General features: G+C 68.5%; 53 protein-coding genes (1 of these 53 only partly in view). 30 read left to right on the top strand and 23 right to left on the bottom strand.

All coding sequences use genetic code 11. From position 1 onward, the window contains the following. Positions 1–39 precede the first annotated feature (39 nt). A complete protein-coding gene (gene rlmB, locus EV651_RS22815) occupies positions 40–1,002 on the bottom strand; it encodes a 23S rRNA (guanosine(2251)-2'-O)-methyltransferase RlmB (protein WP_133787257.1) in 963 nt (320 codons plus the stop codon). Between the two features lie 184 nt (positions 1,003–1,186). Then, positions 1,187–2,602: a cysteine--tRNA ligase gene (gene cysS / locus EV651_RS22810; protein ID WP_133787256.1), complete on the bottom strand. Its 1,416-nt coding sequence runs from the start codon at positions 2,600–2,602 to the stop codon at positions 1,187–1,189. A 132-nt stretch (positions 2,603–2,734) separates the two neighbouring features. Here cysS and EV651_RS22805 point away from each other — a divergent pair, with 132 nt between their 5' ends. From EV651_RS22805 to EV651_RS22795, 3 genes are all read left to right on the top strand, one after another. Next, positions 2,735–3,553: a lysozyme gene (locus tag EV651_RS22805; RefSeq protein ID WP_238157131.1), complete on the top strand. Its 819-nt coding sequence runs from the start codon at positions 2,735–2,737 to the stop codon at positions 3,551–3,553. A 30-nt stretch (positions 3,554–3,583) separates the two neighbouring features. After that, a complete protein-coding gene (locus EV651_RS22800) occupies positions 3,584–4,141 on the top strand; it encodes a GNAT family N-acetyltransferase (protein WP_133787255.1) in 558 nt (185 codons plus the stop codon). A 61-nt stretch (positions 4,142–4,202) separates the two neighbouring features. Next, positions 4,203–5,495 carry a peptidase C39 family protein gene (locus tag EV651_RS22795; protein WP_133787254.1) on the top strand — a complete coding sequence of 431 codons (1,293 nt, stop codon included), beginning with the start codon at positions 4,203–4,205 and terminating at the stop codon, positions 5,493–5,495. Positions 5,496–5,552: 57 nt separating this feature from the next. Here EV651_RS22795 and EV651_RS22790 read toward each other — a convergent pair whose 3' ends face one another. Then, a complete protein-coding gene (locus EV651_RS22790) occupies positions 5,553–7,256 on the bottom strand; it encodes a DUF2207 domain-containing protein (protein WP_133787253.1) in 1,704 nt (567 codons plus the stop codon). 215 nt (positions 7,257–7,471) lie between these two features. Here EV651_RS22790 and EV651_RS22785 point away from each other — a divergent pair, with 215 nt between their 5' ends. The 3 genes from EV651_RS22785 to EV651_RS22775 all read left to right on the top strand — a co-directional run bounded on the left by EV651_RS22785 (position 7,472) and on the right by EV651_RS22775 (position 11,554). Then, on the top strand, positions 7,472–8,050 hold the full coding sequence (locus EV651_RS22785) for a neutral zinc metallopeptidase (protein WP_166658712.1): 579 nt from the start codon (positions 7,472–7,474) through the stop codon (positions 8,048–8,050). Between the two features lie 26 nt (positions 8,051–8,076). Beyond that, positions 8,077–9,336, top strand: a complete 1,260-nt coding sequence (locus EV651_RS22780) for a neutral zinc metallopeptidase (RefSeq protein ID WP_238157130.1) — start codon at positions 8,077–8,079, stop codon at positions 9,334–9,336. A gap of 1,207 nt (positions 9,337–10,543) precedes the next feature. Next, positions 10,544–11,554: a neutral zinc metallopeptidase gene (locus EV651_RS22775; RefSeq protein WP_133787251.1), complete on the top strand. Its 1,011-nt coding sequence runs from the start codon at positions 10,544–10,546 to the stop codon at positions 11,552–11,554. A 26-nt stretch (positions 11,555–11,580) separates the two neighbouring features. Here EV651_RS22775 and EV651_RS22770 read toward each other — a convergent pair whose 3' ends face one another. After that, a complete protein-coding gene (locus EV651_RS22770; protein WP_133787250.1) occupies positions 11,581–13,284 on the bottom strand; it encodes a DUF2207 domain-containing protein in 1,704 nt (567 codons plus the stop codon). 17 nt (positions 13,285–13,301) lie between these two features. Here EV651_RS22770 and EV651_RS22765 point away from each other — a divergent pair, with 17 nt between their 5' ends. Genes EV651_RS22765 through EV651_RS22755 form a run of 3 tightly spaced genes read left to right on the top strand, consistent with a single transcriptional unit; the run spans position 13,302 to position 17,042 of the window. Next, on the top strand, positions 13,302–14,537 hold the full coding sequence (locus EV651_RS22765) for a neutral zinc metallopeptidase (RefSeq protein WP_238157129.1): 1,236 nt from the start codon (positions 13,302–13,304) through the stop codon (positions 14,535–14,537). After that, positions 14,534–16,279: a serine/threonine-protein kinase gene (locus tag EV651_RS22760; protein ID WP_133787249.1), complete on the top strand. Its 1,746-nt coding sequence runs from the start codon at positions 14,534–14,536 to the stop codon at positions 16,277–16,279. The genes EV651_RS22765 and EV651_RS22760 overlap by 4 nt, the downstream gene beginning before the upstream one ends. Position 16,280: 1 nt before the next feature. Next, complete coding sequence (locus EV651_RS22755; RefSeq protein ID WP_133787248.1) at positions 16,281–17,042, top strand: FHA domain-containing protein; 762 nt, start codon at positions 16,281–16,283, stop codon at positions 17,040–17,042. Between the two features lie 82 nt (positions 17,043–17,124). On the opposite strand, the gene EV651_RS22750 is transcribed toward EV651_RS22755, so the two are convergent. Further along, a complete protein-coding gene (locus EV651_RS22750; protein ID WP_133787247.1) occupies positions 17,125–18,066 on the bottom strand; it encodes an AraC family transcriptional regulator in 942 nt (313 codons plus the stop codon). Positions 18,067–18,149: 83 nt separating this feature from the next. On the opposite strand from EV651_RS22750, the gene EV651_RS22745 reads away from it, so the two are divergent. From EV651_RS22745 to EV651_RS22730, 4 genes are all read left to right on the top strand, one after another. Beyond that, positions 18,150–18,953 (top strand): NAD(P)H-binding protein, encoded by an 804-nt coding sequence (locus EV651_RS22745; protein WP_133787246.1) that lies wholly within the window; start codon positions 18,150–18,152, stop codon positions 18,951–18,953. A gap of 76 nt (positions 18,954–19,029) precedes the next feature. Further along, on the top strand, positions 19,030–22,962 hold the full coding sequence (locus EV651_RS22740; RefSeq protein WP_133787245.1) for a Pls/PosA family non-ribosomal peptide synthetase: 3,933 nt from the start codon (positions 19,030–19,032) through the stop codon (positions 22,960–22,962). Then, positions 22,962–24,266, top strand: coding sequence for a M1 family metallopeptidase (locus tag EV651_RS22735; protein ID WP_133787244.1), 1,305 nt, complete (start codon positions 22,962–22,964; stop codon positions 24,264–24,266). Before EV651_RS22740 ends, EV651_RS22735 begins: the two co-directional genes overlap by 1 nt. Next, the gene (locus tag EV651_RS22730; protein ID WP_133787243.1) at positions 24,266–24,934 is read left to right on the top strand and encodes a hypothetical protein; all 669 of its coding nucleotides are present in this window, start codon (positions 24,266–24,268) and stop codon (positions 24,932–24,934) included. Before EV651_RS22735 ends, EV651_RS22730 begins: the two co-directional genes overlap by 1 nt. Here EV651_RS22730 and EV651_RS22725 read toward each other — a convergent pair. Next, on the bottom strand, positions 24,931–25,797 hold the full coding sequence (locus tag EV651_RS22725) for a LysR family transcriptional regulator (protein WP_133787242.1): 867 nt from the start codon (positions 25,795–25,797) through the stop codon (positions 24,931–24,933). The two genes, EV651_RS22730 and EV651_RS22725, sit on opposite strands and share 4 nt — an antisense overlap. 70 nt (positions 25,798–25,867) lie before the next feature. Here EV651_RS22725 and EV651_RS22720 point away from each other — a divergent pair, with 70 nt between their 5' ends. Then, on the top strand, positions 25,868–26,848 hold the full coding sequence (locus tag EV651_RS22720) for a nitrilase family protein (protein WP_133787241.1): 981 nt from the start codon (positions 25,868–25,870) through the stop codon (positions 26,846–26,848). Positions 26,849–26,942: 94 nt separating this feature from the next. Here the strand turns inward: EV651_RS22720 and ispF are convergent, their stop codons facing one another. Genes ispF through EV651_RS22705 form a run of 3 tightly spaced genes read right to left on the bottom strand, consistent with a single transcriptional unit; the run spans position 26,943 to position 28,603 of the window. After that, on the bottom strand, positions 26,943–27,413 hold the full coding sequence (gene ispF, locus EV651_RS22715; protein ID WP_133787240.1) for a 2-C-methyl-D-erythritol 2,4-cyclodiphosphate synthase: 471 nt from the start codon (positions 27,411–27,413) through the stop codon (positions 26,943–26,945). After that, a complete protein-coding gene (gene ispD, locus EV651_RS22710) occupies positions 27,410–28,108 on the bottom strand; it encodes a 2-C-methyl-D-erythritol 4-phosphate cytidylyltransferase (RefSeq protein WP_133787239.1) in 699 nt (232 codons plus the stop codon). The genes ispF and ispD overlap by 4 nt, the downstream gene beginning before the upstream one ends. Before the next feature lie 9 nt (positions 28,109–28,117). Further along, positions 28,118–28,603, bottom strand: a complete 486-nt coding sequence (locus EV651_RS22705) for a CarD family transcriptional regulator (RefSeq protein ID WP_130383315.1) — start codon at positions 28,601–28,603, stop codon at positions 28,118–28,120. Between the two features lie 320 nt (positions 28,604–28,923). On the opposite strand from EV651_RS22705, the gene EV651_RS22700 reads away from it, so the two are divergent. Then, complete coding sequence (locus EV651_RS22700) at positions 28,924–29,544, top strand: hypothetical protein (protein ID WP_133787238.1); 621 nt, start codon at positions 28,924–28,926, stop codon at positions 29,542–29,544. 129 nt (positions 29,545–29,673) lie between these two features. On the opposite strand, the gene EV651_RS22695 is transcribed toward EV651_RS22700, so the two are convergent. The 3 genes from EV651_RS22695 to EV651_RS22685 all read right to left on the bottom strand — a co-directional run bounded on the left by EV651_RS22695 (position 29,674) and on the right by EV651_RS22685 (position 32,684). Beyond that, positions 29,674–30,714 (bottom strand): iron-siderophore ABC transporter substrate-binding protein, encoded by a 1,041-nt coding sequence (locus EV651_RS22695; protein WP_133787237.1) that lies wholly within the window; start codon positions 30,712–30,714, stop codon positions 29,674–29,676. A gap of 78 nt (positions 30,715–30,792) precedes the next feature. Beyond that, a complete protein-coding gene (locus EV651_RS22690; protein WP_133787236.1) occupies positions 30,793–31,470 on the bottom strand; it encodes a response regulator transcription factor in 678 nt (225 codons plus the stop codon). Then, a complete protein-coding gene (locus tag EV651_RS22685) occupies positions 31,467–32,684 on the bottom strand; it encodes a cell wall metabolism sensor histidine kinase WalK (RefSeq protein ID WP_133787235.1) in 1,218 nt (405 codons plus the stop codon). Before EV651_RS22685 ends, EV651_RS22690 begins: the two co-directional genes overlap by 4 nt. Before the next feature lie 195 nt (positions 32,685–32,879). Here EV651_RS22685 and phoU point away from each other — a divergent pair, with 195 nt between their 5' ends. The 3 genes from phoU to EV651_RS22670 all read left to right on the top strand — a co-directional run bounded on the left by phoU (position 32,880) and on the right by EV651_RS22670 (position 35,031). Next, complete coding sequence (gene phoU, locus EV651_RS22680) at positions 32,880–33,587, top strand: phosphate signaling complex protein PhoU (protein ID WP_133787234.1); 708 nt, start codon at positions 32,880–32,882, stop codon at positions 33,585–33,587. Positions 33,588–33,788: 201 nt separating this feature from the next. Then, entirely contained in the window at positions 33,789–34,733 is a 945-nt protein-coding gene (locus EV651_RS22675; RefSeq protein WP_133787233.1) for a hypothetical protein, read from the top strand. Between the two features lie 61 nt (positions 34,734–34,794). After that, entirely contained in the window at positions 34,795–35,031 is a 237-nt protein-coding gene (locus tag EV651_RS22670; protein ID WP_133787232.1) for a hypothetical protein, read from the top strand. A gap of 133 nt (positions 35,032–35,164) precedes the next feature. Here EV651_RS22670 and EV651_RS22665 read toward each other — a convergent pair whose 3' ends face one another. The 5 genes from EV651_RS22665 to EV651_RS41930 form a co-directional block, all read right to left on the bottom strand. After that, on the bottom strand, positions 35,165–35,911 hold the full coding sequence (locus EV651_RS22665) for a phosphoglyceromutase (RefSeq protein ID WP_133787231.1): 747 nt from the start codon (positions 35,909–35,911) through the stop codon (positions 35,165–35,167). A 9-nt stretch (positions 35,912–35,920) separates the two neighbouring features. Further along, entirely contained in the window at positions 35,921–36,409 is a 489-nt protein-coding gene (locus EV651_RS22660; RefSeq protein ID WP_133787230.1) for a YbjN domain-containing protein, read from the bottom strand. Continuing rightward, positions 36,406–37,656 (bottom strand): D-inositol-3-phosphate glycosyltransferase, encoded by a 1,251-nt coding sequence (gene mshA / locus EV651_RS22655; RefSeq protein ID WP_133787412.1) that lies wholly within the window; start codon positions 37,654–37,656, stop codon positions 36,406–36,408. Before mshA ends, EV651_RS22660 begins: the two co-directional genes overlap by 4 nt. Before the next feature lie 108 nt (positions 37,657–37,764). Then, positions 37,765–38,685, bottom strand: coding sequence for a transposase (locus EV651_RS41935; RefSeq protein WP_238157143.1), 921 nt, complete (start codon positions 38,683–38,685; stop codon positions 37,765–37,767). Further along, on the bottom strand, positions 38,604–39,113 hold the full coding sequence (locus EV651_RS41930) for a helix-turn-helix domain-containing protein (RefSeq protein ID WP_202870461.1): 510 nt from the start codon (positions 39,111–39,113) through the stop codon (positions 38,604–38,606). Before EV651_RS41930 ends, EV651_RS41935 begins: the two co-directional genes overlap by 82 nt. Before the next feature lie 310 nt (positions 39,114–39,423). On the opposite strand from EV651_RS41930, the gene EV651_RS22645 reads away from it, so the two are divergent. The 5 genes from EV651_RS22645 (at position 39,424) to EV651_RS22625 (ending at position 42,754) form a co-directional block, all read left to right on the top strand. Further along, positions 39,424–40,419, top strand: a complete 996-nt coding sequence (locus EV651_RS22645) for a hypothetical protein (RefSeq protein WP_133787229.1) — start codon at positions 39,424–39,426, stop codon at positions 40,417–40,419. Then, positions 40,416–41,165 (top strand): SDR family NAD(P)-dependent oxidoreductase, encoded by a 750-nt coding sequence (locus EV651_RS22640; RefSeq protein ID WP_133787228.1) that lies wholly within the window; start codon positions 40,416–40,418, stop codon positions 41,163–41,165. The genes EV651_RS22645 and EV651_RS22640 overlap by 4 nt, the downstream gene beginning before the upstream one ends. A gap of 138 nt (positions 41,166–41,303) precedes the next feature. Continuing rightward, positions 41,304–41,732 (top strand): helix-turn-helix domain-containing protein, encoded by a 429-nt coding sequence (locus tag EV651_RS22635; protein ID WP_133787227.1) that lies wholly within the window; start codon positions 41,304–41,306, stop codon positions 41,730–41,732. 31 nt (positions 41,733–41,763) lie between these two features. Beyond that, the gene (locus EV651_RS22630; RefSeq protein WP_133787226.1) at positions 41,764–42,297 is read left to right on the top strand and encodes a hypothetical protein; all 534 of its coding nucleotides are present in this window, start codon (positions 41,764–41,766) and stop codon (positions 42,295–42,297) included. A gap of 112 nt (positions 42,298–42,409) precedes the next feature. After that, entirely contained in the window at positions 42,410–42,754 is a 345-nt protein-coding gene (locus EV651_RS22625) for a DUF2516 family protein (RefSeq protein ID WP_131460606.1), read from the top strand. A 3-nt stretch (positions 42,755–42,757) separates the two neighbouring features. Here the strand turns inward: EV651_RS22625 and EV651_RS22620 are convergent, their stop codons facing one another. After that, positions 42,758–43,549 (bottom strand): L,D-transpeptidase family protein, encoded by a 792-nt coding sequence (locus tag EV651_RS22620; protein ID WP_133787225.1) that lies wholly within the window; start codon positions 43,547–43,549, stop codon positions 42,758–42,760. A 93-nt stretch (positions 43,550–43,642) separates the two neighbouring features. Here EV651_RS22620 and EV651_RS22615 point away from each other — a divergent pair, with 93 nt between their 5' ends. Then, positions 43,643–44,146, top strand: coding sequence for a macro domain-containing protein (locus EV651_RS22615; protein ID WP_133787224.1), 504 nt, complete (start codon positions 43,643–43,645; stop codon positions 44,144–44,146). 27 nt (positions 44,147–44,173) lie between these two features. On the opposite strand, the gene EV651_RS22610 is transcribed toward EV651_RS22615, so the two are convergent. From EV651_RS22610 to typA, 3 genes are all read right to left on the bottom strand, one after another. Continuing rightward, positions 44,174–44,764 carry a L,D-transpeptidase gene (locus EV651_RS22610; protein WP_133787223.1) on the bottom strand — a complete coding sequence of 197 codons (591 nt, stop codon included), beginning with the start codon at positions 44,762–44,764 and terminating at the stop codon, positions 44,174–44,176. 184 nt (positions 44,765–44,948) lie between these two features. Next, positions 44,949–46,604: a glutamate--tRNA ligase gene (locus tag EV651_RS22605; protein ID WP_238157127.1), complete on the bottom strand. Its 1,656-nt coding sequence runs from the start codon at positions 46,602–46,604 to the stop codon at positions 44,949–44,951. Next, the gene (gene typA / locus EV651_RS22600; RefSeq protein ID WP_133787222.1) at positions 46,604–48,466 is read right to left on the bottom strand and encodes a translational GTPase TypA; all 1,863 of its coding nucleotides are present in this window, start codon (positions 48,464–48,466) and stop codon (positions 46,604–46,606) included. Before typA ends, EV651_RS22605 begins: the two co-directional genes overlap by 1 nt. A gap of 266 nt (positions 48,467–48,732) precedes the next feature. Here typA and EV651_RS22595 point away from each other — a divergent pair, with 266 nt between their 5' ends. Further along, the gene (locus EV651_RS22595; protein ID WP_133787221.1) at positions 48,733–49,368 is read left to right on the top strand and encodes a TetR/AcrR family transcriptional regulator; all 636 of its coding nucleotides are present in this window, start codon (positions 48,733–48,735) and stop codon (positions 49,366–49,368) included. Here the strand turns inward: EV651_RS22595 and EV651_RS22590 are convergent. Both EV651_RS22590 and EV651_RS22585 read right to left on the bottom strand, forming a co-directional pair. After that, on the bottom strand, positions 49,336–50,496 hold the full coding sequence (locus EV651_RS22590) for an FAD-dependent monooxygenase (RefSeq protein WP_166658711.1): 1,161 nt from the start codon (positions 50,494–50,496) through the stop codon (positions 49,336–49,338). The genes EV651_RS22595 and EV651_RS22590 overlap by 33 nt on opposite strands. A gap of 82 nt (positions 50,497–50,578) precedes the next feature. Beyond that, a complete protein-coding gene (locus EV651_RS22585) occupies positions 50,579–51,535 on the bottom strand; it encodes an asparaginase (protein WP_133787219.1) in 957 nt (318 codons plus the stop codon). Positions 51,536–51,743: 208 nt separating this feature from the next. Between EV651_RS22585 and EV651_RS22580 the strand changes: the two genes are divergently transcribed. The 5 genes in view from EV651_RS22580 to EV651_RS22560 are tightly spaced (at most 3 nt apart) and all read left to right on the top strand, a layout consistent with a single transcriptional unit that may run on beyond the window. Next, positions 51,744–53,048, top strand: coding sequence for a sugar ABC transporter substrate-binding protein (locus EV651_RS22580; protein ID WP_133787218.1), 1,305 nt, complete (start codon positions 51,744–51,746; stop codon positions 53,046–53,048). Beyond that, the gene (locus EV651_RS22575; RefSeq protein ID WP_133787217.1) at positions 53,048–53,935 is read left to right on the top strand and encodes a carbohydrate ABC transporter permease; all 888 of its coding nucleotides are present in this window, start codon (positions 53,048–53,050) and stop codon (positions 53,933–53,935) included. Before EV651_RS22580 ends, EV651_RS22575 begins: the two co-directional genes overlap by 1 nt. After that, positions 53,935–54,864, top strand: a complete 930-nt coding sequence (locus EV651_RS22570) for a carbohydrate ABC transporter permease (RefSeq protein ID WP_133787216.1) — start codon at positions 53,935–53,937, stop codon at positions 54,862–54,864. Before EV651_RS22575 ends, EV651_RS22570 begins: the two co-directional genes overlap by 1 nt. Beyond that, a complete protein-coding gene (locus tag EV651_RS22565; RefSeq protein WP_238157126.1) occupies positions 54,861–57,305 on the top strand; it encodes a beta-galactosidase in 2,445 nt (814 codons plus the stop codon). Before EV651_RS22570 ends, EV651_RS22565 begins: the two co-directional genes overlap by 4 nt. Positions 57,306–57,308: 3 nt before the next feature. Next, a protein-coding gene (locus EV651_RS22560; RefSeq protein ID WP_133787215.1) for an ROK family transcriptional regulator crosses the window boundary here: on the top strand, positions 57,309–57,671 show its 5' end (the start). 891 nt of this gene lie beyond the right edge of the window; only the first 363 of its 1,254 coding nucleotides appear in the window; it begins with the start codon at positions 57,309–57,311; its stop codon lies beyond the right edge, outside the window.

Genomic DNA, 57,671 nt, shown 5'->3' with positions numbered 1-57,671 from the left:
TCAGGTAGTTACATCAAGAAGTTCCCTGAAGTAGTTACATCAAGCGCGGCGGCGGGAGATTTCGTAGAGGGTTACGCCGGCGGCGATGCCGGCGTTGAGGGATTCGGTGGCGCTGGTCATCGGGATCGAGACGATCAGGTCGCAGTTCTCGCGGACCAGGCGGGCCAGGCCCTTCCCCTCGGAGCCGATCACCAGGACGATCGGCTCGGTGGCGGCTTCGAAGGACGGGAGGTCCACGGCGCCGTTCATGTCGAGGCCGATGACCAGGAGGCCCGCGTCCTTGTAGGACTTGAGGGCCCGGTTGAGGTTGCCCGCGCGGGCGACCGGGATCCGGGCCGCGGCGCCGGCCGAGGTCTTCCAGGCCGAGGCCGACATCGACGCCGTACGGCGTTCCGGTACGACGACGCCGTGCGCCCCGAAGGCCGCGGCGGACCGTGTGATCGCGCCGAGGTTGCGGGGATCGGTCACGCCGTCGAGCGCGACGATCAGCGGCACCTCGCCGGCGGCGTGTGCCCGGTCGAGCAGGTCGTCCGGGTGCGCGTACTCGTACGGCGGGATCTGCAGCGCGACGCCCTGGTGCGAGCCGCCGGCGGTGACCCGGTCGAGCTCCGCGCGCGGCACCTCGAGCACGGACACCCCGGTCTCGACCGCAACCAGCAATGCCTCACGCAGCCGGGCGTCCCGTTCGGTGCCCTCGGCAACATGCAGCGCCGCGGCAGGTACGCCGGCCCGCAGCGCCTCGACCACCGGGTTCCGCCCGTACACCCACTCGACCGCTGAGTCGTTGTCCTTGCGCGCCGCCGGGCGGCGGGTGCGCTCGCGTTCCTTGGCCCGCTCGGCCGCCTTCGCCCGCTTGTGCGCCGGATGCTTGACCCGGTCCACCGCCTTCGGCGTCGGCCCCTTGCCCTCGAGTCCGCGGCGGACCCGGCCGCCGGACCCGGCCGTCGGGTTCCCCCTCGGCTTCTTCCGGATGGCGCCCTTGCGCTGGCTGTTGCCTGGCACGTCAGTTTCCCTCGTCAGTCGTAGTTGTCGCGTGGGGGTGGCTGACGGTTGTCAGCCGTAGCGAGCAGGTGCTCGGTGCGGTGCATCGGCGTGCGGGGGCGAAGGTCTCGATGCGGAGCATCGTGGCCTTTGCACCCGTGCGGCGAGGTGCCGTGCCGAGTGCCGCGCAGTAGGCTGACAACCGTCAGTCACCCCCTAAAGACCAGCGTGGTCCCTGCGGAGTGTCCTCGACGACGACGCCGAGCGCCTTCAACCGGTCGCGGACAGCGTCCGCGGCGGCGTAATCCTTGCGTGCACGCGCGGCCTGCCGCTGCTCGAGCAGCGCCCTCACCAGGCCGTCGACCACCTCGGTGAGCTCGTCGTTGCCGCCGGCCCGCGACACCCACGGCTCGGCCAGCGGGTCCAGCCCGAGCACGCCGAGCATCCCGCGCACCGACGCCAGCACCTCGCGCAGCGCCTCCGAGTCGCCGTCGGCCACCAGCTTGTTGCCGTCGCGCACGGTGTTGTGCAGCACGGCGATGGCGGCCGGCGTACCCAGGTCGTCGTCCATCGCGGCCACGAAGTCACCCGGCAACTCGGGGTCCGGCTCGACGCCACCGGTGACCTCGACGGCCCGGGTCACGAAGCCCTCGATCCGCTGGAAGCTCTTCGCGGTCTCGTCGAGCGCCTCGAACGAGAACTCGACGACCGAGCGGTAGTGCGACTGCACCAGGTAGTACCGCAGCTCGATCGGGCGGACCCGCTCGACCACGTTCCGTACGACGGCGCTGTTGCCCATTGACTTCGACATCTTCTCGCCGGCCGTGGTGACGAGCGCGTTGTGCATCCAGAACCGGGCGAACTTCTGCCCGACCGCGGTCGACTGGGCCAGCTCGTTCTCGTGGTGCGGGAACCGCAGGTCCAGGCCGCCGCCATGGATGTCGAACTCGTCGCCGAGGTACTTGCCCGCCATCGCCGAGCACTCGATGTGCCAGCCCGGGCGGCCGCGACCCCACGGAGCCGGCCAGGACGCCGTCCGCGGCGTCGCCTCGGTGTAGCCCTTCCAGAGCGCGAAGTCGCGCGGGTCCCGCTTGCCGCGGGGGTCCGCGTCCTCGGCGGCCTCCATGTCGTCGATCCGCTGGTGGGACAGAGCGCCGTACTCCGGCCAGGAGCGGACGTCGAAGTAGACGTCGCCCGAACCGTCCGGTGCGACGTACGCGTGCCCGCGGTCGATCAGCTGCTCGATCATCTCGAGCATCTCCGGGATGTGCCCGGTGGCGCGCGGCTCGTACGTCGGCGGGCGGCAGCCGAGCACGTCGTACGCCCAGTGCAGCTCACGCTCGAACTCGTAGGCGTGCGCCCACCACGGGACACCGCGCTCGGCCGACTTCGCGAGGATCTTGTCCTCGATGTCGGTCACGTTCGCGATCACGGTGACCTCGTAGCCGGACCGCTCCAGCCAGCGCCGCAGGACGTCGAAGACCACTTCCTTGTAGATGTGCCCGACATGCGGGGCACCCTGCACCGTCAGCCCACAGTGGTAGATCCCGACCTTGCCCGGGTGGACCGGCTCGAAATCTCGCACTGCTGCTGTTGCGGTGTCGTACAAGCGAAGTGTCACCGGTCAAGGGTAACGGGAGGTGACGCCGGTAAATAATCACCGAACAAACGGCTGTGAGGGTTGGTTCTTGCCGGATGCGGGTAAGACCATCGCCGAGCGCTCTGTCCGCCCCTCATCGCTCTGGAGGAAACCGTGAAGTCCGCCCTTTTCACGGGTGCCGCCGTCGCTCTTGGCCTGATCCTGGCCTCGACCGGCTCCGCCCAAGCAAGCAGTACTCCCCAGCCCACCGCACAAGCCCGCCAGCACGGCATCACCAAGGCCGGCGACGCGTACATGGGATGGACCAACAACACCACCACGACCAGCGCCGCGCCCACCGACATGGGAATCACGGCGACGGTCGAAGGCATCGACGTGTCCAGTCACCAGGGCAACGTCGACTGGGCCTACTGGTGGGGTCAAGGCAAGCGGTTCGCGTACGTCAAGGCGACCGAAGGCACGTCGTACAAGAACCCGTACTTCGCCCAGCAGTACAACGGGTCCTACAACGTCGGCATGATCCGCGGCGCGTACCACTTCGCGCTGCCGAACAACTCCAGCGGCGCGACGCAGGCGAACTACTTCGCCAGCAGCGGCGGCGGCTGGTCCCGGGACGGCAAAACGCTGCCGGGCGCACTCGACATCGAGTACAACCCGTACGGCGCGACCTGCTACGGACTGAGCCAGTCCGCGATGGTCAGCTGGATCCGGGACTTCCTCAACACCTACAAGTCCCGCACCGGACGCGACGCGGTCATCTACACCAACTACAACTGGTGGAGCACCTGCACCGGCAACTCGACCGCGTTCAACTCGACCAACCCGCTCTGGGTCGCGCGCTACTCCTCCACCGTGGGGACGCTGCCCGGCGGCTGGCCGTTCTACACGTTCTGGCAGTTCACCTCGTCGCCGATCGACCAGAGTCACTTCAACGGCGACATGTCCCGGTTGACAGCGCTGGCGAACGGATAACTGGTTGCCGCGGTCGCATAGTCTCGATCGGTGACCTACTCACTGCCGATCGAGACTGACCGCCTGACCCTTCGACGCTACGTCGAGAACGACTACGACGACCTGCTGAAACTGCAGTCGAACCCTGACGTCACACGTTTTCTGCTGTACGACGTGCGGACGCCGGAGCAGGTCAAGGAGGCTCTCACCGGCCGGCTGGCCGATGTCCCGATGGACACCGACGGTCAAGCGCTCACCGTCGCGGTGATCCTGCGGGACACCGGTCAGCACCTGGGCGAGGTGACGCTGTTCATGAACAGCGTGGAGCACCGCACCGGCGAGATCGGGTACGTCTTCCACCCGGAGTCGCACGGCCACGGGTACGCCGCCGAGGCGTCGGTCGAACTGCTGCGCCTCGGCTTCGAGGAGCTCGGCCTGCACCGGATCATCGCGCGGCTGGACCACCGCAACACCGGCTCGGTGAAACTGCTGGAGCGGCTCGGCCTGCGCCAGGAGGCGCACTTCGTGCAGAACGAGTACCTCAAGGGCGAATGGACCGACGAACTGGTCTTCGCGATGCTCTACAGCGAATGGGACAAGCGTTCGTAAGTTTTTGTCGGCGGCACGCCGTCTTGATGACAGCAACTGCCACCCGGTCTACCGTCGGAATATGACTTCCGCCCGTTCTGTCACCGCGCTGATTCTCGGTGTGGTTGTGCTCAGCGCCGGCAGCTTGCCGAGCGAAGCCGTGAAGGTCTCCCCTGCACGGCAGGTCGCCTACCGAACCTGGACATCCAGTGCCGACTTCCTGGCCGGCCAGCAGTCCGGCACCACGGTCTCCGACGGCGCCCTCAGGTTCGGCACGGCGACCGGCTCCACGTCGTACGTCGACCCGTTCGGCGACGGCACCGCCAAGTCCTACGACCAGACCAGCTGGGTCTCACCGCAGGTCAGCACCGGCTTCGGGCTGACCGAGCTGGTCGCCTCCTGGAACGCGACCACCCCGCCGGGCACCTGGGTCGAGGTGTCGATGGCGGGTACGACGAACCTCGGCGCGACCACCAAGTGGTACGTGCTCGGCCGCTGGTCCGGTGGCGATGACACCGCGGCCGGCGACATCCACCGGACGTCGGTGCCCAGCCAGGGCGACGCGAACGGATCCGTTGCCGTCGACACCTTCCAGTCCGCCACAGGTCAGTGGCTCGACCGCTGGCAGCTCAAGGTCACCCTGTACCGGCTGAGCGGTACGACGCAGTCGCCGGTGGTCCGGTCCGTCGGAGCGATGGCCTCCCGGCTGCCGTCCGACAAGAGGGTTGCCGTCAGCCCCCTCGGCGGCGCGGAGGGCATGGTCCTCGACGTACCGACGTACTCGCAGGAGACGCATGTCGGGCAGTACCCGCAGTGGGACGGCGGCGGCGAGGCGTGGTGCTCGGCGACGTCGACCGCGATGGTGCTCGACTACTGGGGCGCCGGACCGACCGCTGCCGAAACCGCGTGGGTGGATCCGTCCTACTCCGATCCGCAGGTGGACCACTCGGCACGGTCCGTCTTCGACTACGCGTACGACGGCGCGGGCAACTGGCCGTTCAACACGGCGTACGCCGGAACCCGCGGGCTGGACGCCTTCGTCACGCGGCTGCGGTCGCTGACCGAAGCCGAGCAGTTCATCAAGGCCGGCATCCCACTGGTCGCTTCGCTGTCGTTCAAGAAGAGCGAACTCCCCGGTGCGGGCTACGGGACGAACGGGCACCTGATGGTGATCGTCGGGTTCGACCAGAGCGGCAACGTGATCGTCAACGACCCTGCGTCCCACCTGATCGCGAGTAACGACCAGGTGCGGACGACGTACGACCGGGAAGCCTTCGAGAACGCGTGGGTGCCGCACTCGGGCGGGCTCGTCTACGTGATCCACCCCGAAGGCACACCGTTGCCCGCGCCAACGGATCCCCAGCACAACTGGTGACAGACGACAGGGCCCGCCACGCCGGGGCGGCGTGGCGGGCCCTGTTCACTGCAGTGATCAGCGGGCGAAGAGTGCGCCCGTCAGGTTGGTGGTGAGGTTGCGGAGCGAGTCCGGCAGGTACTGCAGGTGCCAACCGGCCGGGCCGCGGTACCAGGTGAAGCCCTCGTCCGCTTCGTCCGGCGTGGTGTCGGTCGCGACCAGTGCGTCGATCCAGCGGTCCGAGCCGCCGAGTACAACGGCGTACGGCAGAGCGCGCGAGCAGAGCTCGGCGTGCTGGTCGGTCGGCAGCTCGCTGACGTCCATCTCCAGCAGCTCACCGCGGATCGCCGCGACCTGGCCGAGCACACGGCCCGCGGCCGGGGCCTTCGCCGGCATGTAGCGGCCGACCACGAGCAGGCCGACACCGACCAGCGTGATCGCGAGGCCGAGCAGGCCCCAGGTCGACAGCAGCGCCAGCAGGACGGTCGCGATGACGCCGACCACAGTGGTCACGATGCCGATCGTTGCCCATAGCGACCGAGTGCGGTCCGGGCGCTCGGTGAACCAGCCGCGCTTGACGACACCGTCGTACAGGGCGTCCTGGACCTGGGCCAGGTTCGCCCGGACCTGCTTGCCGAGCTCGGAGACCAGCACCGAGTCGGCGTCGCCGAAGATCGCGCGGATCAGGACGTTCTCGTACCGCTGCAGCTCCTCCGCCGGAGCGTTGGAGACCCGGCGCAGTTCCCAGTCCGGCCGCGCGAACTCGGTGCTGTGCTCGAGCTCGACGATCTGGATGTGACCGCGGACGGCCAGGTCGATGATCGTCGCGGTCACGTCGACCGGGTCGATCCGCTCGTCGATCAGCGTGCCGACCTCACCGGGCCGCAGGTCCGACGGCGGCGTGAAGTCGATCCGCGTGTCGGCGCCGAGGCTGAACAGCGACGCCGGTACGACGCGCCGCGGGTCGACCTGGTCCCGGCCACGCAGCCGGTACAGCACGAACAGCGCGATCGCGCCGAGGAGCAGCACCGCCAGCGCCGTGATCAGCTGGGCCGCGTCGGTGGAGAAGGCCCGCTTGAAGGTGTGCCGGTACTCGATGATCGAGTTGTCCGCGATCTGGCCCTTCGGGAAGCCGACGGCCATCTTGACCGTGTTGCCCGGCGGCAGCGCGGTCTGCTGGAAGGTCGGACCGGAGGTTTCGCCGATCTGCGCGAGCGTGCACGGGATGTTGCTGTCGATCGGGCCGGCGAAGCAGGAGACGTGCGAGACCTCGGGAACGCTGAAGACGATGTTCGCGGTCTGGATCGGGAGGTTGATCCCGGTCAGCGGCGCGAACCGCACCTCGGTGCCGTCCAGGGTCTTCGCGACCGCGCCCTTCACGGTGTAGGTGACGTCGAGTTGCGTCGTCGCGCCGCTGATGTCCGGTACGGCGATCGACGTGACGTCGCCATCGGTCTTCAGCTCGGCCTTCTTGTCCTGGCCGCCGGCCTTGACCTGCAGGTCGCCGATCTCCTGGACATGGTCGATGTCGTCCGGCAGGTGGTCCCGCGTGACGATGAACCGGGTGAAGGTCCCGGTCACGTCGCTGAGCTTCCAGGTCTCGGCGACCCGGAGCAGGCCGTCACGTTCGACGCGGACCTGACTGTCGTAGTTGGTCACCACCGGGTCGGCGGCGGCGCCGGTTGCGTCCGCGGCTGAGGTGCTGCTCGCACCGGCTGGGACAGTGGACAGGCCGAGCAGGCCGAGGGCACACAGGGATAGCCCGAGGAGACGTAGACGCATCGCCCAATCACACCGTAGAAAGAGGGTCAGGTTGACACGGGGCACGATAGCGTCTGGGGAGTGTCAGGCAACCAATGGGGACCGGGACCCGGACAATTCGGCCCGCCGCCACAGCAGGGTTACCAAGGTGGTCCTCCGCCTCCTCAGTACTCCGTGCCCCCGCAGTACTGCGCTCCCCCGCCGCCGCCCGGCCCGCAGTACGGATGGGGTCCGTGATGCGGACCGTGAACTGTAAGCAGGCAAAGACCGGTCTCGGCAACGGCTCGCAGTCTCTGGCGTACTTCAAGGCGATCAAGACCTGCCTGGACCGGGCCTGGCCGCAGCAGGTCGCCGCGTCGTTCTACTGCCCGACGACGCACACCATCTATATGGAGTCGCCGTCGATCGTCTCGTTCTACAGGCAGAACCCGACGTTCGGGCGGATGGTCGGCACGTTCACCGTGGCCCACGAGTACGCGCACGCGGTGCAGTGGATGACCGGGCTCGGCGTGGCCTACACGAGGCTCCGGTACGACGCTTCTGCCGCCGGAGCGTTGCAGCTGAGTCGTCGGCTCGAACTGCAGGCCTCCTGTCTCGGCAACGTGTTCCTGGGTGCCAACCGCAACAGCTACGGCCTCACCGGATACGCGTACCAGATGTGGCTGTACGACGTGAACAACAGCGGCGATCGTCCGCCGTACCCGCGGGACCACGGCAGTCCCACCAACCACGGAGCCTGGAGCCGAGCGGCCTTCCAGAGCCGCAATCCGGCCAGCTGCAACACGTGGTCGGCGTCACCTGCCCGGGTAAGTTGAGCCCTGGCTCCGGTAGCGTCCGGGGTGTGTCAGGCAACCAATGGGGACCTCCTCCCGGGCAGCAGTACCCGCCGCAGCAGCCGCCTCCGTCCTGGCAGCAAGGGCCGGGGTACGGCGGCCAGCCACCTCCGTTTCCGGGGCCGGGGCAGCCTTTCCACGGGCGCTCGTTCCAGGGCCGGCCGATGCCCGGTCCCGGGCAGCCGCAGTTCGGGTGGGGCGCTCCGCCTGGTGGACCGCAGCCGCCGAAGAAGCGGCGCGGCGGGGTGATCGCTGTGTGCGTGCTGCTCGGCGTGCTGCTGGCCGGTGTGATCACGCTCAAGACGGTCTCCTACGTGCTGAAGCACAACGGCGACCCGTCGTACGCGCAGCCGACGACCACCACGTCGTACAGCCCGACGAACGAGCCCACCGAGCAGCCGTCCGGCGGGCCGACCAGCGCCGTACCGACAGCCGTACCGACGGCCGAGCCGACCACCACCCGGCCGACCACGCAGGCGCCGCGGCCGACAGCGACCCGGTCGACCGCGACGGCGACCACTAGGCCGAAGACCAACCCAGGGCCGACCGACAGCGACCTGGTGCTGCGGAACAGGCTGTACAGGGTCGGCGCGATGAGATCGGTGAGCTGCAGGGAGTCCAAGGCGCGCCAGAGCACAGTGGCCGGCGCACGGGCCAACTACAAGAACCTGTGGGGCTGCCTGAACAGGGCATGGGCGCCGCTGGTGACGAAGGCCGGTGGGCGGTTCCGAGCACCGACGGTGCAGATGTTCAGCGGCACGATCACCACGCCGTGCGGAACCCACAGCGACTCCGGTCCGCCGTTCTTCTGCGGCACCACCGACACCATCTACATGAACCTCAGCGAGGACCTGGGCAACTACAACCGCTACCCGCAGTCCTACCAGAAGGTGTGGGCGCGGATGTGGATGCTGCACCAGTTCGCCCACGAGTACGGACACCACATCCAGAACAACATGGGGATCCTGCAGGCGTACGAGCGGATCCGGTACGAGCGGCCGACGTACGCGATGGAGCTGCAGGACAGCCGGCGGCTGGAGCTGCAGGCTTCCTGCTTCTCGGACATCTTCATCGGCGCGAACCGGCGTACCTACCCGATCACCGGGCAGTCGCAGTTCCAGTGGCGCTGGCTGATCGGGCACGTGACCGACTACGGGAACGACCACGGCGACGCGAACAACCACCAGTACTGGGCCCTCCGCGGGTACAACGCCCGGAACCCGAGCGCCTGCATCACCTTCGCCGCATCGGCCGCCAAGGTGCAGTGAGGGCCGTCACTGGTCTACTTCGAAACGACTGGCCGGAGTAGCTAGCCTGGTGGGTCCGTATCGCGCAAAGTATGTCGCGGAAGATATGTAGGGGGAGGCGGCTTCGGCGCCCCACCAACGAGCTGCAGAGCTGTAGCCAGCAAGGTCGTGAGGAGCATCGATGTCGGACAACAGGAACCAGCCCCCGGGGAGCGACCCGGCTGACGATCAGCCGGAGCGCCCGCAGGAGCCCGTTCCCGGGCAGCCGCGCGCAGGCCAAGGGCCCGGTAGTGGAGGTTGGTTCGGAACCCGGGACCACGAGACCGGCCCCCGTGGCGGCGGCCCCGGGGAGCAGCGTCCTGGGGAGCCGCGGTCTGGGGAGCCGCGGTCTGGGGAGCCGCGTCCTGGGGGAGGTCAGCCGGCCACGTGGTGGACCGGTGACTCCGACGCCAAGCGGGAGTTCAGCAACCCGGCCCCGTCCGAGCAGCCCGCCAGCAGCTGGTTCGACGGCGGCTGGGACCCCAACCGCCGAGAACACCCCGACCAGCCCGCCCCCGGCCAGCCGCAACCCAGCCGCCCTCAGCCGGGCCCGAACCAACCCGGCCCTGGCCGACCGGGCCCCCACCAGGCCGGTCCAGCACAGCCCGGTCCAGCCCAACCACGCCCGAACCAACCACGCCCGAACCAGCCAGGCCCAAACCAACCCGGCCCGAACCCGACCGGCGCCAACCAGTCCGCTCCGAACCAGCCCGGTCCGAACCAGCCCGGTCCGAGTCGGCCTGCTTCCTGGCAGTCTGGTCCGCCGGCACCCCAGCCCAGCGCCACGGCTCCCAGCCCGTGGCAGTCAGGTCCACCGCAGGGTTCCCAGGGTGGTCAGAACCCGCAGTCGGGCGCGAGCCCGTCCAGGCCTTCGGAGCCCAACCAGCCGAACGCTGCTCAGTCGGGGACGTCCTGGGGGACTCAGTCGTGGCCTCTGCAGGCCGGGAACGCTCAGAGCGGTGGATCGCAGTCCGAGTCGAGCGCTTGGCAGTCGTCGCCTTCGCAGCAGCAGCCCCGCCAGGAGCAGACGGGTCCGCACTCCGAGGGCTCGTACCTGTGGGGCTCACAGGGTCAACAGCAGGGACAGCAGCAGTCCTCCCCCTGGAGCAACGCGCTCCCGCCGCAGCAACAGCAGACCGGCGCCCGCCATGCCGCGCCCCAGGGCGGTCACGGCGCTCAGATCGGCCCGATGGGTCAGCCTGTCCAGCAAGCACCCACCTGGCAGTACCCGCCGATCCCGATCCCGCAGCCGCCCGGCGGCCGTCGCCGGCGGAAGAAGAAGATCTCCCGCACGCTCCTGATCGGCCTGGTCGTGCTCGCGGTCCTCGTGGTCGGTTCCGGCATCACGCTGCTGATCCGCGGCCTCGGCGGCGACGAGCCCGAGGCGAAGACGACTCCGACGACCACAGCCTCGGAGTCCCCGTCCCCGTCCCCGTCCGAGAGCCCGTCCACATCACCGTCCCCGTCGACGCCGCGTGGCCCGACGGCCGACGAGGTCGTGAAGGGCAGCCGGCTCTACACGGTCGGCCCGCTCGCCGCGTCGAAGTGCGCCGAACCGCCGTTCGCGCCGATCACCGTCCCGGCCGCACAGCAGTACTACAACCGCCTGCTGCCTTGCCTGAACCGCACCTGGTGGCTGGCGATGAAGAAGGCGAACCTGCCGTTCCGGAACCCGAAGGCCGTCGTGTACGTCGGCAAGGCGCCCTCGCCCTGCGGCGTGCAGCGCAGCGCGCGGGCGGCGTACTGCGGCGCGAACGAGACGATCTACCTGCCGTTCACCGTCGACAACGGGTATTACAAGTCCAACCCGGTCTACACCCGTGCGCTCATGCTGAACACTTTCGTGCACGAGTACGGCCACCACATCCAGAAGCTGAGCGGGATCCTCGCCTCGTCGATGGCCCGGCAGAAGAGCATGACGCCCAACCAGAAGCTGACCGAGAGCCGCCGCCGCGAGCTGCAGGCGACCTGTCTCGGCGCGGCCTACCTCGGCGCCAACGCGCAGTACATCCCGATGAACGGCGTACTGCTGAACAACTGGAAGTTCCTGATCTCACACTCGGGTGACGACTACTCCCGGCCGCGGATCCACGACCACGGCAACCGGGTCAGCAACTACCAGTGGTCGATCACCGGCTACAACACCAAGAAGCCGGACTCCTGCAACACCTTCACCGCAGCCGACGTCCGAGTGAACTAGCCCGCGGTGGCGGCGACCACCGCCCGTCAGCCGAAGAGGCGGCGGGCGGTGGTCAGGGTGCCGCCGAACGAGGTGACGAAGTTGCTGAGTGATTCGCCGATGTCGGACAGGTGCCAGTTGTCCGGGCCGGAGTACCAGCCGATGCCCTCGTCCGGGTCGTCGTCGTCATCGGTGGCGGCGATCTCCAGCGCCCACTTCTCGGTCAGCCCGAGTACGGCGGCGTACGGCAGGCAGCGGGACGCGAACTCGAGCCGGTGGCTCTGCGGCAGGTCGGACGAGGTCTCGTTGGCCAAGTAGTGCTGCAGTCCGGCCACGCGGCCCAGTACGGCGGCGCCGCGCGCGGTGCGAGCCGGTGCGGCCTGGCCGACGAGGGCGAGCACCAGACCGGCCGCCATGACAGCGAAACCGACCAGGGCGAACTTGCTGACGATCGCGAGCACGATGGTCAGTACGACGCCAGCACCGAGTAGCACCACGCCGGCGGTGGTCCACCGGTTCCGAACCGCGTCCGGGCGGTTGTTGAACCAGCCCTGCGTGACGACGTCGGCGTACAGCTGCTCGCGGACCAGGTTGAGGCGCGGCCGCAGCGACGGGCCGAGCGCGGAGACGAGCACCGAGTCGCCGTCCGCGAACACCGCGTCCAGCAGGGCCTTCTCGTACGCCAGCAGCTCCGGACCGCCCGCGTGCAGCCGGTGCAGCTCCCAGTCGAGTTTGCCGAAGTGCGACTCGCGCGGCTGCTCGACGATCGTCAGATAGTTGCGCACGGCAAGGTCCAGCAAGGTTGCTGTGATGTCGACGACGTCGGCCGTCTCGTCCACCACGGTGCCGACCTGGCCGGGCCGGATGCCGTCCGGAGCGGCGAACTGCGGGCCGTCGGCGCCGTCGAGCACCGGGCGCTCCGGCGCGCCGTCACCGACCTTGCCGGCGTCCCGGCCGCGGAAGAACCACAGGCCGACCGCACCGAGCAGTCCGAGCCCGAACACGATGACTGCCAGCCCGACGGTGGTCTTGTCGACCGTGAACGCCCTCCCGAGCGTCCATCGGGTGGAGTACTGCGCGTTCGCCTGCACGGTCGCCTGGTCACTCAGCCCGGTCAGGAACGTCACCCGGCCACCAGCGGGTACGCCGTTCTGCTCGATCTGCAGCGCGGCCGACTCGGCGAGCTGGGACGACGTACACGGAAGACTTGATCCGGTGCGGCCGGCGAAGCAGGTCACCCAGGTCGCGAACGGGACGCCGACGGTCAAGCTGGCCTTCGGGATCGACGTGGCGAAGCCCTGCACGATGGGCCAGCTCACCTGGCGGCCCTCGGTCGAGTCGGCGACCACGTTGTCCACGGTGTAGCTGTAGACGATCTTGGACTGCCCGGACACGTTCAGCGTCAGCTTGCGGCCGTCGTCGGTGCTGTCGTTCCGGAAGCCCTGGGCGGGCTGTCCGTTCACCGTCGCGGACACGTCCTTCAGCTCGTACGTGCGGTCCCGCTCCGAGTCCGACCGGACCCGAGTGGCCAGCGTGCGGCTGAACGTCGTACCGCCGGCGGTCAGGTCGACCGTCTCCTTGACCTGCAGCTCACCGTCCTTGGTGAGCGTCGCGTCCGCTGAATACGCGGTGATCTGGTCCCCTGCCATCGGAGCCACCGCGTCGGCGGCCACAGTGCTCAAGGCAACGAACAGGGGGGCGGTCAGGGACATCAGCAGGGCAGCCGGGAGGAGGCGGCGCTTCGGTGACATGGGTCGAGGGTAGTCTCGTGCCGGTTCGTGCAGCGAACTCGACCGACCGCGTGACCCGACCACTGGAGGCCAGACCTGTGAGCAGCCCGTACGGGTACGGCGGCCCACCGCAGGGTGCACCGCAGGGCAGGCCACTCGGCCCGCCGCCTGGTGTGCTGCCACCACCGCAGGCCGCGCCGTGGCCGCCGCAGCAGGGTCCGTACCCGCAGGGGCCGGCGCAAGGTACGCCGTACCAGGGGCAGCCGTACCCCGGTCAGCAGTACCAAGGGCAGCAATACCAGGGTCAGCAGTACCCAGGCCAGTTTCAGCCGTACTACGGCGGTCCGGGTCAGTTCAACGGGTTCCAGCCGCCACGGAAGCGCGGTGGGGCGCTGCGCCTGGTCCTGGTGAGCTTCATCTTCCTCACCTTCATCGGCGTATCGGTGGCCGTGCTGGCCGCCCTGCTGGGCTCCGACAGCACCACGGCCACGGCCGAGCCCAAGGTGACCGGTCCGTCGATCGTGCCGACGCCCACGACCACGCCCGAGAAGGGCACCGCCGAGGACTTCCTGCTGAACGCCGACATCTACCGCACCGGTGCACTGCCGCAGCAGAACTGTCCGGCGGCCAACCTCGGCAGCGGCAGCCTGGCGTCGCAGAAGGTCTACTACCAGCGGCTCTTCAAGTGTCTGAACGACGCGTGGCGGCCGATCTTCAAGGAGCTCGGCCAGGACAAGCCGGACCCAGGGCTGGTCGTGTTCGACCAGCCGGTCCAGACGCCGTGCGGCAACTTCGCGCCGCTGTCGGGACGGGTGCTGGCGTTCTACTGCTACGGCAACCAGGTCATGTACACCGACGTGAAGCAGATGAACCGTGCCTTCGGTCCGCAGCAGGACCTGGCGTACCTGATGACGATTGCGCACGAGTACGGCCACCACGTCCAGGGCGTCACCGGGCTGTTCTACGCCCGTGCCGTCTATCTGCAGGACCATCCGGAGCAGAAGCTGGAGAGCTCGCGGCGTAACGAGTTGCAGGCGTCCTGCTTCGCCGGTGTGTTCAGCAAGGCCGTGGCGAAGTCGTACCCGCTGACCGATCGGCTGCAGGAGTTCAAGGAGCAGTCCAGCAACAGCTTCGGTGAGTCGGCCGACACACCGGAGGACGAGCGGACGCACGGTCTGGCGACCAGCCAGGGCTTCTGGATCCAGAACGGCTTCAACATCGGTGAGAACAAGGCCTGTGACACCTTCGCGGTACCGGCGGACCTGGTGAAGTGACAGGCCGGCTGATCGGGGGCCGCTACCTGCTGGGGGAACCGCTCGGCTCGGGCGGTATGGGCTCGGTCTGGCGTGCCCACGACCAGCAGCTGGACCGGATGGTCGCGCTGAAACGCGCGCATCCCGGAGTGGACGACCCGGACGGACGCCGGCTGCGCCGTGAGGCGCGGACCGGTGCCCGGCTGCACGACCCGCACGTGGTGACGATCTTCGACGTTGTGACGGACGGGGACGAGCACTGGCTGGTCCTGGAGTACCTGCCGTCGCGGAGCCTGGACGAACTCGGCAAGCTGCCACCCGACCAGGTCGCGCGGATCGGCGTACAGATCGCGTCCGCCCTGCAGGCCGTGCACGCCGCGGGCATCATCCATCGGGACCTCAAGCCGGCCAACATCCTGGTCACTGCGGACGGTACGGCGAAACTCGCGGACTTCGGCATCTCGCGGCGACTGTGGGCCGAGGCGACCCTGACGGACAGCTCGACCGTCGGTACGCCGGCCCACCTGGCACCGGAAGTAGCCAACGGCAACGAACCGACGACCGCCTCCGACGTGTTCTCGTTGGGCGCGGTGCTCTACACGGCGCTGGAGGGCCACTCGCCCTTCGGCGACAACCCGAACCCGCTGGCGGTTCTGCGGCGCGCTGCACGCGGTGAACTGGAGCCGTTGCGACGCGGCGGCGAGCTGACGCCGCTGATCACGCGGATGCTCGCAGTCGAACCAGCCGACCGCCCGACGGTCGCGGAGGTCGTCACCGAGCTCGGCGGTGCGGCGGTCGCGCCCGTAAGACGCAGGCGATGGGTGGTCCCCGCGGCGGCGGCCGGCGCCGCAGTGGTCGCCGTACTGGCTGTGCTGATCGGACGGGCGATGTCGGGACCGTCCGAGCCGGCGGCGGCGCCCACGACGGCGATAGCCGGTCCGGTGGGTGATCCGTTGACGGTGGATCCCTGTGCGTTGATCGACGCGGCGTCGCTGAGCAAGTTCGGGGACGCGACGCTGGAACCGGCGTACCGGAACTTCGACCGGTGTGACGTGGTGGTGAACGCCAGCGGCGGCCAGCAGGTCGATGTACGGGCGGAGCTCGACGAAGCAGACAACGAACTGCCTCAGGGTGCGGTGGAGAAGTTGACCGGCAACCTGAACAAGGTCGTCCGTGCGCGGGCCGGGGACGGCGAATGCGAACGCGTACTCGTGCTGTCGGACGGTACGCACGTAGTGGTCGAGGCCCGGCACACCGACGGGTCCGGGATGGACGTGTGCGCGATGGCGGAAGCCGTGACGCAGAAGGCGATCGGGGTGCTGAAGGCCGGGCCGATCCCCCGCCGTACGCAGCCGTTGCCGGCCGCGTCGCTGGCCCATCTCGACGCCTGCACGCTGCTGGACAACCAGGCGCTCGAGCTGATCCCGGCGGTCGACGCGAAGCATCCGGACACGTCGTTCGGCGGCTGGTCGTGCGGTTGGGAGAGCACGACCAGCGATCTGTCGGTGGACGTCCGGTTCGACCGCGACCAGCCGCTCGACGCATCGGACGGGCGTCCGGTGACGATGTCCGGCCGGTCCGCGTTCGTGTCGAGCGAGGACGACGGCCCGGGGACCTGTGCGGTGCTGATCGTGTTCCGGCAGTACGCCGATACCGTCGAGTTGGTGACGGTCATCGCGCGAGGCCCGGGTACGCAGACCACACTGTGCGGACTCGCCACGAAGCTCGGTCAAGCAGTCGCTGCGAAGCTGCCGAAGGCCTGAGATGGAGCGTCTCCCCCCGAACCAGGCCAGCCTGTCCCGCGGCGTACCTGCCGCACAGCCGGGCACCATCTTCGTGCTGAGCGTCGCAGGTGGTGTCAGCCTCGACGCCGGACCACACCGGACGATCCTGTTCGGACGCAACCGTCCCGAGGTGCATGTCTGCATCGGCGAGGACGATCCTCGCGTCAGCCGGATGCACGGCTCGATCAGCCACCGCAACGGTCAGTGGTACGTCGCTGTGACCGGGCGACTGCCCGTGCGGTTCCCACGTCAGCGGACGCTGTTCGCCGGCGAGGACCCGATACCTCTCGCGGCTGGTTACACACCGCTGTTCGTCCAGGGCTCCAGCGGACGCGAGCACCTCTTGGAGGTGTACGTCGTGGGCGACAGCGGCACTCGCCCCGTACCGCGGCCACGGGAGTCAACGCACCCGCCGCGCGTCTGGCAGCTGTCTCCGGCCGAGAAGCTCGCGTTGATCGTGGTCGGCCAGCGCTACCTGCTGCACGACCTGCACCCGTTGCCGTTGTCCTGGCGACAGGCCGCGGACCAGCTGGCCGAGCTGCAGCCGACGGAGAGCTGGACCGCCAAGCGGGTCGAGCATCTGGTCTCGAACGTCCGCAGTCGGCTGTCGCGGGACGGCGTACCCGGCCTGACTCGTGAAGAGGTCGGTGAGCCGGTCGGCAACGCCCTGAACGACAACATGTTCCGGGAACTGCTCCTGAGCACCACACTGGTCCCGGCGGACCTCGACGTACTGGACTGAGTTCGGGAGGGGTCCCCGGCGACCAGACTTACCGTCGCCGACATGACCAAGCCGCCCCGCACCACGACCCGCGACAACTCCATCAACGTTCCCGTGTGACCGCCCGGCGCCAGGTAGTCGGCGACTGCTGATAGGTGCGTTTGAAGGCAACGCTGAAGGCGAACGGGTCTTCGTAGCCGACCTGGCGTGCAATGACGGCAACAGTGGCCGTCGTGGTGCGCAGGAGGTCGGCGGCGAGCGTCATGCGCCAAGTGGTCAGGTAGGTAAGTGGCGGCTGGCCGACCAGCTTGGTGAAGCGCGCAGCGAAGGTCGCACGGGACAGCCCGACCTTCGCGGCCAGTTCCGCCACCGACCAGCGATGCGCGGGCTCCTCGTGGAGGAGGCGGAGTGCGTCGCCCACGCCCGGTGAAGTGAGGGCGCGGAACCAGGACGGGGGTGCCGCATCCGGTCCGGCACACCACGCGCGCAGTGCGAGCACCAGGACGAAGTCGAGCAGCCTCCGCAGGACAGCGTCCTGACCTGGCTCCTCACGAGCGACCTCTGTCGTCAGGAGGTCCAGGGCAGGGCGGGTGTTCGGTGTAGCGGGCACGACCGCCAGCGGAGGCAACAGCCCGAGGAGGCGGTCGCCGACACCGCCGCGGAGGTCGTATGCGCCCCGGACCATAGTGGTCGCGCCTGGCAGCCCGTCGCCGTACGTCCGCGGTGCCAGGTACTCCCGCCACTCCACCGGGTCGCCGTCGACCGTGTACTTCCGCCCGTCGCGAATCACGTAGTACGCCGGCGTCTCAGGATCGTCCGCGATCGTGTAGCTGTCCACGCCGGTGATCAGGACGATGTCCCCGGCGGCCAGCATCCGCGGTACGCCGTCATCCAGCCGCAAACAGGCACTACCGCCGAGGGTCGCGACGACCGACAGCGACGGTACGTCGGCGTACGTCATCGACCACGGCCCGCGCGCGATGATCTGCCGCACCAGCGCATCCGTCGCCTGCGCCCGCTGCAAGAGCTCGCTCAGAACGTCCACAGCGTCCGAGGCTAGACGATCACCCATGGAGCGGCGACGATCTCCCATGGATCGTCTGTGCTGACCCGCGTTGGCTGGATGTCATGCACAACTACCTGATCCTCGGCGGCCCCGGTACCACCGGCCGTCGCATCGCGGACCGGCTCCGGTCCGCGGGCCGATCCGTCCGTACGGCGTCGCGCACCGGAGGCGATGTACGACTCGAGCTCGACGACCCGTCCACGTGGGAGCCCACGCTCGAAGGCATCACCGCGGCGTACCTGATGGAGCCCACCGTCCGCCCCGGCGGCCGCCTTGCGCGGTTCGCCGAGGCCGCGATCGCGTCCGGCGTACGACGCCTGGTCCTGTTGTCGGCGTCGCGCGCCTCCGATCCCGCCCACCCACTGCACACCGTCGAGCAGACCGTGCGCGGATCCGGTGCCGAGTGGACGATCCTGCACCCCAACTGGTTCGCCCAGAACTTCAGCGAAGGCCCGTGGCGCGAGGCGGTGCGCGCCGGCACCCTCGCCCTTCCGGCAGGCGACGGCCGCACACCGTTCGTCGATGCCGACGACATCGCCGACGTGGCCGCCGCAGCCCTCACCACGCCCGGCCACCACGGCCGCACCTACGAGCTGACCGGCCCAGAGGCGATCACCTTCACCGAAGCCACAGCGCACATCACAAAGGCCGGGCATTGCGTCGAGTATGTCGCTCTCGACGCCGCCGAGTACACCGAACAGCAAGTCGCACAAGGCGTCCCGCGCACCGGTGCCGAGCTCCTCACCTCCATCCTGGTGGCGATCGCGGACGGGCACGGTGGCCGGCCGACGACCGACGTACAGCAGGCGCTCGGCCGCCCCGCCCGTTCCTTCCAGACCTTCGCTGCGGCCGCGCACTGGGGGTGAACAAGCGGTTGATGGGTGCACCCACGTGTTTGCTTCGAGTTATCCAAGGCGTAACTGGGCGGCGTAGTATCCGGCCGTGACGTTGCGACGCGGGGACCTGGCGACGGCACCGCGGACGTTGGTGGATGTGCTCGAGGAGACGGCCGCCAAGTATGCGGACGAACCCGCACTCGACGACGGCAGCGTCAGCCTGAGTTATCGCGAACTGCTGGTGCAAACCAGCAAGTTCGCCGCCCGGTTGACCGCGGCCGGTATCGGCCCCGGTGACCGCGTCGGGATCCGGATCTCGTCGGGACACAACGACCTGTACGTCGCGATTCTCGGCACCCTGCAAGCGGGCGCGGCGTACGTCCCGGTCGACGCCGACGACCCGGAGGAGCGTGCCGAACTCGTCTTCGGTGAGGCAGCCGTCGCGGCCACGGTCGGCGACGAGCTCGAGCTCACGATCACCCGTCCACAACAGGCGCCGCTGGCCGACAACGACGCGGCCAACGGCGCCTTCGACTATCCGTACTCGGCCCGCATGGACGCCACGAGTACGACGAATTCTCCGCGCCGCGGCATCGGCCCGGAGCCCACCGACGACGCGTGGATCATCTTCACCTCGGGCTCGACCGGCGTACCGAAAGGTGTCGCGGTCACGCACCGATCGGCGGCCGCATTCGTCGACGCCGAGGCCCGCCTGTTCCTGCAGGACGAGCCGATCGGGCCCGACGACCGGGTCCTGGCCGGCCTGTCCGTGGCGTTCGACGCGTCCTGCGAGGAGATGTGGCTGGCCTGGCGGTACGGCGCCTGCCTCGTGCCCGCACCACGTTCACTGGTTCGCACCGGTATGGACCTCGGCCCGTGGTTGGTTGCCCAGGGCATCACTGTCGTCTCGACCGTGCCGACGCTGGCCGCGCTCTGGCCGCCGGACGCCCTGGATCAGGTCCGGCTGCTGATCTTCGGCGGCGAGGCCTGCCCGCCGGAGCTGGCCGAACGCCTCGCGATCGAAGGCCGTGAGGTCTGGAACACCTACGGTCCGACCGAGGCCACCGTCGTTGCGTGCGCCGCCCGGCTCACCGGCGCAGGGCCGGTCCGGATCGGCGTCCCGCTGGACGGCTGGGATCTCGCCGTTGTAGATGCCGCAGGCAACGAAGTTGCCGACGGCGAGATCGGCGAGCTGATCATCGGCGGCGTCGGCCTGGCCCGGTACCTCGATCCGGCCAAGGACGCCGAGAAGTTCGCCCCGATGCCGACCCTCGGCTGGGACCGCGCCTACCGCAGCGGCGACCTGGTCCGATCCGACCCGTTGGGCCTGCTGTTCCAGGGCCGCGCCGACGAGCAGGTCAAACTCGGCGGCCGCCGGATCGAGCTCGGCGAGGTCGACGCCGCTCTGCAGGCCCTCCCGGGTGTCTCCGGCGCCGCGGCCGCCGTACGCAACAGCGCCGCGGGTAATCAGCTCCTCGTCGGGTACGTCGTACCGGACGAGGCCGCCACCTTCGACAACGCCAAGGCCACCGAGCGTCTGCGTGAGGCGCTGCCCGCCGCGCTCGTGCCGCTGCTGGCGATCGTCGACACACTGCCCACCCGGACCTCCGGCAAGGTCGACCGCAACGCGCTCCCCTGGCCGCTGCCCGGAATGGACAATGACGGCCCGGCCGCCGAGCTGGACGGCACCGCCGGCTGGCTGGCCGAACGCTGGACGAAGATCCTCGGCGCCAAGGTCACCGGACCCGACAACGACTTCTTCCTGCACGGCGGCGGAAGCCTCGCCGCGGCGCAGTTGGTCTCGGCCCTCCGCGAACGGTTCCCGGACGTCACGGTCGGCGACATCTACGAGTACCCGCGGCTCGGCGCGCTCGCCGAGCGGCTCGACGACTTCAAGCCCGCAGCCCTCGAGCCGGTCGGGCTCCGGGAGATCCGGCCGACACCGAAGAGCACGCAACTCCTGCAGACCGCGCTGACGCTGATCCTGCAGACCGTCGTCGGTATCCGCTGGCTGGTCTACGTGTTCACGCTGAACAACCTCCTCGCCGCGCTGATCGAGCCGCTCCCGTGGGCGCGGACCGTCTCCTGGTGGTGGATCCTGGCCGGCTGGCTGATCCTGATCAGCCCGGCGGGCCGGATGGGCATCGCGGTCGTCGGCGCCCGGATCCTGCTGCGCGGCCTGAAACCGGGCACCTATCCGCGAGGCGGCCACGTCCACGTCCGGCTGTGGGCCGCCGAGAACCTCGCCGACGCGGCCGGCGCCGCCAATCTGGCAGGCGCGCCCTGGATCGCGTACTACGCCCGCGCGCTCGGCGCGAAGGTCGGCCGCGGCGTCGACCTGCACACGCTGCCACCGGTGACAGGCATGCTCACCATGGGCCGCGGCGCCTCGATCGAGCCCGAGGTCGACCTGGCCGGCTACTGGATCGACGGCGATCGGCTGCACGTCGGACACATCTCCGTCGGCCCCGACGCGGTTGTCGGCTCCCGCAGCACGCTGCTCCCGGGCGCAGAGATCGGCCGGAGCGCCGAGATCATGGCCGGCTCGGCCGTCTCCGGCAAGGTCCCCGACAACGAGCGCTGGTCCGGCTCGCCCGCAGCAAGGCTCGGCCGCGCAAGGCACCCCTGGCCGGACCACCGTCCCGCGCGCGCTCCGTGGTGGGTTGCGGCGTACGGCGCCCAGTCCGCGCTCATGTCCCTGATCCCGGTTGCCGGGGCAGCCGCGGCGTTCGTCGTGCTCGGCCACGCGCTGCGCGGCACCCAGACGTTGCCGGATGCGACGCTGCATGCGCTGGGCGCAATCCCCTTGATGACGCTGGTCGGGTTCGCCACCATCGCGGTCCTCACGCTGATCGGCGTACGGCTCCTCGGCATCGGGATCAAGCCCGGCCACTACCCGGTCCGCAGCCGGATCGGGTGGCAGGTCTGGGCCACCGAGCGGCTCCTCGACTCCGCTCGCACGCTGCTCTTCCCGCTGTACGCGAGCCTGCTGACCCCGTGGTGGCTGCGTGCGCTGGGCGCGAAGATCGGCCGCGACGTCGAGGCATCGACGGTGCTACTGCTGCCGAAGATGACGACCGTCGGCGAGGGCGCGTTCCTGGCCGACGACACGATGATCGCGTCGTACGAGCTCGGCGGCGGCTGGCTGCACGTGGCCGGCGCGAAGGTCGGCAAGCGGGCCTTCCTCGGCAACTCCGGGATGACCGCGCCCGGGCGGAGCGTCCCGAAGAACGGCCTGGTCGCGGTGCTGTCCGCGGCCCCGAAGAAGTCCAAGGCCGGTACGTCGTGGCTCGGTTCGCCACCCGTGAAGCTGCGCCGTCAGGCCGTCTCGGGTAATCAGAGCCGAACGTTCAACCCGCCGTACAAGCTCAAGGTCGCCCGCGCGCTGGTCGAGCTGTGCCGGTTCGTCCCGATGACGGGCACGGTGCTCATCGCCCTCGGCGTGCTGTTCGCCCTGCAGGCGCTCGACCTCTGGCTGGGTCCGTGGTGGACGATGCTGCTGTCCGGCGCGGTCATCCTCGCGGCCGGCGCGGTCGCGGGCGGGATGGCGACGGTCGCGAAATGGGTCATCGTCGGCCGGACGAGAGCCGTCGAGTATCCGCTGTGGAGCTCGTTCGTGTGGCGCAACGAGGTCGTCGACAGCTTCGTCGAGCTGGTCGCCGCGCCGTGGTTCGCGAACGCCGCCGCCGGTACGCCGGTCCTCACGCTCTGGCTGCGGTCACTGGGAGCGAAGATCGGTAAGGGCGTCTGGTGCGAGACGTACTGGTTGCCGGAGGCGGATCTGGTCACCCTGGGCGATGGGGCCACGGTGAATCGCGGTTGTGTGCTGCAAACGCACCTGTTTCATGATCGAGTTCTCTCCATGAACACAGTCACCTTCGGGGCCGGGGCAACCCTCGGCCCGCACGGCATCGTCCTCCCGGCGGCCGAGGTGGGAGCAGGAGCTACCATCGGGCCGGTGTCTCTCGTGATGCGTGGTGAAGGTGTGCCGGCGGGCACGCGCTGGGCCGGGAACCCCATCGGTCCCTGGCAGAGCTGATGGTTGACCCGTATGTGCCCAGCCACGGAAGCAACGACTACAAGGTCGAGTCGTACGAGCTGGACCTGGACTACCGGGTCAGCAGCAACCGGCTGACAGGCAAGGCGACGATCACGGCGTTCGCCACCCAGGCGCTCTCGCGCCTCAGCCTCGACCTGTCCGGGCTGCGGGTGTCGAAGGTGTCGGTGAACGGCCGTCGGCCGCAGCGGTACGTCCATCGCGGCGGCAAACTGCACATCACCCCGGCGACGACGATCCCGGACGGCGCCGAGTTCTCGGTCGACGTGCACTACAACGGGAACCCGAGACCCGAGGACAGCCCGTGGGGCGAGCTCGGCTGGGAGGAGCTCACCGAGGGCGTGATCGTCGCCAGCCAGCCGAGCGGGGCGGCCACCTGGTTCCCGTGCAACGACCACCCCGGCGACAAGGCGCACTACCGGATCACGATCACCACGGACTCGCCGTACCAGGTCGTCGCGAACGGGCGGCTGGTGTCACGCCGGGTGAAGGCGAGCCGTACGACTTGGGTGTTCGACCAGGCCGCGCCGATGGCGACGTACCTCGCGACCGTGCAGATCGGACGGTACGACGAGGTGGACCTGGCCGCCTCGCCCGTGACGATCCGCGGCGTGCTGCCGGCCGCGCGGAGCCGCGAGTTCCGGCACGACTTCGGGCGCCAGCAGGACATGATGAAGCTGTTCTGCCGGCAGTTCGGGCCGTATCCGTTCGGTGGGTACACGGTCGTGGTGACCGACGATCCGCTGGAGATCCCGCTCGAGGCGCAGGGCATCTCGGTGTTCGGCAGCAACCACGTCGACGGCCGGAACGGATCGGAGCGGCTGGTCGCGCACGAGCTGGCGCACCAGTGGTTCGGGAACAGCCTGACCCCGGCGAACTGGCAGCACATCTGGCTGAACGAGGGCTTCGCCTGCTACGCCGAGTGGCTGTGGTCGGAGGAGGCACGCGGACTCTCCGCCGATCAGCAAGCAGCCAAGGCACACACGCGGCTGAAGGGCCTGCCACAGGACCTGATGCTGTCGGACCCCGGCCCGGACCTGATGTTCGACGACCGCCTCTACAAGCGCGGCGCGCTCACCCTGCACGTACTGCGCAAGCACCTCGGCGACGACGCGTTCTTCGACCTCCTCCGTACGTGGACCAAGACGCACCGGCACGGGTCGGTCACCACCGCCGACTTCATCGCCCTCGCCACCACCTTCAGCCCCGACGAGCAGTCCCTACGCCACCTGTTCGCCGCGTGGCTGGACTCCTACGAACTCCCACCCCTCCCCAGACGACGCTGATGAAATACGCACCGCTGGAGTTCTTCCTCGGGGTCACAGTGATCCTGGTGATCGCGATCATCGCCGGCAAGCCGCTGCGGCGGCGTGGATCTCCACAGGGCCCGACGCGGAGGTACATCGCACTGGGTGCGGTGCTGTTCGTGGTCGCCGGCCTGATCTATACGTTCCCGCCCCACAACGTGGTGATCGCTGTCCTGGTGCTGGTGCTCGGGACGATGTTCTTCACCTTCGGCATCGCGATCCTCGGCGGCGGGTACTTCGGCTATCTCGGCGCCGCCGCCAGCGCGATGGCGGCGGTTCCGTTCCTGATGACGCCGACGCCGCTCGGACTCGCCCATGTCGGCAAGACGCTCAACTGCCGGGTGCACAACTACCGCAACCGCGAGGTCTGGGACTTCACCGCCGACTGCCCGAACGGCAAGAGCTACGACTTCAGGTCCGACTACGGACGGGAGTTTCCCGGCGGCGGCGTACAGGTACGCATCGACCCGCACGGCATGCTGCAGCCGAGGTGCGTCGGCCAGCAGCACCTGACCCTGGACATCGTGATGAGCGTCCTCGGTCTGCTGGGTGCGAGCGGCATCGTGGCCGCGGCCGCCTGGAACAGGCGGAGGCTCAACGGACAGGTCGACCACGTCGTCAAGCCCGGCTTCTCGTCAGGGCCTTAGCCGGCGCGTGCCACCTCGGCGGCGGCTTTTACGAAGCGTTCTGTGAGGGGCGTTCTGGTGGCCCAGGCGGTGCCGATCCACCAGGTGGCTGCGCGGCCGGGGAGTGGCACCAGGCGGACCTCGGGCGGCGCGATCCGTTCGGCGGTCTGCGGTACGACGGCCGGGCCGACGCCGGCTGCCGTCAGGGCGAGGACGGTCTGCAGGTCGCCGGCCTCTTGGAGTATTTGCGGGCGGCAACCAAGTTCGGCGTACAGCGTGTCGATCTGGGCGGTCAGTCCCGGCCCGCGGTCCGGTGTCAGGCGGACCAGCGGCCGCTCGTCGATCCAGCCGGCCAGATCACGCGGCAACTGCTGGTCGGCCGGTACGGCGAGGGTGAGGCGATCCCGTCGCAACCGAAGGTGCTCGAGGCCGGCCGGCACCGGCAATCGTACGAACCCGATCTGCAGGCTCCCGGCCAGCAACCGCTCGCACTGCACCGCCGAGGACATGTCCTCGAGCGAGATCGTCACTCCCGGCCACCGGCTCCGGAACAGCGCAACCGCCCGCGGCGCCAGCTCGATTCCCGACAACCCGAACCCGATCGCCAGCGAGCCCTCGGTCCCGGACGCCACCTGAACGGCCCGTCGCTCGAACGCCTCTGACCGGTCCAGCAACTCCAGAGCGTCAGGAAGCAACAGTTCCCCGGCCGGGGTCAGCCGCGCGCCGTGCCTGCCGCGGCTGAACAGCACAGAGCCGACCCGGCGCTCCAGCACCTGGATCTGCTTGGTCAGCGCGGGCTGACTGGTCGACAACTCCACGGCCGCGGCCCCGAAGTTCCGCAGTCTGGCCACCGTGACGAACGCCCGCAGCAGACGGAGATCCATAACCCCAGGATATGGAACCTTCGCGAACCGCTATTGGACGTCATAGGTGCCTCGGCGTTTCGATGGTCGTATGACGTCCTTTCGCGCCGCTGTCGTGCAGTTCGAGCCGACCCCTGACCAGCCCTCGGCCAATCTCGCCACGGTCGACCGTCTCGCCCGGCAGGCAGTCGGCGACGGCGCCCGGCTGATCGTGTTCCCGGAGATGTGCTTGCTCGGCTACTGGCATCTCCGGCGACACACTCCCGCCCGGCTGCACGAGCTCGCCCAGCCGGCCGATGGACCGCTGGTCAGCCGGGTCGTTGCTCTCGCCAAGGAACTGGACGCGGGGATCGGCGTCGGGTTCCTCGAAGGTGCCGACGGCATGTTGTTCAACGCGTACGCCGTCTGCCTGCCGGACGGAACCGTCCACGTGCACCGGAAGCTGCATGCGTTCGAACACGAGGAGATCGCGAGCGGATCGTCGTACACGGTGTTCGACACGCCGTGGGGATTCCGCGCCGGGGTGCTGATCTGCTGGGACAACAACCTGGTGGAGAACGTCCGGATCACGGCGTTGCTCGGCGCAACGGTCCTGATCGCGCCGCACCAGACCGGCGGGACGAACTCGCGCAGCCCGCACGGGATGAAGCCGATCCCCCTAGAGGTGTGGACGAGCGGGGACCGCGCGGCGATCGAGGAGGCCTTCAACGGGCCGAGCGGGCGGGAATGGCTGATGCGGTGGTTGCCGGCACGCGCGCACGACAACGGGATGTTCCTGCTGTTCAGCAACGGCGTCGGCCGGGACGACGATGAACTCCGCACGGGAAACGCGATGATCCTCGACCCGTACGGCCGCATCGTCGCGGAGACCCCGGTCCCCGCCGAGGCCGTGGTGGTCGCGGACCTCGACCTCGACCTGGTGCCCCTGGCAACCGGCCGCCGCTGGCTCCGCGGCCGCCGCCCCGAGCTCTATGCCCCGCTCACCCAACGCCAAGGCAACGAACTAGACCCCCGAGCCGCCCGCTTCTCCCCGGACCCCGTCCCCCTCGACACCTCCCGTCCCCAACTTTGAGAAGCCACCGACCAAGAACCCGCTCCGAAAATGATCGGTGGCTTCTCAAAGTTGAAAGGAGCGGGGCGGGGAGGTGGGGAGGCGACGGGGTAGGTCAGTAGATGAGGGCGGTGGCGATGGCGGTGATGCCTTCGCCGCGGCCGGGGAAGCCGAGGCCGTCGGTCGTTGCCGCGCTCACCGAAACCTCGGCGTCGCACGCGGCGGAGAGGACCTTCTCCGCCTCCTCGCGACGAGTGCCGATCCGGGGGCGGTTGCAGACGATCTGCACCGCGACATTCCCGATCTCGAACCCGGCGGCCCGGACCCGGCGCGCGGCCTCCGCCACCAGCACAATCCCGGCCGCACCGGCCCACTCGGGCTCGGCGGTACCGAAGTTCGATCCCAGGTCACCCAGCTTCGCGGCGGTGAGCAGCGCCGTACAGATAGCGTGTGCCGCCGCGTCGCCATCGGAATGACCTGACAGCCCGGCCGGCTCGTCCGGCCAGTGCAGGCCGGCCAGCCACATCGGGCGGCCTTCTTCCAGCGGGTGTACGTCGACGCCGTTGCCGACCCGTGGAACCTTCACGAGATCCTCCGCTCCGCAAGCAGCGCCTCGGCGAGCAGCAGGTCCTGCGGCCGGGTCACCTTGAACGCGTCCGGCGAACCTTCGACCGTCCGCACCGTGACCCCGATCCGCTCACACATCATCGCGTCATCGGTCACGGCCGCGTCGGCACCAGCCGCATGTGCGCGCCGCAGTACGTCCGGAGCGAACCCTTGCGGTGTCTGTACGGCGACCAGCGTCGACCGATCAGGCGTCTCGACAACGTCACCGGTCGGCCCGATCCGCTTGATCGTGTCCGTCACCGGCACCACTGGTACGACGGCCTCGGCGCCGGCTCGCACCGCCGCCACGACGCGCTCGATCGCAGCGGCCGGCACGAACGCCCGCGCCGCGTCGTGGACCAGGATGCAGTCGATCCCGTCGACCGGCACCACGTCCAGAGCTGCCCGCACCGAAGCAGGCCGCTCCGCACCGCCGGCCACCACGATCAGCCGCGCATCCCCGACGTACGGCGTGAGCTCCTTGCCGACCGTCTCCTCGGAGCCGGGCGGCACGGCGACCACGAAACAGACGAGGTCGGCGGCGGTCGCTGCCTTCAGTCCACGCACCGCGTGGACCAGCAACGAGTCGCCACCGACCTCTCGAAATGCCTTCGGGGTCTCACCACCCAGTCGCAGCCCTAGCCCGGCCGCGGGAATCACGACCGCGCTACTCATGGGATTCGACTACGAAGCGAGGACCTCGTCGAGGATGGCTTCCGCCTTGTCCTCGTTGGTGTGCTCGGCCAGGGCCAGCTCGGAGACCAGGATCTGGCGAGCCTTCGCCAGCATCCGCTTCTCACCGGCGGACAGACCGCGGTCACGCTCACGGCGCCACAGGTCGCGGACGACCTCTGCCACCTTCAGCACGTCACCGGAGTGCAGTTTCTCCAGGTTCGCCTTGTAGCGTCGCGACCAGTTGGTCGGCTCCTCCGTGTGCGGTGCACGGAGCACGTCGAAGACGCGCTCCAGGCCAGCCTGATCCACGACGTCACGCACGCCGACGAGATCGAGGTTGCACGCGGGGACCCGGACGACCAGGTCGTTCTGTGCGACGATCCTCAAGACCAGATAGGCCTTGTCCTCACCTTTGATCTTGCGGGTCTCGATGTCCTCGATGACGGCCGCACCATGATTGGGGTAAACAACCGTCTCGCCGACTGTGAAAGTCATATGTCACGTGCCCCTTTCCAAGACCAATACTACCACGCGGTCGCTGGCCTGGCCGGGGCGTTTGCGCTGGTCAGGGGCCACTTCCTGCCTTGACAAACGCTGTTTCACATGCCTCGTGCGCGCGCACACCGTTGCTCCGGACATCGCTTCGGCACCCTTTCGGCGGCATCCCGGCGTCCGGCCCGCCCATCACGAGGGCTACGCTGTGGGGCGCCGGAGGCCGCTGCCTGACGGTGTCCACAGCCGGTCCACAGTCGGTCCGCCGTCGCCGCACACCAGTGCCGCGACAGGTCCGAAAAGCTTGCACGAGAGGGATTCCAGTGCCGATCACGTTGTCCTCGCGGTTCGCCCGGCGTACCGCGCTGGCGGGTGCCGCCGCCACTCTCAGTATCGCGCTGGCGGCGTGCAGCGCGAGCTTCTCCGCGCCGACCCTGCAGCCGTACCAGGCCGCGGAGGGCACCAACATCGAGTCCGGCCAGATCAAGGTCCGCAACATGCTGGTGCTGGCCGATGGCGACGGCAAGGGTGAACTGCACAGCGTGATCGTCAACAACGGCGACGCCCCGGAGACCGTGGTCAGCATCGAGCAGGCCGCACCCGGGACGGCCGACGGCCAGGCCGGCGCCGACCAGCCGACCGAGGTCAAGTTCACCGGGCTCACCAAGCCGCTGGAGCTGGAGCCGCACACAGCGCTCGTCCTGCCGGGCACGGGCACCGAGGCTCCGGGCGCCGAGACCAGCCCGAGCACGACGCCGTCGGAAACCCCGAGTGGGACCCCGACCCCGGGCGCCGAGGAGGCCGGTCCGGCGATCAGCGTGACCGGTGCGAAGCCGGGCCAGATGGTCAACGTGACGATCACCTTCGGCACCGCGGCACCGGTCTCGGCCTACGTCCCGGTCCTCACCGACGACCACTACTCCCCATCCCCCGCCGCCGAGTAGACCTCCGAACGACAGAACGGGCCGCCCCGCCGCGGGACGGCCCGTTCTACTTGGCAGGGCGGCCCCGGCGCGGGACGGCCAGTTCTACTTGGTAGGGCGAGCCGGCGGCGTGGTTCGCCGTACCGGCCCTTAGTTCTTGCTGGCTGAGGCGGCCTTGGAGAGGCTCGGGAGCACCTTGTCGAGCACCCAGGGGACGCTCAGCACGCTCACCGCGCTCATGCCGGAGATCACCTGCTGGTCCTGCAGCGCGTACGCGCCACCGCTCTTGACCGCCTTCAGCGACGAGTAGACCGGGTCGGCCAGGAACTTCTGCGTCCCGATCCCGTCGACGTACGCGATCAGCACGTCGGCGTCGACGTCCGCGACCTTCTCCTTACTAATGGTGAGCGAGAACTCCTTCTTGGTGTTGGTCTTCTCCAGCGCCTCCACCCCCGGCGCGTTCTTGAAGCCCATCTCGTTCAGGATCTGCACGCGCGGGTCACCCGGCATGTAGACGTAGTTCTCGGCACCGAACGAGCCGACCGTGATGGTCTTGTCCTTGAACTCGGGGTGATCCGCGGCGACCTGCTTGATCTTGTCCGAGATGCCGGCGATCAGCTTCTCCGCGTCGGCCTTCTTGCCGAGCGCCTCACCGACCAGCAGGGTCTGGTCCTGCCAGGTGGTCTGCCACGGCGCCCCCGGGTACGCGACGGTCGGCGCGATCCCGCTCAAGGTCTTGTACGTCGCCTCGTCGAAGCCCTCGTACGGGGCCAGGATGACGTCCGGCTTCAGCGCCGCGATCTTCTCGAACGGGTACTTGTCGCCGGTGTCCAGCAACGTCGTCTTCGACTTGTCGAACTTGTCCGCATCCCACGCGGTGACGCCGTCGGCGGTCGGGCCGTAGGTGACCTTCGGCATCCCGACCGGGGTCTCGCCGAGCGCGTAGACCACGTCCTGGGCGTTCCAGCCGAGCGTGACGATCCGCTCCGGCTTCTTGGTGATCGTCGTGTCGCCGAACGTGTTCTTCAGCGTGACCGGGAACCCGGACTGTGCCGAGCCGGCCGTACCGGCCGAAGTCTCGGCCTGCTTGTCGCCGTCGCTGCCGCACGCGGCCAGCGAGGTCGTGGCGAACAGCACGGCGGTGACCGCGCCGGCGACACCTCGGGCGACCTTGATACGGGACCAGGACATGTAGTGCTCCTTAGATTGCCTCAACTAAGGAGAGCCTAAGCTAACTCCACAGGCCGTCGCGACCTGCCGGGGTGTGACTCAGGACTCGAACTTGTAGCCCAGGCCACGCACTGTGACCAGGTGCTGCGGGTTCGACGGGTCCTTCTCGAGCTTCGAGCGCAGCCGCTTCACGTGCACGTCCAGGGTCTTGGTGTCGCCCACGTAGTCGGCGCCCCAGATCCGGTCGATCAGCTGACCGCGGGTCAGCACCCGGCCGGTGTTCCGCAGCAGCATCTCGAGCAGCTCGAACTCCTTCAGCGGGAGCCGGATCTCGGTCCCGGACACCGTCACCACGTGCCGCTCGACGTCCATCCGGACCGGGCCGGCCTCGAGGGTGTCCGGCAGCAGCTCGACGTCCTGACCGCGACGCAGTACGGCGCGAACGCGGGCCAGCAGCTCCCGCGGGCTGTACGGCTTGGTCACGTAGTCGTCCGCGCCGAGCTCGAGCCCGACGACCTTGTCGACCTCGGTGTCCTTGGCGCTGACGATGATCACCGGGACGTTGCCCCGGCTGCGGAGCGCCCGGCAGACCTCCGTGCCGGACAGACCCGGCAGCATCAGGTCGAGCAGGACGATGTCCGCACCGGCGCGGTCGTACTCGTCCAGCGCGTCCGGCCCGGTCTCCGCGACGGCGACCTCGAACCCTTCCTTGCGCAGTACGTACGACAGCGCGTCGCTGTAGCTCTCTTCGTCTTCGACGACCAGCACTCGGGTCACGAAGCTGTCTCCTTTGTCTTCTGACCTGACGGGGTAGGCGTCAGGGGAACGGCCGGCTCCTCCTGGCTGGTGGAGTCGGTCTGGCCCGGTGCGGGTTCGAGCCGCAACGGGAGTCTCACGGTGAAGGTGGAACCTTGGCCCTCGACGCTCCAGACCCGCACGTCGCCGCCATGGATCGAGGCGATGTGCTTGACGATCGAGAGGCCGAGACCGGTGCCGCCGGTCTCCCGGCTGCGGGCCCGGTCGACCCGGTAGAAGCGCTCGAACACGCGTTCCAGGTCACTGCTCGGGATGCCCACACCCTGGTCGGACACCGTCACCTCGACGAGGTCCCCGATCGGATGCGCGGCGACCGCGACCCGGGTGCCGTCCGGGCTGTAGTTGATGGCGTTCTCGACCAGGTTGCCGATCGCCATCGCCAGCTGGTCCTCGCTGCCGAGCACCTCGAGCTCGGGCTCGCTCTTCACCACGATCTTGATGTCCCGGTCCTCGGCGTCGATCCGGCAGCGGTCCACCGCGGTCTCGATGACCCCGTTGATGTCCACCGGGCCGGGGTTCTCCAGCGGGTCGTCGCCCTGCAGGCGGGACAGCTCGATGATCTCCTTGACCAGCCGGCTCAGCCGGGAGGCCTCGATCCGCATCCGGTCCGAGAACCGCTGCACAGCCTCCGGGTCGTCGGAGGCCTCCGAGACCGCGTCGGCGAGCAGGATCAGCGCGCCTACCGGGGTCTTCAGCTCGTGGCTGACGTTGACGGTGAAGTCCCGCCGGATCGCGTCCAGACGGCGCTCGCGCGTGCGGTCCTCGACCAGCACCAGTACGAGCTGGCTGCCCAGCGGCGCCACCCGGGCACTGACGTACTGCGTCGCACCCAGCCGGCCCCGGACGATCTCCAGGTCCTGCTGGCGGATCTCGCCGTCGCGACGGACCTGACGAACCATGGTCAGGATGTCGTCGACCACGAGCCGCTCACCGCGGACGATGCCGAGCACGTGCGCCGGGGCGCTGGCCTGCAGCACCTGGTCCTCGGGCCCCATCACGACCGCCGAGGACCGCAGTACCGACAGCACCGTGGCGACACCGGAGGGTACGGCGGGCTCCGGGGACTCCGGGATCTTGCGCTGCGCCCGCTCCGAAAGCATCATCGCGCCGAGCGAAAGCAGAGCCAGGGCCGCGCCGATGACGCCGCCCAGCACCGCAGCCAGCGTGGGGTCCACGGCAACGATGCTACGCGGGCGACCAGCAGGGAAAGACCGAATGAGCACCGGATGACCGGGACACGACCTAACTGTTCATCGGTCGTTCACCACTCGTCGCCATCCGGCAACCTCGACGGCATACGGTCACGGTGGGAGGGGTACCGTGCCGGTCCCCTCCGCGGCACCGGACACCACAGATCGGATTCGAACACCATGCGTGACACGTACCACGAGCAGCTCGACGACATCCTCGCCGAGCTGGAGCGGATGACGCGGACGGTGTCCACCGCCGTACGCCGGTCGACGGCGGCCCTGCTGGAGGCGGACATCCGCAAGGCCGAAGAGGTCATCGCGGCCGACATCCAGCTCGATGCCGCCGGTGAGGGTGTCGAGGAGAAGGTGTTCGAGCTGATGGCGCGGCAGTCGCCGGTCGCCAACGAGCTGCGGATGCTGGTCGCCGCGCTGCGGATGGTCGCCGACCTGGAGCGGATGGGCGACCTGGCCGCGCACGTGTCGAAGATCGCCCGGATGCGGTACCCGGCGCCGGCGATCCCGGCCGAACTGCACGACGTGATCGAGTCGATGGGGTCCGTGGCCGGCAAGATGGTCGACGCCGCCGGCGACGTGATCGCGACCCGCGACGTCGAGGCGGCCGGACGGCTCGAGGCCAGCGACGACGAGATGGACAAGCTGCGCTCGAACCAGTTCCGTCTGATGATGGACGAGGAGTGGCCGCACGGCGTCGAGGTCGCCGTCGACATGGCCCTGCTGAGCCGCTACTACGAGCGGATCTCCGACCACGCGGTCGCGATGGCCCGCCGCGTCGTCTACCTCGTCACCGGCGAACTCCCGGTAGCCATCGGCGGCACCGCCGCCGGCTCCGGCGCCGGCGCCTCCGCCCCCAACCCCAACGGCAACTGACCTCCGGCGCGGCTGCCTTCTACCGGCTTCGCCGGGGCGCGGACCGTGGTGCCGGGCTACCGCAGTCGGCCCGCGCGCAGATCTCTATCTGGTCACGTTCGGTGATCGATGTAACGCCAGGTGTGTGGCGCGCGATGGGACGGGAGGTGACCCGGTCTCGGGATCCGCCCCGGGAAGACATCTCGTGAAAGAGGACTCGCTATGCGACTGCAACGACTCGCCCTCGCGGTGGCAGGGATGGGCCTGCTCGCTGCGTCCGTCGTTTCTGCGCCCGCCAACGCCGCGAAGACCGACCTGAAGCCGTGGTCCGACCTGACCAAGCAGTCGAACTCCGCGAAGGCCGCCACCGAAGCCTGCGAGATCACGACCGGCTACCCGACCGCGGCCGGCACCATGGAGGCGGCCGATGTCACCGCCGGCCGGCCGCCGCAAGGTGCGCCGTACGATTCGTTCAAGTTCGTCGGCACCCGCGCGAACGCGACCTGGTACATGGCCGCCAACGCCGCAGGGACCCAGTTCTACTACTACGGCCTGCTGCTGCAGGGCGGGAACCTGTACCGGCACACCACTTACGTGTACCCGTACCACCCGCCGGTCGCCACCTTCAAGAAGGTCGGCAACGGCTGGACGAGCTTCAAGACCATCGCCACGTCGAACGACAGCGTCGACGGCCCGAGCCACGCCTACCTGTACGGCCTGAACAGCAACGGCAGCCTGTACCGGTACGCGATCGTCGGCGCCGGCTTCAAGTCCCTCGGCTCGTTCCCGGGCTTCAAGGGCTTCAAGACGATGACGGTGATCAGCGAGACCATGACGTACGACACCCTGCTGATGACCACGACCGCCGGCGCGCTCTGGACCGTGCGGATCCCGGTCGCCGCCTCCACGAAGCCGGTCCTCAAGCGGATCCGGTCCGGCGGCTGGCAGAACTTCGAGTCGCTGGTCGTCCAGAACTGCGGCACCCGCGGCGGCGTCCTGATCGTTGGCGTCGACAACAACACCCAGACCGGCACGCTCTACGCGATGAGCAAGGCGAACGGCGCAGCCACCGCCCTCACCGGCTACGGCAAGATCCCCGGCGTCGTCTACAACGGCGTCAACACCGTCCGCCTCGCCAACCACTACGACCCGCTGCGCGGCGAGTAACCGTGCCCGCCGGGCGGCCCGATCCCCCGCGCGCCGCCCTACGGCCCGGTACCGTCACCCCATGACCGACGACTCCGAGACCAGCCGCCTGGTCAACACCGACGTTTCGACGCTCACTCCCGCTGAGATGAGGGCGCACCTGAACGCCGTGGAGCGCCGAATGAAACATCTACTGAGAACCGAGCGCGACCTCCTGGAAACCAGCGCCCAAGTTCTCATCGACCACCCGGAACTGCAGTCCAGACTCGAATACCTCCGCACGGTAGACCTCGACGACCCCGCGGACCCGGACTCCTAACAGGCTTCAGAGCAGCCGTCGCCTCGGCCTACTCCCGGGAAAGCGTGGGGTTGAACAGGAAATAACCTGTTCAACCCCACCGCCATGCCGGCTACGGCCCCGGCGCGTGGCCTTTCGGCGGGGCCGGGGTGTTCTAGCGGCCCTGGTTTTTGACGGCTTCTATGGCGGCCTTGGCGGCGGCGGGGTCTAGGTATTCGCCGCCGGGGGTGACGGGCTTGAAGTTGTCGTCGAGTTCGTAGTACAGGGGGATGCCGGTGGGGATGTTGAGGCCGACGATGGTCTTCTCGTCGAGGTTGTCGAGGTGTTTGACCAGGGCGCGGAGTGAGTTGCCGTGCGCGGTGACGAGGACGGTCTTGCCGGCGCGCAGGTCCGGCACGATCGCGTCGTACCAGTAGGGCAGCATCCGCTCGACGACGTCCTTCAGGCACTCGGTCGCGGGCAAGATCTCCGGCGGCAGCCCGGCGTACCGCGGGTCGCCGGCCTGGTCGTACTCGGAGCCGCGCTCGATCGCCGGCGGCGGTGTGTCGTACGAGCGGCGGAAGAGCATGAACTGCTCCTCGCCGAGCTCCTCCAGGGTCTGCTTTTTGTCCTTGCCCTGCAGGCCGCCGTAGTGCCGCTCATTGAGGCGCCAGGACCGCCGTACGTCGATCCACTGGCGCCCGGCCTCCTCGAGCGCGATGTTCGCGGTCCGGATGGCGCGGCGCAGCACCGACGTGTGCAGTACGTCGGGCAGCAGTTCGCGCTCGAGCAGCAACTGGCCGCCGCGGTGCGCCTCCTCGACGCCCTGGGCGTTCAGGTCGACGTCGACCCAGCCGGTGAACAGGTTCTTGGCGTTCCAGTCGCTGTGGCCGTGGCGGAGCAGGATCAGGCGATAGGTCATGCGCTCAGACTACCGAGGCTCCAGCCAGCCCTTGAACGCGTCCAGGTTCCGGGTGGACTCGCCGCGCGACACTCGCCACTCGTACTCGCGCCGGATCGACGACGCGAACCCCAGTTCGAGGATCGTGTTGAACGACGAGTCGGCGTACTCCAGCACCGCCCCGAGCAACCGATCGACCTCACCGGGTGTGATCGCGTGCAACGGGACCCGTCCGTCCAGGTGGATGTCACCCATGTGGTCGACGGCGAACGCGACGCCGTACATCTTCAGGTTCCGCTCCAGCAGCCACCGGTACACGGCCGCGTGGTTCTCGTCCGGATGCCGCGCGACGAACGCGTGCACCTGCACCGCCTGCGCGCCGACCGTCAGCGAGACCGTGGTCTTCAGCTTCCGCTCCCCCGGCAGGTCCGCGCTGAAGACGCCCGGCTCACTCTCGGTGAACTCGAGCTCGTTCTCGGTCAGCACCTGGCGGATCACGTCCGCCGCAGAAACTCTCACCCGGCTACCTCCGCGGCGATTTCCTTCGCCATTGTCTCCGCGGCGGTTCGGTACGCCGCCAGCGTCTTCCGCGCGGTCAGCTCCCAGCCGAACCCCCGGGCGTGCCCGACCGCCGCGTGGCTCATGCTCTCGCGGACGGCCGGATCCGTCGCGATCCGCGCCAGCGCGTCGGCGAAGTCGTCCACCGCGTGCCCGCGCACCAGGAACCCGGTCCGCCCGTCCAGCACCGCCGTACTCAGACCGCCGACGGCCGCCGCGACCACCGGCGTACCGCAGGCCTGGGCCTCCAGCGCGACCAGCCCGAAGGATTCCGAGTACGACGGAACACACACGACGGACGCCGCCCGGTACCAGTCGGCCAGCCGCGCGCGCTCCATCGGCTTCACGAACCGGGTCACGTCGTCGACCCCGAGCGCCCGCGCCAGCTCGGCGTGCGCCTCCGGGTGCTCCATCCCGTTGCCCGACGGTCCGCCGATGATCGCGACCACCAGCCGCGACCGCAGCGACGGGTCCCGCTCGAGCATCCGCGCCGCCGCCCGGATCAGCAGATCGGGCGCCTTCAACGGCTGGATCCGGCCGACGAACGCCAGTACGACGGCATCGGCCGGCAACCCCACCGCCTCTCGCGCGGCCGTCCGCGAGCCCGGACTGAACAGCTCCAGATCCACCCCCGGATTCACCACCCCGACCTTCGCGGGCTGGGCGCCGTACAGGTCGATCAGCTCGCGGGCCTCGTCGTCGGTGTTGGCCAGCAGCCGATCCGCGGCCTCGACGACCTGCTCCTCACCGATCAGCCGCGCGGGCGGCTCGGGTACGTCGTCGTCGGCGAGGCTGGCGTTCTTCACCTTGGCCATCGTGTGCATGGTGTGGACCAGTGGGACCGCCCAACGATCGCGAGCGAGCAGGCCGACCTGGCCGGACAACCAGTAGTGCGAGTGGATCACGTCGTACCAGCCGGGCTCGTGGATCGCCTCGGCGCGCAGGACGGCACGGGCGAACGTGCACAACTGGGCGGGGAGCTCGTTCTTCGTCAGGCCCTCGTACGGGCCGGCGGCGACGTTGCGGACCATCACGCCCGGCATCAGCTCGACCCGGGCCGGCAGCGCCGACGCGGTCGCCCGGGTGAAGACGTCGACCTCGATCCCCAGGCCGGCCAGTTGCTTGGAGAGCTCCACGACGTACACGTTCATCCCGCCGGCGTCCCCGGTCCCCGGCTGGTCGAGCGGTGAGGTGTGCAGGCTGATCATCGCAACCCGCCGGAGTGGACGGTCGGGGGAATCGGTCACTCGGTCAGGGTAACTCCGGGGCTTCGGCCGGGAATCGGGACTTCTCCGTTGCAAGTGAGTATTCGTTGGCTACACACTCACAGCCTCTGGCGAGGCGGTCCCGGTCTCACACGCTGGGCTGCCGGGTGGACGCTTCACAGCCACCTGCCCGGTGGTCCGGGTCTTCTGGTCGGCTCCACGTCCGTTTAACGTCTCCGCACCACTGACGGCGACTGCCAGCGCGGCGAGATTCCTCGCCGCGTTCTCGTCGCGGTCCATCACCAGACCGCACGACTCGCACCTGTAGTCACGCTCGGACAAGAGCAGCTTGGCTTTCACCACTCCACAGCCCGAACAGGTCTTACTCGATGGAAACCACCGGTCGGCCACGATCAGCCGCCCGCCGTTCCACTCGATCTTGTACGCCAATTGCCGCCGGATCTCACCGAACCCCGCATCCCCGATCCGGCGGGCCAGCCTGCGGTTCTTCAACATCCCGGCAACGTTCAGATCCTCCACGACGACGGTCCCGTACTCGGCCGCGATCGCCGTGGTGAACTTGTGCAGGGCATCGGCTCGCTGATACGCGACCGTGTGGTGAAGTCGGTTGCGCTGGGCATTGGCACGCTTCCACCGCTTCGACGGCACCCGGCCGGTACGGCGGTCCGGACCGATCCGCCGGGATACCCGACGCGACAGCCTGCCGAGCTTCCGCAGCGCCGCGTTCAGGTGCTTCGGGTTCGGGACCGGGGCGAGCGCCCGGTCCGGCTCGGCCAGCATCGCGAGGTTCTTGATGCCCAGGTCCACGCCGACCACCGCGTCGGGCCGCGCCGGCGCTCTGACGGTTGTGTCCTGTTCGACGGTGAACGACACGAACCATCGGCCGCGCTCGAACCGGATTGTCGCGGCCACGATCCGAGTCGTGCCCTTCAGCAGTTCCGGTGCTGGCGTCTCGTGCAGCCGGATGCGGCCGATGCGTGGAAGTACGGCGTACCGGTCGTCGCAGCCGATGGCGCCGGTGGTGAACCGGCACGACTTGGCGCTTTGCGCTTGGACTTGAACCGCGGAAACCCCACCACACGACCACGGCGCTTACCCTTGCGTGAGTCGGCCCAGTTCTTCAGTGCGACGGCGAGTTGGGTCAGGCCGCTGGCATAGGCCTCCTTGGAGTACTCCGCCCACCAGGGCGCAACACTCGCCTTGACCTGGTTCCAGGCGTTGCGCAGCGAGTACATCGACCAGGAGATCGCCGGAGTCAGTAGCTCGTCCGGGACGCCGTAACTAGTTTCGGCCGCCCGCTGATCCATGACCGCCTTGACCCGCCCAAGACCCCAGTTGAACGCCTTACGTGCCGCACCACAGTGCCCATCGAGGTACCGAGCCTGACGGGGACTGGGGTTGAGCGCGTACTTGTACGCCCGCAGCGTCACCACGGTCACTGGGACAGCTTCTCGGACACGGAATCGTCAGGCATACAAGCAGTCTCGCCTACCCCACCGACACGAATCGCCTGCCGACAACCGGCCCGCATCAGACCACGTCCGCCCAGGCCGCGACACCGGACTCATCGACCCCGCTTGACTGGCCGAGGCAGACAAGCCCCAGTGCCGCCGCCACAGGGCCATCAGCACATACCAGTAACCACACCTGCAACAGCCAATCAGCCCTATCCGTGGTGGGTCTACCACCACCCGGAGCGGCGTCCTCAGCCCACTGTGCTCTGGGCCGTCCGCCGAAAGCATTGAACACATGCGTACAGTCCTCGAAGAAGTCAGGTCCTGGCATCGCCCGCTGATGCTGATGGTGCTCGCCATGTCCGGTCTCGTCCTGACCGCCGGCATCGGCCTCGCGGTCGACGGCCGGGAGATCCTCCACGAGTCCGTGTGGCTCAAGCCGTTCAAGTTCGGCCTGTCGTTCGTCCTGTACGGCGCGACGCTCGCGTGGCTGCTCTCCAAGCTGCGTAAGGCGAAACGCTTCGGCTGGTGGACCGGCACCGTGTTCGCGATCACCGGGATCGTCGACGTCGGGTTCATCGCCGTACAGGCCGCGCGCGGGACGTTCAGCCACTTCAACGACAACTCCGACACGTTCAACCAGGTCGGGCAGAAGGTCTTCATGTCGGGGGTCATGGGACTGTTCGGCGCGAGTCTGGTGGTCGCGATCATGCTGCTGTTCCAGCGGATCGGCGACGCCCCGCTGAACCGGGCGATCCGGGTCGGCATCGGGCTGGCGGTCGCCGGTATGGGGCTCGCGTTCTATCTGGTCGGCTCGCAGAGTCAGCGCCAAGAGGTCACGGACGCCTACGGTCACCCGGTCACGTTGGCAGGCAGCCACGGTATCGGCGTCGAGGCGGGCGGCCCTGGTATGCCGTTGACGAACTGGAGCACTGTCGGTGGCGACCTGCGGATCCCGCACTTCGTCGGACTGCACGCGATCCACTTCCTGCTGCTGACGGTCCTCGCGCTGAGCGTCCTGGCCGCACGGGTCGAATGGCTGCGGCCGGAGCGCGTACGTCATCGCCTGGTCGGCGTCGCGGCCTTCGCGTACATCGGCGTGATGATCACCGTGACGGTGCAGGCGTTCCGTGGGCAGGCTTTGATCCACCCCGACGTACAGACGCTTGGTCTGCTGGGTGGATTCCTTGCGGTGAGTCTGGTCGCGCTCGCCGCGGTGATCGCGTCAGCCCGACGGCCCGTGAGACTCCCGGCCGAGCACACCGAGGCTTTTGAGAAACTTGAGGTATGACTTCGAGCGATCGTCGGTTGGCCGTGGTGACGGGTGCTAGCAGTGGGATCGGGGCCGCGTCGGCGCGGTACCTCGCCCGTGAGGGGTTCGAGGTGATCTGCGCCGCGCGGCGGCTGGACCGGATCGAGGCACTGGCCAAGGAGATCGACGGCCGCGCGGTGCAGTGCGACGTCACGTCCGCCGAGGACGTCGCCGCACTGACCGCCGCGGTCGGAGACGAGCTGCAGGTGCTGGTGAACAACGCCGGCGGGGCGTTCGGTCTGGAGCCGGTGGCCGACGCCGACCTGGACGCCTGGCGGCGGATGTACGAGGTGAACGTGATCGCGGTCGCCGCGGTCACCAAGTCGTTGCTTCCGGCACTGATCGCCGGGCGCGGCACGATCATCGTGATGGGGTCGACGGCCGGCCAGGTCGCATACGAGGGCGGCGGCGGGTACGTCGCCGCGAAGCACGGCGCGAAGGCCGTCGTCGACACGCTCCGCCTGGAGCTGTACGACCAGCCGGTCCGGGTCAGCGAGATCGCCCCCGGCATGGTCCGGAGCGAAGGCTTCGCCCTGACCCGCTTCAACGGCGACCAGTCCAAGGCCGACGCCGTGTACGCCGGCGTACGGGAGCCCTTGACGTCTGAGGACGTCGCCGACATCGTCGCCTGGATCGCGACCCGCCCCGCCCACGTCAACATCGACCGCATCACGGTCCGCCCCCGCGCCCAAGCCGCCCAGCACAAGGTCCACCGCGAGCAGTAGCAGCGACTTTGTGCACCACGTCCGCACGGTCGAGGCCGACTTCCACGGATGTGGTGCACAAGGTGGGTTGGGGCTGAGTGAGGCGGCTCACGGGGTGGGTGCTTGCAATTGCAAGCAGCTTGCTAGCACACTGGGGGCATGGCCAAGTTGAGTGATCGGGCGGCTGGGGCGGTGGGCTCCGTCGGGGAGTACCTCGCCGAGCAGCGGCGGCACGCGCAGCTGTCGTTGCGGCAGTTGTCGGACTTGGCCGGAGTGTCGAACCCGTACCTGAGCCAGATCGAGCGCGGCCTGCGGAAGCCGTCGGCCGACGTACTGCAGCAGCTCGCGAAGGCGTTGCGGATCTCCGCGGAGACCCTCTACGTACGGGCCGGCATTCTCGATCCGGACGACGACGCCGATGGCGGCCGGCAGGGCACGGGCGTGGTCGACGCCGTCCTGCTCGACCCCGCACTGACCGAGCGCCAGAAGCGCGTCCTGCTGGACGTCTACACGTCGTTCGTCCGCGAGAACTCCCCTGAAGAGCCCCCAGCGAAGAAGCCCACGGCTCGCAAGCGCAGCACCGAATAGACCTGCTGAAAACACCCCGAGGAGAAGCCTGATGGCTACCCGTACGCCTGTTACCCCGTTCTACGCGATCGCCGGCGCCGGCGACCTCGCGGTCGAGAAGGTCCGCGCCGTCGGCGAGGACGTGACTGCCCGGTTCGCGAAGCTCGACCAGAAGAACCTGCAGGTCGAGTTCACCAAGGAGCTGACCAAGGCGCAGGCCGAGCTGGCCAAGCGCTTCGAGGCGATCGTCGCCGACGCGCGCACCGCCCCGGCCAGGCTGCGCGAGCTCCCGAAGACCGCGCAGGCCGGTTTCACCACTGTCCTCGGCCAGGCCGAGGAGACCTACGAGGACCTGGCCGGCCGCGGCAAGGACCTGGTCGAGCGGATCCGCCACCAGCAAGCCACCGAGGACTTGGTCAGCACCGCCAAGACCACGGTGAGCAAGGCCAAGGCCACCCGCACCACCGCGAAGAAGACCGCCACGAGCGCGACCCGCAACGTCAAGGCGACCGCGACCAGCGCCCGCAAGACCGCGAAGGCCGCCGCCAAGGCCGCCGAGTCCGCGGCCGACAAGGTTGGCGACTGATCACCACAGTCAGTGACGATTCACCCACTTCAGGGTGAATCCTGGGATCGGGCGGTCCACAGCTGCGACTGAGCAGAGGTGGGCCGCCCGGTCTGTCGGTTAGGCTCGTAGCATGATCACCTTCCGGAGCCTGATCCCCGGGTTCGACGATCCGCTGTCGGTCATCTGGTGGGTGCTGCTTGCGATCAAGCTGGTCGCGCTCGCCGACGCGGTCTTCCGGCCACGGGCGGTGTTCATCGCTGCCGACAAGCTCACCAAGCCAGGCTGGGTGCTGATCCTGGTGGTGTTCACGCTGAGTCAGGTGTTCCAGGGCTGGCTGAGCTTCTTCGGCCTGATCGGCATCGTCGCCTCCGCCGTGTACCTCGTGGACGCCCGTCCCGCACTCCGCGCCGCCACCGGCCGTGGCCGCGGCGGCTGGGGCGCCATCCGCCGCCGCCGAGGCCCTCGCCCCCTGTAAGAACTACGAGCGGTAGACGACGACCTTGTCGCCGACGTGGACCTCGTCGAAGAGGACCTTGATCTTGGCCAGGTCACGGACGTTCACGCAGCCGTGGGACGCGCCGTTGTACCCGCGAGCCGCGAAGTCCGACGAGTAGTGCACCGCCTGGCCGCCGCTGAAGAACATCGCGTACGGCATCGCCGAGTCGTACAGCTTCGAGACGTGGTTCCGGCTCTTCCAGCCGACCGTGAAGCTGCCTTCCCGGGTCGCAGTCTTCACCGCTCCGAACCGGACGTCCATCTGCATCTTCACCACGCCGTCGACGACGTACCGCAGCTTGCGGGTGGTCTTGTCGATGCACAGCGCCACCCCGGTCGCGCAGCGCGCGTCGAGCTTCTTGCCGTTCACCACCGGCACCGGCGGGTACAGCTCGGTCTGGGTCGGCTCGTGCGTGACCTTCACCAACTGGTCCCAGGTGAACTGGTCGAGGTACCCGAGCTGGGGAATGCCCTTCGACTTCTGGAACTTCTTCACCGCGGACCGGGTCATGGTCCCGAACTCATTGTCCAGGTACCGCTTCTCGAGCAGCTTCAGTTGCACCAGCCGCGCCTCGACCTTGCGGACGTTCGTCCCGGTGGAACCGTTCTTCCACAGCGCCTTCGGGTAGATCGGCAGCTCCCCGCTGACCTCGAACGGCACCGTCTTCAGGTCCTGCGGGGCCGCGGTCGCGGTCGTTGCGGAACTCAGGAGTGCAGCAATCGCACCCCCAGCAACCAGCCCGCTCAGCACCTTGCGAATCAACAGCCCGCGCATCGGACACACCCTTCGGTCGCCCCGTTCCTACACTTGTAGGACGTCCCCACTGACGTTTCGGTTGGCCCCTCAGCGTACCGGAGGCAACTCCAGATGGAGATCGCACTCAGCACGGCGGATATCACCACGGTGCCCGCGGACGCGATCGTGAATGCCGCTCATCACGCCTTGCGCGGCGGCGGTGGGGTCGACGGGGCGATCCACCGGGCGGGCGGCCGCGAGATCCTCGCGGAGCTCATCGAGCGGTACCCGAACGGCACTCCCACGGGTACGGCGGTGTGGACCACGGCCGGCGCACTACCGGCGACGTACGTGATCCATGTGGTCGGGCCGAACTACACCGCCGGGCAGCGGGATCCGGCGCTGCTCGAGTCGTGCTACCGCAACGCGCTGCGGATCGCGGACGAGCTCGGCGTCCGGACGATGACGCTGCCCGCGGTCTCGGCCGGCATCTACGGGTGGCCCGCACAGTCCGCCGCGGACATCGCCGTACAGACGTTGCGCCGTACCCCGACCAATGTTGCCCAGGGCACCTTCTGCCTGGTGGAGCCGCGGCTGTACACGGCGTTCCGGAACGCGACAGCGGCCGGGGAGTAGTTCCCCGGCCGCTGTCGATGAGTCAGCTCACTTGCTGTAGACGACGACCTTGTCGCCGACGTGCACCCGGGAGAACACCCAGGCGATCTTCTTCTTGTCGCGAACGTTCACGCAGCCGTGCGAGGCGCCGTTGTAGCCGCGGGCCTTGAAGTCCGACGAGTAGTGGACGGCCTGGCCGCCGCTGAAGAACATCGCGTACGGCATCTTCGAGTGGTACAGCGACGAGACGTGGTTCTTCGACTTGCGGTAGACCTTGAAGACGCCGCTGCGGGTCGGCGTCCTCATCGCGCCGAACCGGACGTCCATGACCTGGACCGGCTTGCCGTTCACGACGTACACCAGCTTGCGGGTCTTCTTGTTGATGCAGAGGACCCGGCCCTTGGTCAGGCACCGGCGGTCGATCTTGTACTTGGCGATGAGCTTGCTGGTGGACGTGGCGGCGGTGGTCGTGACCGCGGCCTTCGGCGGCAGACCCACCGGCGCCGGAGCCGTCGTCGACTTCTGCGCCGACGCCGTCACCTGAGGCGCGGCCTCGGCCGAAGTGGTCGCCGACAGAGCGCCGACGCCCACGAACGCGGCGGCCGTCAGGGTAGCGCCGATCTTACGCAGAATCCCCATGTTTCCCTTGTCCTTCCCCCAAAAGAGTGCTTCCACAAGAACAGACGTCGGTACTTCACGTCTGGTTGGTAACGAATCAAAACTTTCTTCCCCCGACCTCTGCCCCACCAGTGGCCGAGCAATGGTGTATCACACCGACGGAGCTCAGGGCACGCTCCGTCAGCCACCGTTTCCAGTTCGTGCTCTAGGACGTCAGAGCACGCAGCCGACGCAGGACCTCAGGAGCTCCCAGAGCCTGCGCGGTCGCATGCAGATCGGGGCTGCGGGTGGCGCCGGTGATCGCGACGCGCACGAGCTGCGAGGCCTCGCGGATCGAGCCGACGTACGCGTCCGGATCCTTCTTGTACTCCTTGGCGTTCGGCGCGAACCGGTGCTTGCCGGCGAGAGTACGGATCTGGTCGAACCACGCCTGCGGGTCGCCGAGATGCTCGTAGTTCGCCACGAGATCCGCCGCGAACGCCGTGACGACGTCCGCCGCGACACCGAGCGGAACCAGCCGCTCGTCGGCCGGCCCGTCCACCGGGACGAACAGCTCGGTGAAGAAGAAGCCGTACGCCGGCCGGAAGTCCGACCACTTGCGCAGGTCCTTGCGCGGGTTCTCGACGCCGTCGCGCTCGACCGCGAGCGCCCGCAGCGCGAGGTCCTTCTCGTTGTCGAGCACGGGAACGAGTTCCGCGTCGTACTCCACGGCCCAGGCGCGCACCGCGTCGAAGATCTGCTGTCCGCTGAGCGTCGCGATGTGGTCGGCGCTGATGTCCTCGAGCTTCACGAGGTCGACCAACGGACCGGCGACCCCGCACAGGCTGATGTCGATCGGCGTCGTCAGCGCCTCGGCCAGCGGCAGCTCCGCGAGCCGTCCGTTGGCAAGGCCGCGCAGGTAGTACAGGACCGCGTCGGCCGGATAGCCGGCGGCGATGTAGAAGTCGACGCCCGCCTCGGGATCCTTGCGCTTCGACAGCTTGCGCTTGCCGCCCGGGATCTGCTTCATCAGCGGCGCGATGTGCGCGTAGGTGATCGGCTCGAACTCCAGCGCCGCGAACAGCTGCTGGTGCAGCGGCACCGAGGAGATCCACTCGTCGCCGCGGATCACCAGGTTCACCCGCATCAGGTGGTCGTCGACCGCGTGCGCGAAGTGGTACGTCGGGAGTCGCGGCGACTGGTCCGACGCCTTCAGGATGACCGCGTCGTTGCGATTCGCCTCGTGCTCGAGCCGGCCGCGGATCGCGTCCACGAAGCTGGTCCGCTGCCCGTCGGCGTCATCAGGGGTCCGGAAGCGCACGACGTACGGCGCACCCTCCGCGAGCTTGGCCGCGACGGCGGACGGGTCCGCGTCGCGCCAGATCGCCCACTTGCCGTAGTAACCGGTCGGGACCTTGGACGCCTGCTGGCGGGCGGTGATGTCGGCGAGCTCGTCCTTCGTCGCGAAGCACAGGTACGCCTTGCCCTGGCGGAGCAGGTGCCGCACGTAGGTCAGGTAGATCTGCTCGCGCGCGGACTGCACGTACGGCCCGTACGCACCGTGGTCCTTGTCCTCGTCGGAGCTGATGCCGAAGTACTCGAAGGCGCGCGCGAACTGCTCGAGCGCGCCCTCGACCTCCCGCGACTGGTCGGTGTCCTCGACGCGGACCAGGTACACCCCGCCGGTGTTCGACGAGATGTCCCGGTCGATCATCCCGACGTACACGCCGCCGATGTGGATGAACCCGGTCGGCGACGGGCCGAGCCGCGTGACCTTCGCTCCCTCGGGCAGCTCCCGCTGCGGATACCGGTCCTCCCAGTACTGCGGCTCGGGGAGGTCACTCGGGAACAGCCCGTCGATCACGGCACGCTCCAGCATCATCAGCTCTTCGACTTACGGCCGAGCTTGGCGCGCTCGATCTGGGTGAGGGCGACCTTGCGCATCCGGATCGCGTCCGGCGTGACCTCGACGCACTCGTCCTCGCGGCAGAACTCCAGCGACTGCTCCAGCGACAGCTTGCGGGCCGGCACCAGCTTCTCGAACTCGTCCGCGTTCGAGCGGACGTTCGTCATCTTCTTTTCCTTGGTGATGTTGACGTCCATGTCGTCCGAGCGCGAGTTCTCGCCGACGATCATGCCCTCGTACACCTCGGTGGCCGGCTCCACGAACATGGTGCCGCGCTCCTGCAGGTTGATCATCGCGTACGACGTGGCCGCGCCGGCCCGGTCGGACACGAGCGAACCGGACGGCCGCGTGCGCAGCTCGCCGAACCACGGCTCGTACCCCTCGAAGACGTGGTGCGCGATACCGGTACCGCGGGTGTCGGTGAGGAACTCGGTGCGGAACCCGATCAGCCCGCGGGCCGGGACCAGGAACTCCATCCGGACCCAGCCGGTGCCGTGGTTGGTCATCTGCTCCATCCGGCCCTTCCGGACCGCGAGCAGCTGGGTGACGGTACCGAGGTACTCCTCCGGGCAGTCGATCGTCAGCCGCTCGACCGGCTCATGCCGCTTGCCGTCGATCTCGCGGGTGACCACCTGCGGCTTGCCGACGGTCAGCTCGTAACCCTCGCGGCGCATCTGCTCGACCAGGATGGCCAGCGCCAGCTCACCACGGCCCTGAACCTCCCACGCGTCCGGGCGCTCGGTCGGGAGCACCTTCAGCGACACGTTGCCGACCAGCTCGCGGTCGAGCCGGTCCTTGACCAGGCGGGCGGTGACCTTGGTGCCCTTGGTCCGGCCGGCCAGCGGCGAGGTGTTGGTGCCGATCGTCATCGAGATGGCCGGCTCGTCCACGGTGATCAGCGGCAGCGGCTTGGGGTTGTCCGGGTCGGTCAGGGTGTCGCCGATCATGATCTCCGGAATACCCGCGATCGCGACGATGTCGCCCGGGCCGGCCGAGTCGCCTGGGACGCGCTCGAGCGCCTCGGTGACCAGCAGTTCGGTGATCTTGACCTTCTGGATCGTGCCGTCGTGGCGGCACCAGGCGACCTGCGCGCCCTTCTTCAGGGTGCCTTCGTGCACGCGGACCAGCGCGAGCCGGCCGAGGAACGGCGAGGCGTCCAGGTTGGTGACGTGCGCCTGCAGCGGCGCGTCCTCGGTGTACTCCGGGGCGGGCACGTTGTTCAGGATCGTCTCGAACAGCGGCTCGAGATCTTCGGAGTCCGGCATACCGCCGTCGGCGGGCTGGTTCAGCGAGGCGCGGCCGGCCCGGGCCGAGGCGTAGACGACCGGGAAATCCAGGGCGGACTGGTCGGCGTCGTGGTCGAGCAGGTCGAGGAACAACTCGTACGTCTCGTCGACGACCTCGGAGATCCGGGCGTCCGGACGGTCGACCTTGTTGACCACCAGGATCACCGGCATCTGCCGCGCCAGCGCCTTGCGGAGCACGAACCGGGTCTGCGGCAGCGGGCCCTCGGAGGCGTCCACCAGCAGCACGATCGCGTCCACCATCGACAGGCCGCGCTCGACCTCGCCGCCGAAGTCGGCGTGCCCGGGGGTATCGATGATGTTGATCGTCATCTGCTCGCCGTTGGCCATCTTGTGCCGTACGGCGGTGTTCTTGGCGAGGATCGTGATGCCCTTCTCACGTTCCAGGTCGCCGGAGTCCATCGCCCGCTCATCCACGTGCTGATGGGCTCCGAAGGCGCCGGACTGCCACAGCATCGCGTCGACGAGGGTGGTCTTCCCGTGGTCGACGTGGGCCACGATCGCGACGTTGCGCAGGTCGTTACGGACAGGCATGAAGGAGCGCTCCAGTCATCAGAGGGTGTGTAGGCGGTGGCTACGGCTGGTTTCACGTGCCACTCGACACAGGGCGCAGCCCTTTCAGTCTACCCGTCACGGCTCGTGTCCAGAAAACGGGAAGGTCCTTGACGTTTGTTGACTGGACGTCCAGTCTATAGACGGCGCCTGGGGAGGGGCCGGAACCACGGGGGGGCAGCCCGAAGCGCCGGGCACGAGGATGGGGGGTTGCCCGGCGCTTCAGGCTTCGACCGGGAGAGGAATCAGTGCCGCGATCGGCAACTGTCAATCAGGAACTGCGGGAGCGTTCCCGCGAGCGCATCCTGGCCGCGGCGCTGGAGACCTTCGCCGCCAAGGGCTACGAGGCCGCGTCGATCTCCGACATCACCGCCGCCGCGGGCGTGTCCCGCGGCCTGGTCTCGTACTACTTCGCCACCAAGGAACAACTGGCCGCCGAGCTCCTGGACCGCTGGCTGGACGGCATCGCGGGGATCCTGAACATCCAGGGAACTCCGGACGAACGACTGGCCGGCATCATCGACGGGGCCCTGATGGCGGCCGCGACCACGCTCCCGATCCAGCGGCTCGCGATCACGCTGATGATGCAGCCGACCACCCACGACGTGTTCGCCCGGGTCGAGCAGGCCAAATCCGACCGGCTGTCGCTGGTCGAGGACGCGATCCGCGACGTGTTCGCGGCCCGCGGCGCAGCCGACCCCGCCGTCGAGGAGATGTTGCTCAGAGCAACCTTGGAGGGGGTGACCGTCAAACTCGCGATCTACCGCGAGACCTTCCCCCTGGAAGCGATCCGCACCCGCCTGTACGCCGGCTACGATCTGCCCGCGCCGACTGCCCCGCTGCCGATCGCGTCACCCGCGGTCGACCGCTTGCGTGCCAAATGACCCGGGTGGGGTCCAGTCGAAGATCCGTGTGCCGTTCCTGAGCGCGGCCCGCGGCGGGGTGATCCGCAGCATCGCGTTCCGCAACCGTTGACCACGCGCACCGACCTCTGCGCCCGTCCGCCCCATCCACGCCGACCGGCTGACGATCCTCTGCGTACGCCGGTACCGCTGCGACTCGTACTCCCGCAGCCCAGCCGCCAGCTCACCACCGGCCGGAATCACCAACCCGAGCGTCACCGCGTCCTCGAGCGCCGAGTTCGCGCCCTGCCCGAGCGTCGGCAGCATCGGATGCGCCGCGTCCCCGATCAGAACCGTCCGCCCGATCGTGTACCGCGGCAGCGGCCGGTCCAGCACCCACACGTCGTGCCGGATCACCTCATCCGTCGTCTCGGTCAGCGCCCGTACGTCGGGAGCCCACGAAGCGAAGTACTGACGGACGGCCCGCACCTCGTCCCCGATCGGTCGGCCGCTCGGCATCGCGACGTACCCGTACCAATAGACCTCGTCGGCACTGATCCGCAGCGCCCCGAACTCGGCGCCCGGCCCCCACGTCATCGCGAACCGGTCGTCGACCGTGGTGTCGGGTGTCGCCGCACGCCAGCAACTGAAGCCGCTGTAGCGCAAACCCGTGGAAAACAAGGCATTTCTGGTCGTACTGCGGATCCCGTCCGCACCGACCACCAGATTGGCCCGCGCACTGTGCGTCCCGTCCGCCGACTCCCACGTCACCCGGGCCCTGTCACCACCGACCGCTCCAGGTTCGACCGCGGTGACCCGAGCACCTGTCACCAGGTCGGCGTCCTGCGCCTCGACCAGCGCCTGGTGCAACCGCCGCCGGTGGATCCCGATCATCCCGGTGTCACCACCATCGGGCGCTTTGAGCAACCATTTCCCGTCCCACCGCCGAGTCCCGGCCGCGCGTACGTCGTACCCACTCCGCCGGATCCGCTCCGCGGCACCGAGCTCCTCGGCTGCCCGTTGTCCGTTGACGGTCACCACAAGCCCCGCGCCGACCTCCCCCAGCTCCGGCGCACTCTCCAACACCCGCACCCGCCACCCGGCCCGCCTCAACGCCCCAGCGGCTGCCACTCCGCCGATCCCGGCTCCGACCACGATCGCCTCATCCACCCACCAACCATAGAAAACCCCGCCTTTCCGGAAACAAATGGTCGCCAGATGACGAAAAAGTTCCGGAAAGACGGGGCCGGGGTCAGGCGAAGGTCGGGGTGTGCGGGCGGACTGCGCCGACCACGTTGTCTCCGCCGGTGAGGTCGAAGTGGAGGTGGTTCTCGATCGTCTCGTTCGTGATGCCGAGGCGCTGGAGGGTCGCCGCCATCACGACCTTGCGGGCGCGCGGCGTACCGTCCTCGAGCTTCAGCGCGATACCGGTGCCGTCCGCGAGACCGACGGCGTACACGCCCTCGGCACCGGCTTTGCAGAACAGACCGTTGACGGCTCGCATCAGCTCGGCCTCGTCACGCGTACTCCCGCTGGCGTACTCGGGGTACGTGCGGAACGCGTCGGCGATCCGGCCTTCGAACGTGTCGGCGGCGGTGCCGGCGAACAGGCCGAACGAGCGGGCCAGCCCGGAGAGCGTGAGCGCGAAGATCGGCGCGCCGCAGCCGTCGATCGCGACGTAGGAGACCTTCTCGCCCGCGGCGTCCTCGATCGCGGCGCGGATCTCCTTCTGCAGCGGGTGATCCGGCGAGCGGTAGGTCTCCAGGTCCCAGTCGTTGAGCTTGCTGGTCAGCAGCATCGCGGCGTGCTTGCCGGAGCAGTTCATCACGACCCGCTCCTTGCCGTGACCAGCCTTGACCCAGGCGTCCCGGGTGTCGTCGTCGAGCGGGTATGCGACCGGGGTCTGCAGCGCAGTCTCGTCGAGGCCGGCGGTCGCGAGGATCTGCCGTACGCCGTCGACATGGAACTGCTCGCCGGAGTGCGAGGCGCCCGCGAGCGCGAGCAGCTTGCCGGTCAGCGGGAGGCCGTTGCGGAGCATGCCGAGGGCTTGCATGGGCTTGTTGGACGACCGCGGGAACATCGGCTGGTCCACGATGCCGACGGACCAGGCGACGGTGCCGTCGGGGTTGGTCACGACGACGGAGCCGCGGTGGTGGCCTTCGACGAAGTCGCTCCGGACGACGTCGGCCAGGATCACAGGTTCGGTCACGGCTGAACTGTACAGGTGCAAAACACCAGGTTGCGAATGATTCCCCTCGCAGGCCCGCGCACCGCCACGGGAAGCACCCGGTCACGGTTTGGCATTTCGCCGACCTGGGTCTTGCCAAGGGTTATTCCAATGATTAGTTTAACCGGCACCCAAACCCTCAGGGATCAACACAAACCCTCAGGGTTCAACACGTAGGAAGGTCAGCGCGATGGCGATGGACAAGGCGCAGGTTTCGCGTCGGGGATTTCTCGGGATGAGTCTGGCCGCGGGTGTCATCACGCTCACCGCGTGCGGTTCGGACAGCGACGACAAGGGCAGTACGTCGGGTAACGCCACCGCCGCCAACCTGGTGATGGCGGTGTGGGGCGGGGACGCCGACAAGACGGCGTACCAGAAGCGGATCGACCTGCTGGTCAAGAAGTTCCCCGAGCTGAAGGTGACGCTGCAGCTGATCCCGGGTGACGGGTACGCGCAGAAGGTCCAGACGATGATTGCCGGCGGCAAGGGCCCCGACATCATGCAGGTGGCCGAGAGCGTCAACGTCTACTCGAGCAAGAACCAGCTCCTGCCGCTGGACGACCTGGCGTCGAAGGCCGGGATCGACCTCGAGAAGCGGTTCGGCTCGATCGGCAAGCTGTACTCGTACCAGGACAAGGTCTACGCGATCCCGGACCGCTCCGGCGCGATGATCGTGTACTACAACAAGACGCTGTTCGACGCCAAGGGCATCAAGGCGCCGAGCGCGGACTGGACCTGGGACGACGCGCTCGCCGCGTTCAAGGAACTGACCGTTCCGGGCAAGCAGTGGGGCTACGCCGGCGGCGGGTGGTGGGCCCAGTGGTGGAGCTTCGTGTACCAGAACGGCGGCAAGATCATCGACGACAGCGGCAAGCCCGCGGTCGCCACCGACGAGGTGATCGAGGCCCTGCAGTGGACCGGCGACCTGGTGTTCAAGCACGGCGTCGTACCGACCAAGAAGCAGTACGCCGACATGGGCGCGGATGTCGGCGGCGACCAGGCGTTCGCCAATGGCAAGGTGGCGGTGAACACCACCGGGTTCTGGGCGATCGGCGGTCTGGCGAAGAGCAAGATCGAGTGGGACATCGCGCCGCTGTGGAAGGGCAAGCAGCAGGCGGTGACCGCGTTCGGCAGCGGCCTGGCCGTCTCCCGGACGGCGAAGAACCCGGATGCCGCCCTCAAGGCGATCGACTTCTTCACCTCACCGGAGGCACAGCAGCAGATCATCGCCACCGGCCAGGACGTGCCGGCCAACCTCGAGGTGCAGAAGAGCCAGGCATTCCTGAAGCCGGCCTGGATGACCAAGCCGGTGAACATGAACGTGTTCGGCGAGTCCAGCGACTTCGTCTACCGGGCGCCGTTCATCCCGGCCTGGAACGAGATGCAGAAGGCGTTCGACGACGGGCTGGCCGACTTCTGGCTGGGCAAGCAGGACGCGCGCACCGCGCTGACCGCGGTCCAGAAGCGACTCGAGTCCATCGTCAAGCCGGCCTGATGTCGAGGTTACGCCGCCGCGAGGCGTTGTGGTTCTACCTGTTCGCGTCGCCGTGGATCATCGGTTTCGTCGTGTTCCTGCTCGGGCCGATGATCGCGTCGATCTACATCTCGCTGACCGACTGGGACTCGTTCACCCCGCCGAAGTTCGTCGGGCTGGAGAACTACACCCGGCTGCTGACCGAGGATCCGGTGTTCTGGAAGGCGCTGTGGAACACGTTCTTCTACGCCGCGATCTCGGTGCCGCTCGGCCTCGGGATCGGCCTGTGGCTGGCGAACCTGCTGAACAAGCAGGTCCGCCTCCGCAAGGTGTTCCGGACGCTGATCTACCTGCCGACGCTGGTGCCACTGGTCGCGACGGCGATGATCTTCAAGATGGTGCTGGCCCCGTCCGGCCCGCTGAACGACGTACTCGGGGTGTTCAGCATCCCGGGCCCGTCGTGGCTGCTGGAATCGATCTGGGTGAAACCGGCGCTGATCCTGCTGTCCGTCTGGGGCGCCGGCGGCGCGACCGTCCTGTTGCTCGCGGCCATGAAGGGCATCCCGCGGGAGCTCTACGAAGCGGCCGAGGTGGACGGTGCGGGAGCGTTCCGGCAGTTCTGGAGCATCACCTTCCCGCAGCTGACCCCGATCATCTTCTTCAACCTGATCATGGGGCTGATCGGCGCGTTCCAGGTGTTCTCCCAGGTCTACATCCTGACCAAGGGCGGGCCGGACAACGCCAGCCAGATGATGGTTCCGCTGCTGTTCAACGAGGCGTTCTCCTTCTACCACATGGGTTACGCGTCGGCGCTGTCGTGGCTGTTGTTCGCGGTCATCCTGGTGTTCACGCTGCTCGCCTTCCGCACCGCCCGGCGCTGGGTGTTCTACGAGACCGAGGTGAAGTGATGGCCACCGTCATCTCCGCTGCCGCACCACCGCAGCAGGAGCCGCAGCCGGGACCGGAGCGGACCGCGAGCCGCGATCGGGTCATGGGAGTGTTCCGGGCGACGCCGTTCACCTATGCCACGTTGATCATCGTGTCGGCTGTGCTGTGCGTCCCGCTGGTGTTCGTGGTGTCGATCGCGCTGTCCAGCGACCAGACCGTCAACGCCAACACCTTCACGATCCTCCCCCGCGAGTTCCACTGGGAGAACTTCACGCGGGTGTTCAGCACCGACCTCCCGATGCAGCGGTTCCTGCTGAACTCGGTGATCATCTCGACCGGTGCGGTGATCGGGCAGATGCTGTCCAGCGGGCTGGTCGGTTACGCGTTCGCTCGGTTGCGGGCGCCCGGCAAGAACGCGCTGTTCATCGTCGTACTGGCGACCATGATGATCCCGGCGCAGATCACGATGATCCCGCAGTTCATCCTGTTCAAGGAACTCGGCTGGGTGAACACCTTCCTGCCGCTGATCGTGCCGAACTTCTTCTCCAACGCGTTCAACGTCTTCCTGGTCCGGCAGTTCGTGTCCCGGCTGCCGAGCGAGATCGACGAGGCCGCGATGGTCGACGGCCTCGGCTTCTTCGGCATCTACCGCCGGATCATGCTGCCGATGCTCGCCCCGGTGCTGATCGCGATCGGTATCTTCACCCTGACCGCCACCTGGGGTGATTTCATGGGCCCGTTGATCTACCTCAACGACGAGACCAAGATGCCGCTGGCGCTGGGCGTGCAGTACATCACCAGTACGTCGCAAGCACTGCAGGCGCCACCGTGGAACCTGGTGATGGTCGGGTCGATCCTGCTCACCTTGCCGATGATCCTGGTCTACTACCTGGGACAGCGGTACCTGTACGAGATGGACATCAGCGGCGGGAGTGCGGGGGTCAAGTGACGGTCGAAATGGACGCGCGCGGGATCCGGATCGACGGGGAGCCGCGAGTGCTGTTGTGCGCGTCGCTGTTCTATTTCCGGTTGCCGCCGGAGCAGTGGCGGGAACGGCTCGAGCAGATTCGCCGGTCCGGGTACACGTGTGTCGACGTGTATCTGCCGTGGAACTTCCACGAGCTCTCCCCCGGCCGCTGGTCGTTCGAGGGCCGCCGTGACGTCGCCGCGTTCCTGGATCTCGCGTTCGAGGTCGGGCTGCACGTCATTGCCCGACCCGGTCCCTACATCTGCTCGGAGTGGGACGGCGGCGCGCTGCCGGCGTGGCTGGGGCTGGACCCCGCGCTGCGCGTCCGGCAGAACGAGCCGCGGTTCCTGGCTCAGGTGACGGACTGGTTCGATCAGGTCCTGCCGATCCTGGCCGCGCGTCAGTACGGCGCAGGTGGCGCCGTCATCATGGTCCAGTTGGAGAACGAGCTCGACTTCTTCGACTGCGAGGACCGGCCCGGGTACCTCACCGCTTTGCGTCAACAGGCTCTGCAGCACGGTCTCGGCGTACCGCTGATTGCTTGCTCGGGGCAAGGAGATCTCTTCGGCGCCACCGGCGACGTGGAGGGCGTCGTACCGGCGTGCAACTTCTACCCCGACGACGACTCGCCGTTCATCGAGGAAGAGGTACGGCGGTATGCGCGGCTGCTCGCTGATCGCGGGCTGCCGCTGCTGATCACCGAGACGAACCGGCGGCACCGGACATTGCGGCGCCTGCTGGCGAGTGGTGCGTCGCTGATCGCGCCCTATCTGCAGTCGTCGGGATGGAATTTCGGTTACACCCCGTCGAGCGGGAACTGGGGGCGGCCGGGGAACTTCATGAGCCACGGCTACGACTTCGGTGGATACGTGTCGTCGACAGGAGTGGAGCGACCGGAGTTCGCTCAGGCGCAGGCGCTGGCCTGGGTGCTGGAGGCGCTCGGACCACGGCTCGCGTCAGCGACGCCGGGTAAGCCGATCCAGGTGACGACCGACTTTCCGACCAGCTCGTCGCACTCGGTGCTGGACCTGGAGGGCGGTGGCCGACTGGTCGCCGTACCGAACCTCGGTGCCGAGGACGGACAGGCGATCGTCGCGGGAATCCCAGTCGCGGTGGCGGCGGATTCGTGCCCGCTGATGGTGCTCGACCTGCCGCTCGGCGACACCACGCTCCGGCTGGCATCGGCCGACCTGATGGACACGAAGCAGGGCCTGCTGTTCTGCTCCGCCGTACCAGTGACAGTCGTCATCGGCAGCACCACGGAGCAGATACTGGTCGGCTCGTCGAGGATGGTCGAAGGTGTCGTGGTCACGGTAGAGCCGCCACCGGAGACTGACATTCCCGAGGCCTCCGATGAGGCACCGGGGACCATCCGGCGACGTACGTCGGCCGCACCTTCGACGCCGGCAGGGACTCACGAGCTCCCGCCGACGCTGGAATCTCTCGGCGTCTACCGCGGGCGCGGAACCTACACGACGACCACCGAGCTGACCGGCGAACTGCTTCTCGTCGGCGCCGCCGACATCGTGGACCTGTCGGTCGGCGGTCGCGTCCACACGCTGGCGGCCTTCGGTGCGACCGAACGCATCGACGTCCGCGGGCTCACCGGACAGATCCAGGCAACCGTCGAGATCTGGGGCCACGCGAACTTCGACGACACCCGCCTGCCGTCCCTGCGGCTCGGCGCGCTGCGCGGCCTCGGGTCGCTGTGGAACGTCCTCGAGACGCGCGACATCTCGGCGCTCTGGACAGTCCACGGGCACTGGGCCGGCGAGCCGGCCCCGCTGCGGAGCCTGACCGGCTGGAGCAGCACGCGCGTCGGCACGCCGATCACCTACACACGCCACCTCGAGACCGAAACGCCGGCGGCGCTGCATCTGGAAGGCGTTCGTGAGCCCGTCTCCGTGACTGTGGACGACGGCCGGCCACTCACAGTCCACGCCGAGGATCCGTGGGTGACCCTGCCCGCCGGGACCAAACAGATCTCCGTCACCGTTCCGCACAATCCGAGCGGCGGCGGTCTCCGTGCCGAGCTGCTCACACTGGACCCGATCGTCGACTGGACCTGCGCCGTACAGGACGACGAACTGCTGACCGCGTTCGCGCTCCGCCGCGAGTCCGGGCCCGCGATCGAGCTCCCGCTGACGCTCGCGCCGGGCGAGGAGGCCTGGCTCGACGTGGAGCTTCCAACGTTGGAGAATGGGTTGCTGGTGCGGCCGGAGGGGACTCAGGTCCGGATCACCGGGTGGGCCGGCGGGGAGTGCCTCGGACGCGTCTGGCTCGGTGACCGGCCGGCGTTCTCCGGCGGCGATCCCGACGTACTGTGGATCCCGCCGGGATGGTCTGGGCTGACGCTGCTGGTGCGGGGCGTGGACGGACCGGCCAGGCCGGAGCTTCGGGCAGTACGGATCGAGAACACCTAGGGGATGAACGTGCCGCGGCAGACGTCTCGTGACCTGCGCAACGAGAGCCGGTTCGAGGTGCTGCACGCACTGTTCGCCTTGGGTCCGTCCACCAGGCAGGAGATCTCACGGCACACCGGGTTGAGCCCGGCGACCGTCGCCACCCTCGTCACGCAGTTCCTCGCCGAGGGGGTGCTGCGGATCGCGACGGTCGAGCAGAACACGGTCGGCCGCCCGTACGAGCGGCTGACGATCGACCCCGATCGCGGCCGCATCCTCGGCATCGACGTGGCCGAGACGTACGTCGACGCGACGGTGTACGACGTCACTCTCCAGCCGCTCGCACAGCATCAGGTCGCGCTCGACGAGCACGAGAGCGGACCGGCG

Source organism: Kribbella sp. VKM Ac-2571, from assembly GCF_004362255.1.
Taxonomy (GTDB): domain Bacteria; phylum Actinomycetota; class Actinomycetes; order Propionibacteriales; family Kribbellaceae; genus Kribbella; species Kribbella pratensis.
This window is presented reverse-complemented; position numbering and strand designations above follow the sequence as displayed.

Bases quoted from the DNA above. Each gene is read 5' to 3' on its own strand.
- EV651_RS22695 (WP_133787237.1), bottom strand. From the start codon at position 30,714: ATGTCCTGGTCCCGTATCAAGGTCGCCCGAGGTGTCGCCGGCGCGGTC.
- EV651_RS22730 (WP_133787243.1), top strand. From the start codon at position 24,266: ATGAAATACGCACCGCTGGAGTTCTTCCTCGGGGTCACAGTGATCCTG.
- EV651_RS22635 (WP_133787227.1), top strand. From the start codon at position 41,304: ATGGCCAAGTTGAGTGATCGGGCGGCTGGGGCGGTGGGCTCCGTCGGG.
- EV651_RS22735 (WP_133787244.1), top strand. From the start codon at position 22,962: ATGGTTGACCCGTATGTGCCCAGCCACGGAAGCAACGACTACAAGGTC.
- EV651_RS22795 (WP_133787254.1), top strand. From the start codon at position 4,203: ATGACTTCCGCCCGTTCTGTCACCGCGCTGATTCTCGGTGTGGTTGTG.
- phoU (WP_133787234.1), top strand. From the start codon at position 32,880: ATGCGTGACACGTACCACGAGCAGCTCGACGACATCCTCGCCGAGCTG.
- EV651_RS22725 (WP_133787242.1), bottom strand. From the start codon at position 25,797: ATGGATCTCCGTCTGCTGCGGGCGTTCGTCACGGTGGCCAGACTGCGG.
- ispD (WP_133787239.1), bottom strand. From the start codon at position 28,108: ATGAGTAGCGCGGTCGTGATTCCCGCGGCCGGGCTAGGGCTGCGACTG.
- EV651_RS22640 (WP_133787228.1), top strand. From the start codon at position 40,416: ATGACTTCGAGCGATCGTCGGTTGGCCGTGGTGACGGGTGCTAGCAGT.
- EV651_RS22570 (WP_133787216.1), top strand. From the start codon at position 53,935: ATGGCCACCGTCATCTCCGCTGCCGCACCACCGCAGCAGGAGCCGCAG.
- EV651_RS22785 (WP_166658712.1), top strand. From the start codon at position 7,472: ATGCGGACCGTGAACTGTAAGCAGGCAAAGACCGGTCTCGGCAACGGC.
- EV651_RS22670 (WP_133787232.1), top strand. From the start codon at position 34,795: ATGACCGACGACTCCGAGACCAGCCGCCTGGTCAACACCGACGTTTCG.
- EV651_RS22605 (WP_238157127.1), bottom strand. From the start codon at position 46,604: ATGATGCTGGAGCGTGCCGTGATCGACGGGCTGTTCCCGAGTGACCTC.
- EV651_RS22720 (WP_133787241.1), top strand. From the start codon at position 25,868: ATGACGTCCTTTCGCGCCGCTGTCGTGCAGTTCGAGCCGACCCCTGAC.
- EV651_RS22645 (WP_133787229.1), top strand. From the start codon at position 39,424: ATGCGTACAGTCCTCGAAGAAGTCAGGTCCTGGCATCGCCCGCTGATG.
- typA (WP_133787222.1), bottom strand. From the start codon at position 48,466: ATGCCTGTCCGTAACGACCTGCGCAACGTCGCGATCGTGGCCCACGTC.
- EV651_RS22575 (WP_133787217.1), top strand. From the start codon at position 53,048: ATGTCGAGGTTACGCCGCCGCGAGGCGTTGTGGTTCTACCTGTTCGCG.
- EV651_RS22620 (WP_133787225.1), bottom strand. From the start codon at position 43,549: ATGCGCGGGCTGTTGATTCGCAAGGTGCTGAGCGGGCTGGTTGCTGGG.
- EV651_RS22755 (WP_133787248.1), top strand. From the start codon at position 16,281: ATGGAGCGTCTCCCCCCGAACCAGGCCAGCCTGTCCCGCGGCGTACCT.
- mshA (WP_133787412.1), bottom strand. From the start codon at position 37,656: ATGATCAGCCTGCACACCTCACCGCTCGACCAGCCGGGGACCGGGGAC.
- EV651_RS22770 (WP_133787250.1), bottom strand. From the start codon at position 13,284: ATGTCACCGAAGCGCCGCCTCCTCCCGGCTGCCCTGCTGATGTCCCTG.
- EV651_RS22675 (WP_133787233.1), top strand. From the start codon at position 33,789: ATGCGACTGCAACGACTCGCCCTCGCGGTGGCAGGGATGGGCCTGCTC.
- EV651_RS22665 (WP_133787231.1), bottom strand. From the start codon at position 35,911: ATGACCTATCGCCTGATCCTGCTCCGCCACGGCCACAGCGACTGGAAC.
- EV651_RS22625 (WP_131460606.1), top strand. From the start codon at position 42,410: ATGATCACCTTCCGGAGCCTGATCCCCGGGTTCGACGATCCGCTGTCG.
- EV651_RS22705 (WP_130383315.1), bottom strand. From the start codon at position 28,603: ATGACTTTCACAGTCGGCGAGACGGTTGTTTACCCCAATCATGGTGCG.
- EV651_RS22775 (WP_133787251.1), top strand. From the start codon at position 10,544: ATGGGTCAGCCTGTCCAGCAAGCACCCACCTGGCAGTACCCGCCGATC.
- EV651_RS22790 (WP_133787253.1), bottom strand. From the start codon at position 7,256: ATGCGTCTACGTCTCCTCGGGCTATCCCTGTGTGCCCTCGGCCTGCTC.
- EV651_RS22745 (WP_133787246.1), top strand. From the start codon at position 18,150: ATGCACAACTACCTGATCCTCGGCGGCCCCGGTACCACCGGCCGTCGC.
- EV651_RS22580 (WP_133787218.1), top strand. From the start codon at position 51,744: ATGGCGATGGACAAGGCGCAGGTTTCGCGTCGGGGATTTCTCGGGATG.
- EV651_RS22630 (WP_133787226.1), top strand. From the start codon at position 41,764: ATGGCTACCCGTACGCCTGTTACCCCGTTCTACGCGATCGCCGGCGCC.
- EV651_RS22610 (WP_133787223.1), bottom strand. From the start codon at position 44,764: ATGGGGATTCTGCGTAAGATCGGCGCTACCCTGACGGCCGCCGCGTTC.
- EV651_RS22615 (WP_133787224.1), top strand. From the start codon at position 43,643: ATGGAGATCGCACTCAGCACGGCGGATATCACCACGGTGCCCGCGGAC.